Source organism: Paenibacillus marchantiae, from assembly GCF_028771845.1.
GTDB classification, from domain to species: domain Bacteria; phylum Bacillota; class Bacilli; order Paenibacillales; family Paenibacillaceae; genus Paenibacillus; species Paenibacillus marchantiae.
This window is the reverse complement of record NZ_CP118270.1, coordinates 6,167,788-6,225,458: the sequence shown is the minus strand read 5'-3', so window position 1 is coordinate 6,225,458 and position 57,671 is coordinate 6,167,788. Positions and strand designations below refer to the sequence as shown.

At 34.4% G+C, this 57,671-nt stretch carries 43 protein-coding genes and 2 pseudogenes (2 of these 45 only partly in view); 30 read left to right on the top strand and 15 right to left on the bottom strand.

Annotated features, from left to right (window positions below):
• The 3 genes from PTQ21_RS28060 to PTQ21_RS28050 all read right to left on the bottom strand — a co-directional run.
• Positions 1–2,304, bottom strand: partial view of a TnsA endonuclease N-terminal domain-containing protein gene (locus tag PTQ21_RS28060; protein ID WP_274567900.1) — the 5' portion only. 393 nt of this gene lie to the left of the window's left edge; the window shows 2,304 of its 2,697 coding nt (coding positions 1–2,304); it begins with the start codon at positions 2,302–2,304; the stop codon falls past the left edge of the window.
• 81 nt (positions 2,305–2,385) lie between these two features.
• The gene (locus tag PTQ21_RS28055; protein ID WP_274567898.1) at positions 2,386–3,603 is read right to left on the bottom strand and encodes a TniQ family protein; all 1,218 of its coding nucleotides are present in this window, start codon (positions 3,601–3,603) and stop codon (positions 2,386–2,388) included.
• Positions 3,604–4,081: 478 nt separating this feature from the next.
• On the bottom strand, positions 4,082–4,288 hold the full coding sequence (locus PTQ21_RS28050; RefSeq protein WP_274567868.1) for a ribbon-helix-helix domain-containing protein: 207 nt from the start codon (positions 4,286–4,288) through the stop codon (positions 4,082–4,084).
• A 156-nt stretch (positions 4,289–4,444) separates the two neighbouring features.
• On the opposite strand from PTQ21_RS28050, the gene PTQ21_RS28045 reads away from it, so the two are divergent.
• From PTQ21_RS28045 to PTQ21_RS28035, 3 genes are all read left to right on the top strand, one after another.
• A complete protein-coding gene (locus PTQ21_RS28045) occupies positions 4,445–5,233 on the top strand; it encodes a hypothetical protein (protein ID WP_274567897.1) in 789 nt (262 codons plus the stop codon).
• A gap of 98 nt (positions 5,234–5,331) precedes the next feature.
• A complete protein-coding gene (locus tag PTQ21_RS28040) occupies positions 5,332–5,517 on the top strand; it encodes a hypothetical protein (RefSeq protein WP_274567895.1) in 186 nt (61 codons plus the stop codon).
• Between the two features lie 67 nt (positions 5,518–5,584).
• Positions 5,585–6,541 (top strand): IS30 family transposase, encoded by a 957-nt coding sequence (locus PTQ21_RS28035; protein ID WP_274567894.1) that lies wholly within the window; start codon positions 5,585–5,587, stop codon positions 6,539–6,541.
• Between the two features lie 508 nt (positions 6,542–7,049).
• Here the strand turns inward: PTQ21_RS28035 and PTQ21_RS28030 are convergent.
• Positions 7,050–7,439 carry a hypothetical protein gene (locus PTQ21_RS28030; protein WP_274567892.1) on the bottom strand — a complete coding sequence of 130 codons (390 nt, stop codon included), beginning with the start codon at positions 7,437–7,439 and terminating at the stop codon, positions 7,050–7,052.
• Positions 7,440–7,636: 197 nt separating this feature from the next.
• Positions 7,637–8,083: a hypothetical protein gene (locus tag PTQ21_RS28025; RefSeq protein WP_274567890.1), complete on the bottom strand. Its 447-nt coding sequence runs from the start codon at positions 8,081–8,083 to the stop codon at positions 7,637–7,639.
• Positions 8,084–8,429: 346 nt separating this feature from the next.
• Between PTQ21_RS28025 and PTQ21_RS28020 the strand changes: the two genes are divergently transcribed.
• The 5 genes and pseudogenes from PTQ21_RS28020 (at position 8,430) to PTQ21_RS28005 (ending at position 11,521) form a co-directional block, all read left to right on the top strand.
• Positions 8,430–9,275, top strand: a complete 846-nt coding sequence (locus tag PTQ21_RS28020; RefSeq protein WP_274567889.1) for a hypothetical protein — start codon at positions 8,430–8,432, stop codon at positions 9,273–9,275.
• A gap of 722 nt (positions 9,276–9,997) precedes the next feature.
• A pseudogene (locus PTQ21_RS31530) lies at positions 9,998–10,057 on the top strand (hypothetical protein); the annotation flags it as partial.
• A 57-nt stretch (positions 10,058–10,114) separates the two neighbouring features.
• Positions 10,115–10,279, top strand: a complete 165-nt coding sequence (locus tag PTQ21_RS28015) for a hypothetical protein (RefSeq protein ID WP_274567887.1) — start codon at positions 10,115–10,117, stop codon at positions 10,277–10,279.
• Positions 10,280–10,331: 52 nt separating this feature from the next.
• Positions 10,332–10,538, top strand: coding sequence for a hypothetical protein (locus PTQ21_RS28010; protein ID WP_274567886.1), 207 nt, complete (start codon positions 10,332–10,334; stop codon positions 10,536–10,538).
• Between the two features lie 233 nt (positions 10,539–10,771).
• Positions 10,772–11,521 carry a nucleoside 2-deoxyribosyltransferase gene (locus tag PTQ21_RS28005; protein ID WP_274567885.1) on the top strand — a complete coding sequence of 250 codons (750 nt, stop codon included), beginning with the start codon at positions 10,772–10,774 and terminating at the stop codon, positions 11,519–11,521.
• Positions 11,522–11,814: 293 nt separating this feature from the next.
• Here the strand turns inward: PTQ21_RS28005 and PTQ21_RS28000 are convergent, their stop codons facing one another.
• Positions 11,815–12,654, bottom strand: a complete 840-nt coding sequence (locus PTQ21_RS28000; protein ID WP_274567884.1) for an HNH endonuclease — start codon at positions 12,652–12,654, stop codon at positions 11,815–11,817.
• Positions 12,655–12,658: 4 nt separating this feature from the next.
• Positions 12,659–13,072 (bottom strand): AAA family ATPase, encoded by a 414-nt coding sequence (locus PTQ21_RS27995; protein WP_420800346.1) that lies wholly within the window; start codon positions 13,070–13,072, stop codon positions 12,659–12,661.
• Positions 13,073–13,136: 64 nt separating this feature from the next.
• On the opposite strand from PTQ21_RS27995, the pseudogene PTQ21_RS27990 reads away from it, so the two are divergent.
• Positions 13,137–13,872, top strand: a pseudogene (locus PTQ21_RS27990) (IS3 family transposase); the annotation flags it as partial.
• Between the two features lie 195 nt (positions 13,873–14,067).
• Here the strand turns inward: PTQ21_RS27990 and PTQ21_RS27985 are convergent.
• Positions 14,068–14,247 (bottom strand): helix-hairpin-helix domain-containing protein, encoded by a 180-nt coding sequence (locus PTQ21_RS27985; protein WP_274567882.1) that lies wholly within the window; start codon positions 14,245–14,247, stop codon positions 14,068–14,070.
• Positions 14,248–15,270: 1,023 nt separating this feature from the next.
• Between PTQ21_RS27985 and PTQ21_RS27980 the strand changes: the two genes are divergently transcribed.
• The 9 genes from PTQ21_RS27980 (at position 15,271) to PTQ21_RS27940 (ending at position 36,486) form a co-directional block, all read left to right on the top strand.
• On the top strand, positions 15,271–19,185 hold the full coding sequence (locus tag PTQ21_RS27980) for an amino acid adenylation domain-containing protein (RefSeq protein WP_274567881.1): 3,915 nt from the start codon (positions 15,271–15,273) through the stop codon (positions 19,183–19,185).
• Positions 19,186–19,199: 14 nt separating this feature from the next.
• Positions 19,200–20,252, top strand: a complete 1,053-nt coding sequence (locus PTQ21_RS27975; protein WP_274567880.1) for a TauD/TfdA family dioxygenase — start codon at positions 19,200–19,202, stop codon at positions 20,250–20,252.
• Positions 20,253–20,254: 2 nt separating this feature from the next.
• Positions 20,255–27,829: a non-ribosomal peptide synthetase gene (locus PTQ21_RS27970; protein ID WP_274567879.1), complete on the top strand. Its 7,575-nt coding sequence runs from the start codon at positions 20,255–20,257 to the stop codon at positions 27,827–27,829.
• Between the two features lie 28 nt (positions 27,830–27,857).
• Entirely contained in the window at positions 27,858–31,880 is a 4,023-nt protein-coding gene (locus PTQ21_RS27965; protein WP_274567878.1) for a non-ribosomal peptide synthetase, read from the top strand.
• 90 nt (positions 31,881–31,970) lie between these two features.
• Entirely contained in the window at positions 31,971–33,206 is a 1,236-nt protein-coding gene (locus PTQ21_RS27960) for an MFS transporter (RefSeq protein WP_274567877.1), read from the top strand.
• A gap of 960 nt (positions 33,207–34,166) precedes the next feature.
• Entirely contained in the window at positions 34,167–34,691 is a 525-nt protein-coding gene (locus tag PTQ21_RS27955) for a ComF family protein (protein WP_274567876.1), read from the top strand.
• Between the two features lie 3 nt (positions 34,692–34,694).
• Entirely contained in the window at positions 34,695–35,684 is a 990-nt protein-coding gene (locus PTQ21_RS27950) for a DNA-processing protein DprA (protein WP_274567875.1), read from the top strand.
• Positions 35,685–35,694: 10 nt separating this feature from the next.
• A complete protein-coding gene (locus tag PTQ21_RS27945; RefSeq protein ID WP_274567874.1) occupies positions 35,695–36,198 on the top strand; it encodes an HAD family hydrolase in 504 nt (167 codons plus the stop codon).
• Between the two features lie 15 nt (positions 36,199–36,213).
• Entirely contained in the window at positions 36,214–36,486 is a 273-nt protein-coding gene (locus tag PTQ21_RS27940; protein WP_274567873.1) for a hypothetical protein, read from the top strand.
• 257 nt (positions 36,487–36,743) lie between these two features.
• On the opposite strand, the gene PTQ21_RS27935 is transcribed toward PTQ21_RS27940, so the two are convergent.
• From PTQ21_RS27935 to PTQ21_RS27915, 5 genes are all read right to left on the bottom strand, one after another.
• Entirely contained in the window at positions 36,744–36,917 is a 174-nt protein-coding gene (locus tag PTQ21_RS27935) for a hypothetical protein (RefSeq protein WP_274567872.1), read from the bottom strand.
• Positions 36,918–37,196: 279 nt separating this feature from the next.
• The gene (locus PTQ21_RS27930; protein WP_274567871.1) at positions 37,197–37,493 is read right to left on the bottom strand and encodes a hypothetical protein; all 297 of its coding nucleotides are present in this window, start codon (positions 37,491–37,493) and stop codon (positions 37,197–37,199) included.
• Between the two features lie 93 nt (positions 37,494–37,586).
• A complete protein-coding gene (locus PTQ21_RS27925; RefSeq protein ID WP_274567870.1) occupies positions 37,587–38,936 on the bottom strand; it encodes a TniQ family protein in 1,350 nt (449 codons plus the stop codon).
• A gap of 2 nt (positions 38,937–38,938) precedes the next feature.
• Positions 38,939–39,271: a hypothetical protein gene (locus PTQ21_RS27920; RefSeq protein WP_274567869.1), complete on the bottom strand. Its 333-nt coding sequence runs from the start codon at positions 39,269–39,271 to the stop codon at positions 38,939–38,941.
• A 143-nt stretch (positions 39,272–39,414) separates the two neighbouring features.
• The gene (locus PTQ21_RS27915; RefSeq protein ID WP_274567868.1) at positions 39,415–39,621 is read right to left on the bottom strand and encodes a ribbon-helix-helix domain-containing protein; all 207 of its coding nucleotides are present in this window, start codon (positions 39,619–39,621) and stop codon (positions 39,415–39,417) included.
• Between the two features lie 156 nt (positions 39,622–39,777).
• On the opposite strand from PTQ21_RS27915, the gene PTQ21_RS27910 reads away from it, so the two are divergent.
• Entirely contained in the window at positions 39,778–40,566 is a 789-nt protein-coding gene (locus PTQ21_RS27910) for a hypothetical protein (protein WP_274567867.1), read from the top strand.
• Between the two features lie 1,048 nt (positions 40,567–41,614).
• Here the strand turns inward: PTQ21_RS27910 and PTQ21_RS27905 are convergent.
• Together PTQ21_RS27905 and PTQ21_RS27900 are read right to left on the bottom strand one after the other, a co-directional pair.
• Complete coding sequence (locus PTQ21_RS27905; RefSeq protein ID WP_274567866.1) at positions 41,615–42,307, bottom strand: hypothetical protein; 693 nt, start codon at positions 42,305–42,307, stop codon at positions 41,615–41,617.
• A 73-nt stretch (positions 42,308–42,380) separates the two neighbouring features.
• Complete coding sequence (locus PTQ21_RS27900; RefSeq protein WP_274567865.1) at positions 42,381–43,028, bottom strand: sigma-70 family RNA polymerase sigma factor; 648 nt, start codon at positions 43,026–43,028, stop codon at positions 42,381–42,383.
• A gap of 1,484 nt (positions 43,029–44,512) precedes the next feature.
• Here PTQ21_RS27900 and PTQ21_RS27895 point away from each other — a divergent pair.
• The 11 genes from PTQ21_RS27895 to PTQ21_RS27845 all read left to right on the top strand — a co-directional run.
• The gene (locus tag PTQ21_RS27895) at positions 44,513–44,719 is read left to right on the top strand and encodes a hypothetical protein (RefSeq protein WP_274567864.1); all 207 of its coding nucleotides are present in this window, start codon (positions 44,513–44,515) and stop codon (positions 44,717–44,719) included.
• On the top strand, positions 44,716–45,672 hold the full coding sequence (locus PTQ21_RS27890) for a hypothetical protein (protein WP_274567863.1): 957 nt from the start codon (positions 44,716–44,718) through the stop codon (positions 45,670–45,672). Before PTQ21_RS27895 ends, PTQ21_RS27890 begins: the two co-directional genes overlap by 4 nt.
• Positions 45,673–45,676: 4 nt before the next feature.
• Entirely contained in the window at positions 45,677–46,165 is a 489-nt protein-coding gene (locus tag PTQ21_RS27885; RefSeq protein WP_274567861.1) for a hypothetical protein, read from the top strand.
• Positions 46,152–48,179, top strand: a complete 2,028-nt coding sequence (locus tag PTQ21_RS27880; RefSeq protein ID WP_274567860.1) for a coiled-coil domain-containing protein — start codon at positions 46,152–46,154, stop codon at positions 48,177–48,179. The genes PTQ21_RS27885 and PTQ21_RS27880 overlap by 14 nt, the downstream gene beginning before the upstream one ends.
• 1,308 nt (positions 48,180–49,487) lie before the next feature.
• Positions 49,488–51,008, top strand: a complete 1,521-nt coding sequence (locus PTQ21_RS27875; RefSeq protein WP_274567858.1) for an SAVED domain-containing protein — start codon at positions 49,488–49,490, stop codon at positions 51,006–51,008.
• A gap of 19 nt (positions 51,009–51,027) precedes the next feature.
• A complete protein-coding gene (locus PTQ21_RS27870; RefSeq protein WP_274567857.1) occupies positions 51,028–52,152 on the top strand; it encodes an SMODS domain-containing nucleotidyltransferase in 1,125 nt (374 codons plus the stop codon).
• Positions 52,149–53,978: a ThiF family adenylyltransferase gene (locus PTQ21_RS27865; RefSeq protein WP_274567856.1), complete on the top strand. Its 1,830-nt coding sequence runs from the start codon at positions 52,149–52,151 to the stop codon at positions 53,976–53,978. Before PTQ21_RS27870 ends, PTQ21_RS27865 begins: the two co-directional genes overlap by 4 nt.
• Positions 53,978–54,475 carry an MPN domain-containing protein gene (locus PTQ21_RS27860; protein ID WP_274567855.1) on the top strand — a complete coding sequence of 166 codons (498 nt, stop codon included), beginning with the start codon at positions 53,978–53,980 and terminating at the stop codon, positions 54,473–54,475. Before PTQ21_RS27865 ends, PTQ21_RS27860 begins: the two co-directional genes overlap by 1 nt.
• A 293-nt stretch (positions 54,476–54,768) precedes the next feature.
• The gene (locus tag PTQ21_RS27855) at positions 54,769–55,824 is read left to right on the top strand and encodes a DUF4238 domain-containing protein (protein ID WP_274567854.1); all 1,056 of its coding nucleotides are present in this window, start codon (positions 54,769–54,771) and stop codon (positions 55,822–55,824) included.
• Between the two features lie 712 nt (positions 55,825–56,536).
• The gene (locus PTQ21_RS27850; RefSeq protein WP_274567853.1) at positions 56,537–57,061 is read left to right on the top strand and encodes an AlbA family DNA-binding domain-containing protein; all 525 of its coding nucleotides are present in this window, start codon (positions 56,537–56,539) and stop codon (positions 57,059–57,061) included.
• Positions 57,062–57,598: 537 nt separating this feature from the next.
• A protein-coding gene (locus tag PTQ21_RS27845; RefSeq protein ID WP_274567852.1) for a hypothetical protein crosses the window boundary here: on the top strand, positions 57,599–57,671 show its 5' end (the start). It continues 1,211 nt past the right edge of the window; 73 of the gene's 1,284 nt are visible here — the first part of the coding sequence; the start codon lies at positions 57,599–57,601; its stop codon lies off the right edge, out of view.

The following is a 57,671-nucleotide window of genomic DNA, read 5'->3' as shown; positions in this document are numbered from 1 at the left end:
TGGAATCTGTTTTCCCTCAACTTCGGGATTACGAAAGCTTTCAGACCAGTAGTGAAGGTAATTATTTTTAAACCCTCTACCTGGATGTACTTTTGCAGTTCCTTTGCTTGTTGAAGGCATAGTTAGGATATGAAAGGTCTCATCAAATGGAATAATGCTACTATTTCGCTGCCCAGAGTTTTTGAGACCTAACGCAAAGGCATCACTTGGGCTTTGCCCACCAAGCGCAGGGTGTCCAATATGATCATAGATATCGTACGAGAATTCTTCTAATTTTTCTGAGAATTTACTAAGTGTCCAGACTGCAAGTTTTTTTGGGTTGTTTTTCGGAGTGAGCGTTCTAACATCTTTTGTTGATTGTGTATTTCCCAAAAGATTATAAATAAACCGAGTATTGGTGGTACCAAATAACCGTTCAATAACAGATCCGTACCGTGGTTTACCCGCAGGTCGCTGTTTTTTTCCTGAGCGAAACATCGCGAGTGTTGTTTCAAAATAAACACTGGAAAACTCTTTTCCTCCATCAACGACAATTGTTTCAGGTAATCTCGAGTAACGTCTAACACATTCACGAAAAATCATCATCGCAGATCGGTACGATGGGGGATCGAAAGTAAGGTAAAGTGCTAGTATTTTCCTTGTAAACGCATCAGTCAGAAACGTTACCCAAGGTCTGCCAAGATTCTTTTTAGTGAGTGGATCTATGAGTTCTATATCTAACTCGGTGTGATCTAAATGCGCAATCTCAAACGGACGATCTCCATGTCGTATATTTGTTTGGCTATATTCTAAGTAAAAAGATTCAAAGCGGTAAGCTGCTTTCTCGCCCTTTCTTTTTTTGACTTGATGATGAGTAGGGCGGCTATTAATTTTTTTAACAAAAGTCTTGTAACTGCAAGGCTCTACCCCTTTTTCTTTACAAGCTACTAGAAAAGCTCCGTAGACTTCTAATTTTTTTGGTTGCTTAAAAGTTTCATACTTATCTCGAATACATTCTTCAATTAAATTTGTTGTGTTTTCTGACAGTCTACTCGTGTGATTGCCTTTCTGTTGATGCAAAGGGAGTAGACCAATGTACCCGTTCCCATAAATTTGTTCATTTTTTTTATAAATGAAAACATAGTTTCTTATGGTTCGGCTAGTGAGGCTTGTATCAACTTTGGAACCTTCCTTTAAATAGGGCAATATCAACTCCATACGCTCGTTTGCTATGCGACAGTCCTCTATACTAGCTGAAATGAGTCTTTCATGTGTTTTACTATCATGAGCTGTTTTCATTATAATATTAGATTTACTATGTTTTATTTTCCCTAATTTAGAAAACTTGATAATCTCGGCATGTGTTAAGTCGACTATACTTTGTTTATTGCGTATCGTGAGATAATTCTGACCTTTATTAAGAATGTCCCATACTTGTTCATCCCATAACAGACTACTCCCAACTTCAATATCTATAACTGTACTCTCAAGCATAGATAAATCTACGGCAGTATTTTTTATATGGATGTAGGCCATAGCTTTTTCTTTAGAAGTAAATACTGGTGTATAAAGGGGTTCAGCCAAGACATGGCTGTACAAATCAACATATATCTTCTCAGTAGCAATTAATGAATAAATTAAATCAGACGGAATATCAAGATTGTCAGCCACATCTAATAAATCGTTGAGTGATTGTCCTGGTTGGCGATCAAGATGTAATAATAATTTTTCAGACATTTCCGCATCGGAATTTACATTTTTTTTTAGATATGTTGAAAGAAAAACAAGATTTCGTTGATATACCCAATGTAACTTGTTTGAATTGAATACTTCAAAACCAAGATTGAATTGCTGAGCATAACTTTCTCCCGGTGGACATCTCCAATTGCCGTTACTATCTAAACAGTATCTAGATGGATCCTTTTCAGATAGTTTTTGTAGATCTTCATCGCTTTTACACTCTACCCATTTTGCACCGTGTTCTTCTATAACAAAGAAATCAGGTGTGTAGTAAAAAGATTTTCTTTTATGTTTTTCGTTAACTGTGCTCATGTAATCAAGCTTAATTGAGTTAGGCTGATCATAAAATTCTAATACAGAATTACTGTGCTCTAAAGTATGGATATAAGGTAATTCTAAGGTGTGACTTTCGTATTGAACTGTAAAGTTCATTTTTATACTTGGGTATCTTCCAGAAACATTCTTTATAGAACTCCTGACAAGCCGGGAAGGTTGGGACGAACGGATTTCATTAATCATATTTTTAGCGTTCAATTGCACAGCATTATCGATCAACCAAAGCTCATACTGCGTTTCTGTTAACATAAAAGAAACCTCCCATACTTTTGTTCGTAATACTGCCCATAAGTCCTCGAACATATTCATTGTAGTAAAATATTTATATAACTATGTGGCTTTCATATTGATTCCTTTGTAGACTTGCTTTTGTTTCATGGTTCTCCAAATATTCTTATATGTCGGTCTTTGTAATATCCCACTACGTTGTAGAACTCTTTCTACATTGCGTTTGCTTGGATAGTAACCAGATTCATTTAAACTGAGAACTGCCCTTTCAATATCTTCGCAAGTTTTTTCATAGTTCAAAATTTTTTTGCTGTTTTTAAATTCCTTATTTTTAGCTGATATGTCATTAGATATTTTGTTGACGCAGAAACGCTCTATACTAGGCATCTGATACGTTAAATTCATATTTAGATGTGAGATGTTACCTAAGAGGAAATCTATTAAGTCAATGTTTAGGTGATTACAAATCTCCAAAATAGTAGGTAAGGGTGGGATAAAAGCTCCGTTGCAATATTGCCACACTGTACAGCGATTCATGCTAATTAAATTTGCTAGACGAGAAATATTACCATGGGTATATGTGAGCAAAACTTGAAAACTATCTTGGATATTTTTTCTACATATACTGTGCCTTTGTATTTTTGCAATCAATTGAAGCAGGGTAAGAGAGTTTCTTAACTGACTTGTATTCTCATTGAGAACGATGTGATTGCTGTTTTGTCCAAGCCAACTAGAACAGTGAGGGCAAAATCCAATTGCTGAATTTCTTGAGAGATGAGATATTGTTTTCCTGCAACTTTGATTAGGACAACTCATTGTTAAAGGGGAATTATGAATTGGGTATACAGAAGTTAGCTTTATAGACCACAACAGTGGTTCGTAAAGTGGCTTTCCTTCTGTGTTCCATTCATGATAACACTGTGCGCACCATGCTTTTGAAGGTTTGAACAAGTATTTATCACATATAACCTCTTCCCAGGGTAGCAAAGTGAGATTTTCAAGTTTATCTACAGTCGTTAACATAGACAGGATGTCTACTATGCTTTTAGTGTGAAGACCAACGCCATTTAATGATTTTGCTCGTTGATAGAATCTACTTCCTCCTCGAGAAATATCATTTTGTAGATACTCTCTCTCGAGTTCAGAAGAGATAATACCCTTAATTAAATCTCCCATACATATATGATGAGCAGCAGCTAACCGCGTAATATAACTAACAATTCCTTCTTTTAATCCTGTTTGGAGTCCTTCTGGTTTAAGAGCGTATAATCTACTTACTTTGTATGGCACCTTATAAGTATCATCTAAATAGATAACCATATTTAGACCTCCTCGGTGTCTTCTTTTAAATGCTTGAAAGTAGTTCTAAGGTGGTTCAGTTTGGTATGGTAGATACGTATCTCTTCATGAGAAAGATGATTTTGAGGTGGGAGGAGGTAAAGCAAACACAAGTGATCTGTTTCTGTACAATGATAGTAGAGAGTGGACTCGATCGGCTCGTAAAACAGTGGAATGATTTCCATATTATTCTCTGAAGAAAACCATTGATTGAGTACGGCATGCCGGCATGAATAATATTTATCCATTACTAGAATTCCTTGATGCGTGATGGTACCAGAAATATGTTGAAGATCTGTTCTGTCCCTGTTTTCCATATTAAGATGCTCCTTTTTGATTGTGTTTTATAGTAAGTGTAGACACGAAAACAAATTGTAATACATTTTGATATCAAAATAGTGTTGGGAAAAGAAAATGGATGTATTCTTATGGTTTTCACCAAAAAGAATACATCCATTAGTTAATTACTTTTTTTTTCGTCCGTGGTTTGAATAAACTTAGCATTTTTCAAAGCGTATTCAAGTGCCATATTAATCAGCTCATTGCGTGAGCGATTGCTCTTTTGAGCAAGTATATCAAATTGTTCCTGGGTTGATTTTTCTATTCGAATAGTGAGTGTAACAGATTTATCTTCTTTAGGCGTTATTATAAAATCATCCAGACTCAATGAGCATCACCTCTAATTACAGTATAGGAGTAAGAGGTGAATGAATTGTATAACACGAAATGTATTCATTTTGTAGTACAAAATATATTACAAAATGAATTTTAATTCTCATTGATGGATATCCTATCATTATATGCTTTAATGGGGGGATGCGTTATGGACTATAGGGCTTTAATAGAGTTTGTCGGTAATGGATCGTATCATGAAATGAAAAATATGGAGCTCCAACTAGATGTACTGAAGACTTCTATTCGTAGTTATCAAGAGAATACAAACAGCAAGAGAATAGAGTGGAAGACACACGGAGTAGTAGGTAAGTTTGTAGCAACTAGAAAATATAATACGGATTTCACATCGATCTATGAGATTCTAGAGAATCATGGAATTCTTCATTTGGTACTGAAAGTAAATTGGAATAGTCTTACGGAAGCAGAACAAATAATACTTCTTAAGTTTATTACCCCAAGTACTCCATATTTAAGATTTGTATTTGTTGGGAGCCATCATCACGAAATAACTGAACCTGACCCAACTGATTTAGAACAGTTGGTTATTTTAGAACGTGTACGCTCATGGAAATCTTTAAAGCATGCACATGAAAATAAATTGATTCAATGGAATTTGATAAAAAAGCAGACCTTATTGGAGATGTTACATAAGAAAGAGGAGAATGTTAAACTTTCTTTTGGGAAACTGAATGTCATAAAGCCAAGTCCCCAAATTTCTACCATTGATGTATATAGAGAAATTGGAGATCAGGCTTTAAAGAGTGTTGGAAATATTGATTACACTAAATTAAATGAATTTGTAGCAAGAGGATTCATTAAAAAATCTGAAGTAAGTCAATTTCGCAAAACGTCAGAAATTGATCTAAGGTATTATTTAATGGAGATTCATAAAGAACATAATTATATACAGACTCTTAGTGAAAAAATAAGAATCTAGTATAAATTTGGGCTGGTAGGGGCAGTTGATCCCTTATAATAAGTGATGCTATGGTTTTAACCATCATGGAAAGGAGCGGCAAAACGAAGATAATAAGCATGAACATGGAACCTGTTGTTGGTGTAGATGTCGCTAAAGCTTCAAGTGAGGTACGGGCATTTGGAAAACGAAATGAGCCAGTTGGCAAAGCTATAGTCATTGCGCTTGAGAGTGGGTTCGAACAATTTATGAAGATGTTAGGTGCGCTTAAAGCCGAAATTATGGATAACCTGGGGAACAGATAATAATTATGACTGGAAAAAAGTAGAATGAAGGTTCCTACACCACACATTCACACAAGGAGAATCCACCATGAGCTACACACATCTTAGCATAATCGAACGCAGCAAGCTAGAAATCCTCCACCAGCAGGGCAAGAGCTCACGAGCCATCGCAAAAGAACTGGGACGGCATCCTTCAACCGTTGGTCGTGAGTTAGAGCGGGTAGCTTCTGTGGATATTTATCAAGCGGAACAAGCTCAAAACGCTTATCAGGATCGTCGTAAGGCTTCGGTATCCACAGGTAAATGGTGTGACACCTTGGCTGCTTCCCTAGAGGAAAAGCTTCAGGCTACATGGTCTCCTGAACAAATCAGTGAACGTTTTCGCACCGAGGGTCTGTCCACCGTTTCGTTTAAGACCATCTACCGCTGGATCTACGAGGGACGACTGGTTCGAGGTGAATTACAGGTCCTTCGGCACAAAGGTAAACGTCAGAAACCTGCAGAAATACGTGGTAAATTCACCATAGGCCGCACGATTTCAACTCGACCGAAAGCAGTTCGTTCTCGTCAAACGTTTGGACACTGGGAGCTAGATACCGTGGTATCTGGTCGGGGGAAGAGCAAAGGATGCGTAGCTACACTCATTGAACGGAAGACACGCCTGTATACCGCCATTCTCATGCCAGATCGTACCGCCTTGCCCATGGAAATTACACTCGGTGTAGCCATCTCCCAGTACCCTAAAGGCACCTTTCTTACAGCCACGGCGGACAGGGGTAAGGAGTTTGCTTGCTATGCGAACCTAGAGAGTACACATGACATGCAGGTCTATTTTGCTGATCCCTACTCCTCCTGGCAACGCGGTTCCAATGAAAATGGGAATGGATTACTGCGAGAGTTCCTCCCCAAGGGCACCGATTTCGCTAAAGTACAGGACGAAGATCTCGCCCATTCACTCGATCTAATCAATCATAGACCACGAAAATGTTTGAGCTGGAGAACCGCTCACGAATCTTTCACAGAGGAACTGTCGCACTTGGCTTGACAATCCGTCAAGAATTATCTTTTTTTCTGTATAAAAGTAATCCATATTACTTGTAACTTCTTCAATTCTCTATAATTCCAACAAGGCTCAAATGAGTCCAAACTATTTCCAATAGCTATCAAGTACTCCCCAATACTCCTCAATGTTGCAAACCCAGAGAACAAATTTTAGCAATCATATAATTTATATTAGATAATGAAATTAATCTGTTATTCATTATGAGGAGTGAGCTAAGATGATCAAGTTAATCAAGATTTAAAAAATAAAGTCCTCAATAAAAATGTGAATTGTACCCCTTAGAAGACATTGGATAAACCCCTGGGTTTAGCTGATGAAATTCTAGGGGGGCACTTCAGTCAGTTCCCTAGCCTCGCAAGGTTTTTCTTTTACTTAGTAAGGGAGACATAGATGGTTCTTAAAAAATTCCCTTTACTAACATTAATTTGAACCATATATAAGCATGCACAGGCAATATATTTTTGCTGCTCAATTTTCTATTGATATAACTCTATACGATCCTGCCATCTTCGTGTTGTCTTGCAAACCAGCGAATAGTCTGATTTGCAACAACTTTCAAACATTGTGCAAATCGCTCCATATCATCAACCGGACATTCATGCCCTTTATACCTGTAATTAGTTTTGGCGTGGGCTATCATATTTCTTGTATCGGATATCGCACTTGCTAGAGTTTCAAGGCTCAGCTTTTTTAGAAATCTAGGCGCAATTAATTCAATATCTGATATGTCATAACAAGTTTGAACGGTTAGCTTAATTGCATGATGATCCTTTGAATAGTTTCTATGTTCATCGTACAGTTTTTCCAGTTCTAGAATAAATGAGGAATCAGGATTTAGAGCTCTAGGACTATACAGTTTTTTTGTTATTGAATCAAGCATCTCCTTTTCTTAGTACTGTTTGAGAAACATATTCAATAACTTTTGCGTATGTAAGAATTAAAAATTCAGAATTGTGAATGTCGTTTCCTGAGTTGTAAATTTCTGAAACTTCAGATATTCCCTTTCCCTGAATGAGTGATCTTAGCCTTAACTTATTATTTTCTTGATTGCTCTCTTCTACATCAATATGGAAGAAATCATAAGAAGTCGGTCGGGGTGAAGAGGGTTAAGTTAAGATTTAAAGTAGTTCCACATTCAAAGATGTAAGCCTGGATTATTTCTACTGCATCTGTTAGGTCTATTGAATCTTCGGAATAGATTTTTATGAACAAGTCCTCAGCCAAAATAGGGGGTGTATATCTATCATACATTCTATCCATAATCAATCTCATACCAAAAATTGTAATACCTTTTTCTAAAGTGATAGATACTTTTTTGTTTTTCCATATTTGTTCGATAGTGTACTCAATAGTGTCCAACTCTTCAAATCTAAGTTTTTGGTAATCAACATGCACAAGAATTAAATTAGGAGAAACAAACAGTTTATTGTTATCTATTTTTCCTAGTTCGGCACATTGAATGTCTTCATCAAGTTTTACTAACGAGAATAATTTGTACTCATTTGAGAAAAAAATCGAACTCATTACCAGGTTCGAATTCAACTCTATATTACTAATTCGTTTGTCACTAGCAAGTCTTCGTATATTTTAGAAGAGATAGATTGACTTATATTTTCCAAATCTATTTTATCATTATCAATACTAGTACCATTGTAATCAAAGAAAAAAATAAGGGTCGTTGCAGATATGCTGACGATCCTTTTTTGTATACCTTTAAGGACGGAGAGAGGGGGAATTTTAGACTGATGATGCCTCATTAAGTTAACGGGCATAATAGGAAATCGTATAGGCCTATCCTTAAAACATTTTTCTTGAAATTTAGTTTTATAGTTCTAAAATAGAAGTATCAAAATTTAAATTGAGGTGTTATATGAATATTGTTACTTACAGAAAAAGCTTGATAATGGCAACTGAAAATTATTTAACTGATGTTTTTGAAAATACTCTAAAAAAAGAAGTACCAATTATCAGATCTATGCATTCAGAATTACATAAGCTAGGAGATAAGTGGGAAACAATTTTAAGTGAAAATTTTCGTCATTTTCATATGACTTCTTTTTTTACTCATGGACATCCACAAGTTGCATTTGAACACGGAACTAAAAGGTGTGAAATGGGTGATTTATTGTATATTCACTTTGATATTTTGAAAGACGGGACTGTTAATAAGAATTCCTTACTCCTCCAAGCAAAGGTTACCAGTACGAATGATAAAAATGAAAAACAAAAAGAACTCTATACAACTTGGCCAAAGTTTGAATTTGTAATTCCGCCGAGTAGTTCTTCATTCGATGTACAGCCAAAAGACTCACATTCAGGAGCGCGGTATTTAATCATCGATAATGAGACATGTGGATTAAACACAACTAATCGATTTAAAACTGATAAAACATACGAAATTACTAATGATGCAAATGCCTTTACAGAAGAATTGGTAGATTTTCTTGATGCCAATTCTGGTTACGGTCGCCAGTTAAAAGATTTGTGTGATAATGATGAATGGACTAATGCATTGAAAGTGGTAGAGGATTATGCTGCGAATCATGGATATAGCCAAAATGCACCGATGAAAAGGAAGAAAGATATACTCTTCTTTGTACATGCTGAAAAAACATTTAGACAGAGATTTGTCTTTGATCAAGACAATATCGATGGCATGTTGGTTGTATTAATATTCACTTCGGAAGTACCTATACAGTCCGAACTACTCGGGTGATTAAAAATTTGTGATTAAACTAACGGGAAACGATAGATCAATAAATTCTTCATTCATGCTTCCAAATTCGACTCATGGCAAACTTATGCTTCCAAATACTTGGCTCATCATACTAAAACTAAAGAAATTCAATTTTCTTGGATTTAGTTAAGAAATTGGATTAAACTTCAAAGAATAAAAATGATTATTATAATAAAGAGAATATTGTGGTTGATTAAAAAGTAGATACCACAATACTTTTTTTGTCCGTGGTCCATTTTAGTTGAGAGTTGTATTCGAATGAACTCTGCCAGGAAAATTTATCCACTTAAGATAAAATGTTATTTATTCTCTAAAAGTCGAAAAGGTCAACAAGATTTTTTAGGATTTATGGGGTTTATCCTCAGGGGCTGTTACATCCTCCCGGCTGCATCCATCGTAAAATGGCTATTAAAAAAGCCAACCAGTAGTCTCTGGTTGACCTAATAATACGATGGGCTTTCCTCCTTGTTGTCCCTTAAAGATACATAATAACTTTACAATAGTATATTTTTTCTATTGGTAAAAGTGTTTTTGTATATTCTCTCGCTAGCATCTAGGGTGTGTCTTCAAACTGTTTAGATGAATACTCAATACGAAATAAAACAGACACAATGGCAGAGAGTTCAAGACCTGTTTCCACCTGAACAAAAACCACAAGGAGGAGGACGTCCCGCATTGGACAACCGAATCATGTTAAATGGATGCTTTGGGTTGCTCGTTCAGGCGCCCCATGGCGTGACTTACCTAACCACCTTCCTCATTGGAAATCTGTCTACACGCGCTTTCGCCGCTGGCAGAGAGCGGGGATTTGGGATGAGGTGCTGAAGTGTGTCTCCCTGGATGTGTATGAGGAAAGCATCATGATTGATGCCACGATGTGCGTGTTCACCAGCATGGATCGGGCGCAAAAGGGGGCAAAGCAAGCGATCGAATGTTCCCGTGGTGGACTAGCACCAAAATTCATGCCGTGGTCGATGGGCTAGGCAATCCACTTCGTATTGTGACTCCGTTCAGAGCTATGAGCTACTTCAAGCCATGAAACTGACAATGAAGCAAGTATTGGCCGATGGAGCGTATGATACGAATGCGATTCGAGCACTTTTGGACGAGCAACAGACTATTTCAGAGATTCCAAGTAAGAAGAATCGCCAAGAGATTCAACCTTATGATCGAGATATCTACAGAGAACGTGAATGGTTCTTCAATAAAGTGAAAAACTATCGTCGTCTAGCAACTCGTTAGGCTAAATTAGCGTGTACGTTTAAGGCATTTTGATTCTGGCATCCATCATGGTGTGGCTTGCCTGAGTTTGAAGACACGCCCTAGTATGAAAAAACAGTAATTGAAACTCCAGTAAAACATAATAGAGGGTAAAACGAAATACAGCAGACGGAATTTAAGGTTAATAAATCTCCGTCTGTAATACCTTAAGAATATAGTTCGAACAATAAAGACTACAAAGGAATAGGTGAATTATGAAAAAAATACTCGTTTACACAGCTGGGAAAATTGGGAAAAATGATTGGCGACACACTATTTTTAAAGACTTAAGACAAGCAAAAGATGGATTTGAAATAGAACAAGTAAATGGTTTTAACTACTGTGGCCCTTATTTTATAAAATGTGATCATGGATGCTATCATGGGGGGAATTCACACGGAAGAGGCTTGGAGAAAAATGGTTGTGGAGATGGTATCGATGAGTACAATGGAGCAGAAGCTCCCAAGCAAAGTAGATATAATGTAGTTGCAAAATGTCTTCATGGGATTCATGCCAGTACAGCAGTATTTGCATGGATTGATCAAAAAGATGCATATGGTACTATTGCAGAGATAGGTTATGCAGTAGCGCAAAACAAACCTGTTTTTGTTGCTATATCAGAAGATCTTTCATGTTTGGATGACATGTGGTTTCCAGCTCAAATGGCAACTATCTCAATAGTAAGCCGTTCGGCAGAAGAAGCCTGGAGAATTTTCGTTGAAACTTTTGACAAAAATAGTAGAGAGTTGCGAAAGGATATGTTACCTAAAAAGTCTACAAATCGCCTGCCTTCAACTAGTAAACAGATAACCTATCTTGAGGATCTTCTCAGTAATTCAGGATTGATGTTGACAATCAACTTAGACGAATTAACTAGGGAACAAGCTAGTCAATTGATAGGCTTTATTAAAGATGACATATCTTTACCAGAAAGCCTTTCTTGTCTAATTGAATATGATATTTAAGTAACATTATTGATATTTATTTCCTTTGTCGAACTACAGTAGAGGACTTTGCCTACGATATCTACGATCGTCTTGAATAAAATAAAGATGAATCATTTGGTATAGTAGCAAGAAGAGACCTAAGCTTGTTTAAGCAAGGTCTCTTCTTGCTATTGGATAAACTTCGTGTGTTCAATAAAAAGTGAATTTTCTATTTGGAATACAAGTAAAGTACTACGTCTATTCAATAAGGTTGAAAATTTGTAGCTTCAAAATTCAAAAATAACTCTTATATATTGAAACCTCAAGATTATTTATAATTGTATACCCGTTGTAATATACCAGTTATCATTTGATAAGGCTTGGTACATAGCTGATTTCCAAGAGTTTAATCGATCATGAAAACTGCTCTCTGATCTCTCAATAAGTTGTTCTTTAACGGCTTCAGGTCCCGCCAATTCAAATAGATTTCTCATTTGGTAAGCGATATTGCGCAGCTCTGACGCTGCTTCCGATTTATAGAGCGTATTAAGTTTATAAAAATTGAAATGGTGTAAAACCCGGTGTGCCAATAATTCTGTAACTTGTGTTGGCGGTTTAATGAAAAAATTCATTGATATAGGATATGTTTGGAGTACATCCGCAAATAACCATTGATCATCCTCAATATTATCGAAATAGGGGTGTAGAGTTTCTTCCTCACTTGAAGTTGGAAAAGCGGCTTTTTTAATTGTATTGCAGTCACTACAAGCTGGTACTAGATTGTTTGGTGAAAGGGCCAAAGAAGGAAAGTCACTTTTAGCTAGATGATGATCTAGTGTCTTAACAGGTAACTGATTACATAGAGGGCATTTGCCATCGTCTGTTTCCTTCAACTTGTCGTAAAAATGCCTGCCTGGTGTTTTTAATTTAGCAAATCTATCAGTGTATACAGCCTCCATTTCCTTCCGAGTGACATTCCCATTTAAAATAGTCTTTTTCTGAAGAAGATGAAGTTTTGCTTCTGTTGCTTTTAAATCATAATCAGTGGCATCTCTAATTATCTCATTAAGACAATCTTCAAGTCTTTGTTTTAATTCTTTATTTTTCACTCTACTTATTGAAGCTAAGAAAACAGTCTCAGCTGAGAATTCAGGTTTAGTAAGAGCTCTCATTTGTTCACGCCTCCTTGCTGGGGTCACCGGCCAACAACGCTCTGAGAATTGCTTTTGCTTCCCATCCTAGTTCATTATTAAAGCTCTCCACTATATCTTCATAGTTCCCATATTTTTCAACACCATCTCGAAGTATCTTATAAAAATCTGAGTAAGTGATTTCTAATTCAAAGATCTCAGATGTAAGAGATTCTATATTTTCACCAAATGTTTCTGCCATGGCTCGGTTAATTTCTAGTTGTGAACCATTTCGTCGAAGTTTCCACACACAGCTTTTTGGGACCTCTTGAAGGATAACAGGTGAGTGTGTGGCGATTATAGCAATAGCATTACGTTGGACAAGTAGGTCCGAAAGCGCACGAATAAAAGCAGATAAGAGTGGTGGGTGTAGATGTGCTTCAGGCTCGTCAAGTAGCACGAGAGTTCTTTCTTCTACTGTTTCTACTAAACGAGTTAGAGTACAGTTTGACAAGCCCTCTCTAGACACAGATCTGAAACTCCTTATTCAATCCATATACGAGGAGCATCAGGGGCGTTATGGCTATCGCCGTATCCGTGATGAACTAGTTAATCGTGGACATCGAGTTAACCATAAAAAAGGTACAGCGTATCATGAAAGAATTAGGTTTAGAATCAGTGGTGCGCATGAAAAAATATCGTTCCTATAAAGGAACTGTAGGTAACATTGCACCTAACGTACTGGGTCGTAACTTTCAAGCTGAAAAACCAAATGAGAAGTGGGTTACCGATATTACGGAAATGAAGTTGTTTGGAGAAAAGCTGTATTTATCACCTGTTATGGACTTGTTTAACGGTGAAATTATCGCTTACACAGTAGGGTCTCGCCCTACGTATTCATTAGTCTCCGAGATGCTCAATAAAGCCTCTAAACGCTTATCCAATGGGGATGAGCTCCTCCTGCATTCGGATCAAGGCTGGCACTACCAGATGAAGCAGTATCGACAGGCTCTAAAGGGACAAGCGATTACCCAGAGCATGTCACGCAAAGGGAATTGTTATGATAACGCCGCAGTAATGGAGAACTTCTTTGGCATTATGAAGTCAGAGTTTTTTTATCTTCATGAATTTGAAAGTGTAGATCACTTCAAGCAAGAACTAGCACGATACATGGATTACTACAATTACAAACGCATCAAGTCAAAATTAAAAGGCATGAGCCCGGTACGCTACCGAACTCATGCCCAACAAGTTGCATAAAAATATTTGTCTAACTTTAAGGGGTCACTTCATGTGATCAGCTGCTTTTGTTCAACATTACCAGCTAATATCTTGTCAACAGCAAAAAAACACGAAAGCCTGTATTATATTTATTAATAAGCATGTCAAATAACCTTCCAACGATTTTGGTTGGAAGGTTATACCATAAATTTTCTATACCGAACGGAATGATTTCTAACTTTTTAAAATAGCAGACAACCAATGAACTAGCATATTCGCACAAGCTACTAAGGCCACTTCTCCAATTTTCGATAAAGTGGTTGCAGCAATTTTAGGTCCAATACCGGGAATCGATTGGATTAAATCATATTCTTCAATTTCAGTAGCCAGGGCCTCTAGGGTCTGTTCCAACATAGCAAGATGCTCCTGGAATTGAAGAATAAGACTGATTAAAATCTTAAGATTGATGAGGTGACTCTCATACGTTGTTTCCCGAAATGGGTTTTGTTGTACAGCCTCGATCAACCGTTGAACTCGTTCATTCATCTACTTCTTAGATCGCCCACGTTTTGAAGAAAGATGAGCTTGAATGGTCATTTTGAGCTTCTCTTCACTGACTTTTAGAACAGAGGATGAAGTAGGAAACTCATGTAGGAAGCGATGAGATATGTTAGAATACATAGCCCAAAAACACCTTTATACTCCGAAAAAACCTGATCCAAAACAGCTTGGAATTAGGACTCATGTTATCGCGTCTGATAACGCATATTGAGTATTTGGACACCACTTTTTGAGGGGTTCGAATTCCTCCCTATAGTATAGTTCCCGAGAAGATAGGCATCAGCAACATCCGTTTTCACTTTACGGAGATTCATTCATCAGAGTATCATTTTTCATTTATCTAAATCCTCCTTGCGAACAATATAGACAAATTAATTAAGGTATTAACAAAGAACGGATTTAGTTTTTATTTGAGTAGAAGCAGGCCTATGAATTAGTTTCATATATCCTTGAATCGTAGTCGTACTCAATTAAATTTTTTTTAGCATGGAAAGAAACAATACATATAATTTTGTTGGTTCACTGTTGGACACATTAGATTATACAACCTGCCTGATAAGTACGATACGACTTTAGGGTAAATACTAATTTGCTTAACTACAAGCTGTTTTTTTGTTTTCTGCTCAAAATTTAATTAAACACCTAGTATTTAACGATAGTTATTTATTGTATTTTTGAGTTTTATTTACAAAAACTATGTTGAAAATTAAAAATTTAATGATAATATGATCATATGGAGTAATTTAACATAATTATACTTATTATTACATGTAATGAGTTTTATCTACAAAATTATTAATCGATTTATGATCGTATTCATCATTATATTAGCACCATTTGTATTTAATAACTAATTATACATAAGGGGGATCTGTGTTGAATAATAAGAATACCGTTTTATATGAGCGATCTGGAGGGAATACATCTGAAGAAATTACTCCGAACTTCAAAATCCCCTTTTATAAACAAGATACTAGTGAAATTGATGTAAAAAAAATTAGAATTAAAATTCAAGATGATCACATAAGGCACCTACATAAAATATGCACTGATTTAGATGTAGAGATTTCTACAGCATTTTTATCGATATTCTCTGTGTTATTGAGGTTCTATAGTTATGATGATGAGATTGCAATGTTTTATAGTCTGAGTAAACGCCAATCTATTACTGAAGGTTTGATTTCTGAATCCCTTTCATTAGATGATTCATTTATAACTGTTATAAAAAATAAAATGGGAGTATTAAGTGAAGATGATGGGAATCAATATAAACACAACATGAAAGATACATTTTACACTCCTGTTTTTTCATACAATAGAACTTGGGGTTTTGACGAGCTTTCTCAAATAAATAAAAACAGTATCGTCTTTGCAATTAAATATGAAAATAATTCATTTTGTTCTGAATTAATATACAATTCGTTCTCTATTGGTGAAGATTACATAATTAGAATGCATTATCATGTTATAAATTTGATAAATGAATTACTAATAAATCCGGAACAAAGAATAGGTAATGTATCTATTCTTTCACCTTTAGAGAGTGGTCTGGTTAAGTTCAGAGGCAAAGACTACGTTATACCTGAAATTTCTTTAAATGAAATACTCGAAAAACAAGCAGAGAAAATCCCTGATAAAGTTGCTGTCATTCATAAGGGCAATGAAATTACTTATAGACAATTAAATGCAAGAGCTAATCAATTCGCACGATTTCTACAACTAAACAGCATTGTTGAAACTGACATTGTAGGGATATGCATGGATAGATCAATTGAATATATTATTGTGATGTTTGGAATTATGAAAGTAGGGGCTACATATTTACCACTAGATCCTCATTATCCTCAATCCCGAAATGAGGCAATAATAGGGGATGCTAACCCTGCTATTATAATCACAGAAAACGACTGGGTTGATAGATTTGAATTGAATAAAATTATTGTTTGGGAGCACAAACAAGCAGATATATCTAGACAAAAAGATAATAATATTCAAATTCTGCTAAATTATAAAAGAAGAATGTACATTATTTATACTTCGGGCTCAACAGGTCAACCTAAAGGGGTTCAAGTGCAGCATACATCCGTTATGAATTTACTTTGCTCAATGACAAATAAACCAGGTATAAACGAAAACGATAATTATCTTGCGCTTGCTTCATTTTCATTTGATATGTCTGTACCCGAAGTTTTTTTGCCTTTGTATGTAGGAGCAAAACTTTTCATAGGTAATTCCGGACTCGGTGGAGATAGTGAAAAATTAATTGATTTTATATCTGGAAATAGAATCACAATCATGCAGGCTACTCCAACGACTTGGGATCTTATATTCGAGAGTGAAATTGATATTCAGCATAATTTAAAAATATTATGTGGTGCAGAGCCTTTACCTTTAAATTTGTTGAAGAAAATGCTCAGTAAAGGATATCAAGTATGGAATTTATATGGGCCTACAGAAACCACAGTGTGGTCATCATTAGATAGATTGGAGTTTATTTCAGGTAACTCAGTGTCAATAGGAAAACCTATTTACAATACATCATTCCAAATTGTGAATAAAGACCTACATTTAGCGCCTTATGGTGTTCCTGGTGAACTATTAATAGGAGGAGCAGGTGTTACAGAGGGATACTTAAATAAATCTTCTTTATCAGAAGAGAAGTTTATTGAACTCTCCGTTTCAGGTAGCAAAGAGATTATTTTATATAGAACAGGTGATTTAGTAAGAATAAATGAAGAAAATGAAATAGAGTACTTAGGTAGGTTAGATAACCAGGTGAAAATCAGAGGTTTCCGTATAGAAACTAATGATATAGAACACCACTTAGAAACACATCCTCTTGTCAATAAATCATTAGTCTTAGTGCTCAATGACATAAATAATCACAAAAGCTTAATTGCATATATTATCAAAAAGAAATCGGATATAGAAGTTACTGGTAACGAGTTGCTTGAATTTTTAAGAAGTAAGTTGCCGATTTACATGATTCCGAGATTTGTACATTTTATGGATGATTTCCCTTTGAGTTCGAATGGGAAGATAGATAGGAGATTATTTCCTAAGCCAAATGAGAATGAGAGTTTAAACGTTGGTTTTACTACTGGAGATATTTATAAAGATCAAATTATAAAAACCTTACAAGAGTTTTTATCTGTTAGGCAGATTAATCTAAATGATAGCTTTATTACACACGGGGGAGATTCGATACTTGCAGCTCGAATTGTTTCCAAGTTACGAAAGAATTATGCATTAGACTTGGAAGTTGTTGATCTCCTTAAATCGAAAACTATATGTGAATTTTTAAGAGAATTATCATCCATGAAGAAAACTACTATTGAAATTTTAATTGAGAATAGTGATAAAAAGCAGGATATACCTGCGTCATATGCGCAACAAAGACTGCTGTTTTTAAATCAATTAGAAAATGGGAAAATGGCTTCTTATAATATTCCAGTACTTTGGGAAATTGAGGGTTCCCTTGATATTCATATATTGAGAAGAGCATTTAATATAGTTATACAGAGGCACGATACCCTACGCACTATATTTAAAACTGTGTTAGGACAGTTTTACCAAATTATAAAGACAGACATTTTATTCGAACTTGAAGTGATTGATATAAGCTTTAAGGATCTTAATGAACAAAAATCACAATATCTCAATTTTGCTAAAAATGAAGCGGCAAGAGAATTTAATATGGAAAGTGGTCCATTATTTAATGTCTTTTTGTTTAAATTGAATAGGAACCAAAATATTTTAATGGTTAATATGCATCATCTTATTTCCGATGGCTGGTCACTTGACATATTAAAATGTGAATTGTTAATTGCATACGATTCACTTCTCGAAAAAAAGCCTCTTCAACTCAATGAATTAAAAATTCAGTACGCCGATTATGCTAGATGGCAGCAGAAAGTATATCAAGAAGACAAGATTAACGATGCATTAGAATACTGGAAATTAAAATTAGCAGGTAATTTACCGGTTCTAGAAATACCAACCGACTATACACGAGGGGATTTTCAAACTTTTAGGGGGAGCATTGTTGAATTCGAAATTGAAGAGAACTTGCTCACACAAATAAGAGCATTTACTCGAAGTAATGATATCACTATATTTATGTTTTTTTTGTCCACGTATAAGCTCTTGTTATCTATTATTACTGACTCAAAGGATATTCTTGTGGGGTCACCTGTTGTTAATCGTGAATTTGGAGAGTTAGAAAACTTAATTGGTTTTTTTGCAAACACTGTTGTATACAGAACTAGCATAAAACAGATTGGTACTATAAGTGAATTAATCCAAGATATAAAGAACACAGCACTAGAAGTATACAATCATCAAAATGTACCTTATGAAAAAGTAGTAGAGGCAATTAATCCGCAAAGAAACCTGAAGTTTCCTCCTGTTTTTCAGGTGTGGTTTGTGATGCATCCAAATACTGTCTCGGAAATAAGCCAGAATTTACAAATGAAGTATCTTAATTTTGATACGGGTTATACACAATTTGACTATTCTTTAGTATTAAGAGGAGAGGGTGAAAAATATGTAGGAGAACTTAATTATAACGTTGATCTGTATAAAAAAGAACGAATAGTAGAGCATGTGAAAATTTATAAAGATATTATCAGGTTAGTTATAGATTCATCTAATCTTTCTTCAACAGATTTTTTTAATCAAATACGTTTGAAAATGAAAAATAATATAATTTCTAATCATAATCATTATAAAAAGTCGTTGTTAGCTAAAATTAAAGAAAATAAAATTCGAGATGCGCAAAATTTAAAGTAGAGGGTGTGCCAATAATGAAAAAGACATGGGCTGAAAGAGCAAAAAATGTACGTCCACAATCAATTTCTGTATCAAGCGAAAATTTAGTTGAGGTTAAAGAGCTGTTTGAGGATCAAACGTTGCCTTTGCTAATAACTCCTAAAGTTGCAGGATTAAATTTAATCGAGTGGAGTAAAAACAATAAAGAGTTTTTAGAAGAAAAACTCTTAAAGTATGGGGGAATACTCTATAGAGGCTTTAATATAAAATCACAGGTAGAATTTGATAGTTATGTAGATAATAATTGCAACCAATTATTACATTACAAAGAAGGGGCGACACCAAGAACTAAATTAAGTGATAAAGTGTATACTTCAACTGAGTTTCCGAAAGAACACTTTATCGCATTGCATAACGAACTATCTTATGTTACTACGTGGCCAAGGAAAATTTGGTTTTGTAGTGTAATACCAGCTGAATCAGGTGGCGCAACTACAATCGCAGATGTAAGAAAAGTATACAACTCCATCTCTCCTGATATTAGAGAGAAATTTCATGCAAAAGGCTGGTTACTAGAAAGAAATTATGGAGATGGATTTGGACTTACCTGGCAGGATGTATTCCATACCAATGACAAAAAAGAAGTAGAAACATACTGTAATGCTAATGATATGACTTTTGAATGGAAAGATGGTGACAGATTACGAACTCGTCAAGTAAGGCCCGCAGTTGTTCGTCATCCTATAACTGATGAATTAATCTGGTTTAATCATATGGCCTTCTGGCACGATTCAAGTTTGGATTCAGATACTAGAAGATTATTTACTGAAAACTTTGGGGAATTTGGATTTCCATATAAAACATATTATGGAGATGGGACTGTAGTGGAAGATTGGGAAGTAGAGAACGTTAGAAGAGCCTATGATGATAACACAGTAGCTTTCCCATGGGAAAAGGGAGATGTAATGGCGCTAGATAATATGTTAGTCGCACATGGGCGGGAGTCATTTACAGGTGAGCGTAAAGTTTTAGTAGCGATGGGGGAACCATGTAGCCATAAGAATCTTGAGAAAAGAGGTGAAGTATAATTATGCCTAATACAGTCGAGGGTTATCAATTATCACCACAACAAAAAAGAATTTGGTCTCTTAGTGAGAATGGGGCTGATTCTGATTATAAATCTCAATTTACTCTTTTACTGGATGGCAGTGTTAATATTCAGTATTTGAAACAAGCATTTACCATGCTACTTAATAAACATGAGATATTTAGAACAAGATTCCACAAAATAATGGGTCTGAATTACCCGTTACAAGTTACTAATGATGAACTACTATTTAACTGGGAAGAATCTAAATTAGAAGGGGATACAAGTAATCATACTTCCTATCTGAATCTACTTATTAAGGAAAGATGGAAAAAAGGTATAGATACTAGTGGAAATATATTTATCGATGCTTTCTTTCTTAATGTGAATGATACAACTAACTATTTAATTATAACATTCTCGGCTTTGTTGGCAGATAACAACATTGATTTAGTTATCAAAGAACTGAAGGCAGCTTATAGTCATTTAATAGGAAATGCAATGATGTATGAACATAATGAAGAAATCCCGTATTCAGTGTTGTCTGCTTGGTTTAATGAGCTAGATGAATCAGACAATGCTCGAGAAGGTAAGCAATATTGGAAGAGCAACATTGAAAGTTATAAATTAAATCAAAAACTTCCTTTCTCCGAGCGTAGTTTTAAAGAATATAAACCTGAAATATTAAAATACAAATTAGGGTTTGATCAAGTTTATAACTTGGATAAAATTTCAAAGGATAGTAACGTTAAATTAGAAACTATATTTCTAGCATTATGGCAAGTTACTTTATTCCGTCTAATACGAGAGTCGCCTACTATAGGACTGAATGTTCTTGGTAGAAGTGATGAAGAGTTAGAACATGTTATTGGTCTACTAGATAGGTACGTTCCGTTTAAAATTGAGTTTGATGAGAATATTAATTTCATTGAATATCTAAATCAAATTGAAAATGGGATAAATGATATTAATATTTGGCAGGATACGTTTTCTTGGGAGGATTTAGAGTTAAGCCATGAATATTTTTCATTTGGAATCGATTTTAATATTATTTCTGATTTAGGGAGTTCGGTAGATGGACTTAACTTTAGATTATTTGATCAAATAGCTTGTTTAGAGCGGTTTGATTTGAAGCTTTCTGTACTAAGGATTCAGGAAGATATTGAATTGAAGTTGTACTATGATTCTACATCTTTGGATGAAGATTATGTTAAACAGATTTTAACTCACTTTTTAAATGTCATGGCAGCTATAGAAAATTATAGTGAAATAAAACTATCAAAAATTAATCTTTTCGATGATGTAGGAACACAAACTTTGCTCGAGAAGGGTGGCAACGGAAAATCTTTCCCATTTATACCGATACACGAACTTTTCGAGAAGAAAGTAGAGGAAAACCCAAATAAGATTGCTGTAGTATGTGAGGATCTTTCTATTTCGTATATAGTGTTGAACCAAAGAGCAAATAAGTTAGCTTCAGGATTAACAAAGCTTGGTATTGAAGCTGGAAGTATTGTTGGCATATCAATGGAGCGTTCTATTGATATGGTTATTTCAATGTTAGCCATTTTGAAAATAGGTGCTGCATATTTACCTCTTGATAAAGATTATCCTATTGATCGTTTATCTTTTATGATTAATGATTCTGGGGTGAAATTAATAATAACTAAAACTGATACAGCAACTAAATTTAATATGCTAAATTCTGAAATGTTGTATATTGATACTTTTGATTGGTCTTCAATGGAGCTTTCTAATGAGAATATAAACAAATATATTAATCCTGAATTCACTGCTTATGTTATATATACTTCTGGATCAACTGGAAAACCAAAAGGAGTACTAATACCTCATCGCGCTATTAGTAATCAAATGCAATGGATTCAAGATCAATTTCCTATGTTTGAAAGTGATAAACTTTTGCAAAAAACTTCTTTTTCTTTCGATGCATCAGTTTGGGAATTTTATGCACCACTTATTAATGGAGTGGAACTCGTAATGGGTGCACCTGACATACATTTAGATCCTGCAGCAATGATTAGTGAGATAATTAAACATAAGATATCAAATTTGCAAGTAGTTCCAGCTATGTTAGATTTGCTTGTTAGTCAGGAAGAGTTCTCTGATTGTTTGTCGCTGAAGAGAATTTTTGTTGGTGGAGAAATTTTCATCTCGAGTTTAGCGCAGAAAGTATTTGATAAATTGCCTAACATCCAACTTATTAATTTGTACGGTCCATCTGAATGTTGTATTAACTCATTATTTTGGGAGTTGGATAAAGAAAGTACAGAAATGAAACCAATACCAATTGGTAGACCAGTAGCAAGTACTAAGATGTATATATTAGACAAGCATATGAATCTGGCACCATATGGGACACCAGGAGAACTTTATATAGGTGGTATAGGACTAGCTAATGGTTACTTGAATAATTCAGAATTAAGTAACAAAAAATTTATTGATAATCCTTTTGAATCTAATCAAATAATATACAAAACCGGAGACTTAGTAGAATATCAAAAAGATGGCACTGTTAAATTTATTGGCAGAGTTGATAATCAAGTGAAACTAAGAGGATTCCGTATCGAGTTAGAAGAAATTGAAGCACTGTTAAATAATCATAATTCAGTTAACAAGGCTATTGTTAATGTGATGCAAGATAATAATGGAATTAAGAAGTTAGTCGCGTACATTAGTTGTGATAGAAGTAACTATTCTGAAAAAGAACTACGAGAGCTACTCGGAGATAAATTACCTGAATATATGCTGCCTTCTGCATATATTTATACGGAAGCGTTCCCTTTAACTTCAAATGGTAAAATTGATAGGAAAAATCTACCTGACCCTGAGATATCTATGCTCTTTACTTCTGAAAACTTTATAGAGCCAAAAACTTTAACCGAAGAGATTGTCGCAGGAATATGGTGCAAATTGCTAGATGTTGATAAAGTAGGAATAGAAAATAATTTCTTTGAAATAGGTGGTCATTCTCTTATTGCAACCCAAGTAGTTGCTCGTATAAGGGACATTCTCAAAGTGAATATTCCTCTCCGAACAATTTTCAATAGCCCGACTATTAAAAAAATCTCGGAAGTTATCGACAGCTATTTAACAAATAACAACTTAAATGATAACGAATTCAATATCTCAGCAGTAAGCAGAGAGGAAAGCATTCCACTCTCTTTTGCTCAACAAAGGTTATGGTTTATAGAACAGTTGGAACCCAACAGTCCGTTATATAACATGATTGATGCTATTCAACTCGAAGGAAAACTTAATATTGACGCTTTAGAAAGGGCTATAAATTTACTATTGGAAAGACATGAGATTCTACGTACTACTTTTGATGTGAAAAATGGAATACCTGAACAGTTGATTTCTCAAAAAGTTCAAATTAAATTACAAAGTACGAATTTGAATTCTTATAGTGATCATGAAATAGATGAGAAAACGAAAGAACTCATAAATGAAGAAGGAAGAACTTCTTTTAATCTGACAAAAGGGCCTCTTATTCGGGCATCATTATTAATCTTATCAGATGAAAAATATATTCTTTTGCTCACTACACATCATATTATTAACGATGGTTGGTCAAGAGGGATAATTATTAGAGAAATAGGAGAATATTATCGTTCGTATATTGAAAATAAGACTCCTAAGTTACCGAATTTACCGTTGCAGTATGCAGATTTTTCTTTATGGCAAAGAAAATGGATGAAAAACGAAGTTCTTGAAAGTCAATTATCTTACTGGAAAAATAAATTAGATGGTGATTTACCAGTATTACAATTACCTACTGACTATGCACGAAGTCACCGACCAACATTTAAAGGAGCGCTATATCAATCGCCTCTTTCACTAGAGACTAAGGATGAGCTAAATAAGTTAAGTCAACGAGAGGGAACTTCCTTATTTATGACTTTATTTGCTTCCTTTAACGTGTTGTTAAATAGATATACTGGTCAAGAAGATATTTTGATTGGATCTGCTATTGCGAATCGGAACTATAATCAAATTGAAAATTTAATTGGTTTTTTTGTCAACACATTAGGGCTCCGCACAGACTTATCGGGAGATCCAACTTTCAAAGATTTATTGTCCCGAGTGAGAGAGATTTCGTTAGGAGCGTATGCAAATCAAGATATACCTTTTGATAAGGTTGTTGAAGAAATACAACCAAATCGAGATTTAAGTCATTCGCCAATGTTCCGTGTGATGTTTGCTTTGCAAAACCTACCTTTATCTGACTTAGAATTAACTAATATTAATTTAAGTCCAATTACAGTGGATAATGGTACTTCGAAATTTGATATTACTCTCTCCATCACAGAATGCCCTGATGGTCTAATAGGGGAATGGGAGTATAGCACAGAGCTTTTCAAACCTGATACGATTGAAAGAATGGCTAGCCAATTTGAATTTTTAATAGGCGAAATTCTTGAAAACCCTAATCAAAAAATTTCTGAATACACTTTAATCAATAAGTATGAACAAGCCCAAATTTTGCAAAAGTGGAATAGAACAGAAGTTGATTATCCAAAAGACAAAGGTATTGATAGTTTATTCCTTGAAATGGTTGGGTTATATGGGGACAAAATAGCTTGTGAATTTAATAATAGTGCTATTAGTTATACTGAGTTAAATAATAGTGCAAATGAAGTTGCCCAGAAATTAAATAATTTAGGCGTCACTTCTGAATCTTTAGTCGGAGTAGTGATGGACAAATCAATTGAACTGATTATCTCACTTCTTGCTGTTATTAAATTGGGTGCAGCTTATGTACCTATTGATCCGAATTATCCAAAAGATAGAATTAACTATATACTAAATGACACAAAATTAAACGTTGTATTAACACAAAAAAATTACAAAGACGATTGGAGTAAGCTTGTTCAACATGTTATTAATTTAAACAAAGATGAACTTTGCTTGGATGATTGTAGTCACAAAGTTATGTTATTAAATGTAACTGAAAATCATAAAGCCTATGTAATGTATACTTCTGGGTCAACCGGGCTTCCTAAAGGGGTTGTTATAACTCATAACAATATCATACGGTTAGTTAAATCAAATGATTATGTCGATTTTAATGAAAAGCAAACGTTTATACAGTCTTCTCCTGTTACATTTGATGCTTCTACATTTGAAATATGGGGAGCTCTTTTGAACGGTGCTCGTCTTGTTATTCCTTCACATAGTCGTTATTCTCTTGAAGAGCTAAGTAACTTAATTGTTGATAAAAATGTGAGTGTGATGTTCATGACAACTGCATTGTTTAACCAAATGGTAGATGGGCATCTAAGTAAGAATAATAAACTAAAGCACTTATTGGTTGGCGGAGAAGCGATGTCTATAAAAGCGTTAGAACAAGGTTACTCATTACTGAGAAATTGTAAATTAACAAATGTTTATGGCCCCACAGAAGGTACAACGTTTACAACATTTTTTCCGATTACAGACTTATTATTTAATAGATCTGTACCTATCGGTGCTCCTATTGCGAATACAACCGCTTATGTTATGGATGAACAACGAAGAATATTACCTATTGGTGTTTCAGGCGAACTTTATATTGGTGGGGATGGTGTAGCACTAGGCTATCTAAATAATGATGAACTTACGTCGCAAGTATTTTTTGAACATCAACACTTGGATGGTAGAATAGAAAAATTGTACCGTACCGGAGACTTGGTAAGACGACTATCAGATGGAAACATAGAGTTTGTAGGTAGAGTTGATGATCAAATCAAAATTCGTGGCTACCGAATAGAGCTCGGAGAGATAGAGACTACAATTAGAAAATTCGATGCTATTAAGGATTCAGTTGTTTCAGTTCATGTTGATCAAAATGGTGAGAAGCAACTTATTGCTTATATCATACCAGAAAAGGAAAATGAAGAATCTGGATTGATAGTGGAAAATAATCAAACAGTAAATGACTGGGAAATGATTTTTGATGACTATTTCTATAGCCAAGAGGCAGTGACTCAGGATGAGACATTTAATACTATTGGATGGAATAGCAATTTTACAGGAAAGCCAATTGATCTGAAAGAAATGCGGTTGTGGTTAAACAATACTGTTCAGCAAATTCAGAGTTTAAATCCCTCTCGTGTTTTAGAGATAGGATGTGGAACTGGTATGATCCTCTATAGAATTGCACCATCCACTAATAATTACCTGGGTTTGGATATATCCAGAGGGGTTATTGAAGAACTGGAGAAATCTCTTCTTAATAAACCTGAATATAATATGGTTAAATTGTTTCATAATGCTGCACATGATTTCTCAAAGATCCAGCAAAGTTTTGATACAGTTATTCTAAACTCTGTAGTGCAGTATTTTCCAAGTAGGGAATATTTGACAGAAGTTCTTGGTAATGCGATTAAAGTTATTTCAGATGAAGGTTCAATCTTCATCGGTGATGTAAGAAGTTACTCTTTGTTGGATACTTTTCAATTTGCAGTAGAACTTTATAAAGCGAAAGATGATATGTCTTCTACTGATTTAATAGATCGGATTTGTGAACGTAACGAAATGGAAAATGAGTTAGTAATTTCTCCAGAGTATTTTTATCAACTTCAAAATGATTACCCACAAATTACTGGGGTAAAAGTCACTTTGAAAAGAGGAGATTATACTAATGAGTTATCTCAATTCCGATATGATGTTACGCTATTAATCAATAAAAATGTTATTCGCATTGAACCACAGGAAGTATTGGAATGGGACAATCGAACTACGGATTTATTTGATATTATTGAGTCTTTACAAAAAGAAGAAATAGAAACATTACGTTTGAATAAAGTGCCAGATTTACGTGTTCTCAGAGAAGTTGAAACAAAGAAAAGATTTGATAATGCTGATCTTTCTGAAATAAAAACAATCGGAGAACTGAAGCAGATAGCAAAAGATATATCTATCGATGAAGCAGTTAATCCTGCGAAATTGTTTGATTTGGAGAGTAGTACTAATTATGTAGTAGAGATATCTTTCTCTCAAAATATTGGTTATTTCGATGTTATTTTTATAAATAAGAGTAGAATGAACAATATTTCATCTCCTATTATTTGGGGTGATAATCGTAATGATTTTGATTATTCTCAAAAACTAACTACGTATCCGAAAAAAATTAAGGATAATTATGATCTTATTTCTAAATCGCGCAGTTATCTTCAAGTAGCACTCCCTGAATATATGCTTCCCACACACTTTATAGTTATGGATAAATTCCCAATAAATTCAAATGGTAAGGTTGATAAAAAGTCGTTACCTTTACCATATAAATCAAGAACTTTTATTCAAAATTATGTGCCACCAAGAACAGATACAGAGCAAATGTTATGTAATATTTGGGAAGAAGTATTGGATATACGTCCTATAGGCATTTATGATGATTTCTTTGAGCTTGGAGGACATTCACTTTTAGCCACTCAGATAATCTCTCGCCTACGTAATGAATATGATTTGGGAATTTCCTTGCATAGTATTTTTGAATATTCATCGATAGAACTATTATCTCAGCATGTTGAACATATTATTTTGGAGGAGTTTCATGTTTCCAATGAAAAGGAATAAAAAAATGTGTAAGAAAAGGTGATGTAGATTGAATATTGAGATTGATGAGCAATCAAAAAGAGAATTGATTAGAAATAGGTTATTGAAAAAAAATACTGAAGGTGGAGAAAAAAAGATAAAAAAACGTACATCTCATGAAAATTTGCCACTTTCTTTTGCTCAACAGCGTCTTTGGTTTTTACATCGATTAGAAGAAGATGAGACTGCGAACTATAATATTGTTTTTGCGTGGATGATGAAGGGGCAACTTAACAAAGTTGCCTTTCATCAATGTTTTAAGGATGTAATTGATAGACATGAAATACTTCGAACCACTTTTACAGAAGTAGAAGGAGTTCCATATCAGTCTATTTTGAAGGAAATAGATTTTACTATACAAGTTGATAATGTAACTGATTTGCCATATAATGTAAGGACGGAGAGGGCACTTGAAATTGCCCAGGAAGAATCAAAATTTTGTTTCTCATTGACCAAAGGTCCCCTTATACGTGCTCGTCTCGTTGAAATTGATAATAATCATGTTTTGTTTATATTAAATATGCATCATATTATCGCAGATGGTTGGTCAATTGGAGTTTTAACAAAAGAAATAACAGAAAATTACAACTCATATATAAATAACCGAAAAAATGTTTTGCCAAAATTAGACACTCAATATGCAGATTTCTCTATATGGCAAAGAGAAAGAGTCCACAATAAGAATATTGAGATGCAACTGAATTATTGGAAGCATCACTTAAGTGGAAAATTACCTATTCTTAATTTACCTACTGATTTTCAGCGTCCTAATAGACAATCTTTTAGGGGAAAAGTAAGAAGCTTTAATTTATCAAATCAAATTCTAACGGATTTAAAAAGAATAAGTCGCACAGAAGGTGCTACATTATTTATGGTCCTTACGGCAGCTTTGAATATATTATTATTTCGCTACAGTGGGCAAACAGATATATTGATGGGTACTCCAGTGGCTAATCGAAACAATAAGGAAATCGAAAATTTAATAGGTTTCTTTGTTAATACATTAATCATTCGTACTGATCTTTCAAATAACCCATCTTTTAAAGAAGTTACTCAGCGAATAAAAAAAGTTGCATTGGATGCATATTTAAATCAGGACGTACCGTTTGAAAAATTAGTAGAAGTTCTCCAACCAGATAGAGATCTGAGTCAGATACCTTTGTTCCGTGTGATGTTCGCTTTACAGAATGCATCGATGCCTCCGTTAGAACTTTCAAATTTAGATTTAGAGAGTATTGAAATCTATAATGATACTTCAAAGTTTGATTTATTCATTAATGCATATGAGACAGTTAATGGTATGAATATTTCAATTGAGTATAGTACTGACTTGTTTAAAAGTAGTACTATTGAAAGATTTACGATGCATTTTAAAAATTTATTAGTATCAATTGTACAGAATCCTTATTGTAATATTGCCGATTTACCCATAATAAGTAACGATGAGAACGATAAATTACTTAATGAATGGAATATGACCTTGAAACATTTTAATAGAAGAAATTATTTCGTTCATACATTAATAGAAGAAAAAGCAAAACAAATCCCAACTGATAATGCTATCTCTTTTAACGGAGAACATCTCACGTACTACGAACTTAATAATAAGGCAAATGCTTTAGCATCAAAATTAAGAGAATTAAATTGTGTACCAGGAACCTTTGTAGGGATATACATGGAACGATCAATAGAAATGATGATATCTCTTTTGGCGATTTTAAAAGCTGGAGGAGCTTATGTACCTCTGGATCCTACTTATCCACAGGAACGATTAAAAATGATAATTGAGGATATTAATTTACCTATTATTCTCACTAAAACACATTCAAAACAAAATATATCTTTAGAAAATGTATTTAATGTTGATTTTATGGATGATGTTAAAATAGAAGATAACATAGAAAATTCAATAATATCCTTGGATAATAACATACCAGCCTATGTTATATATACCTCTGGATCAACTGGAAAGCCTAAGGGAATAGTCATGTCGCATCGAGCACTTGTAAATTTATTATTATGGCAAGAAAATGAATTGGATAAAATCGAAGAATTACGAACTCTCCAATTTACTTCATTAAACTTCGACGTCTCGTTTCAAGAGATTTTCTCTACTTGGCTAAGTGGGGGTACTCTTGTTTTAATAGAGGATGATAAAAGAAGAGATCCAGAGTTATTAATCAATCATCTAATTAACAACAAAGTTACTCGTCTGTTTCTTCCTTTTGTTGCACTAAAACAGTTGACAGAAACAAGCAATGAATTGAAAGTCAATACCTATGCTTTAGAACAAGTTATTACTGCAGGTGAGCAACTTCAATTGACTGATAGTATAAGGGGATTTTTTGAGAATAGGCCTAGTATTACTCTTTATAATCACTATGGTCCTTCTGAAACACATGTAGTAACTTCATACAAGTTGCCCCCTGACACTAAAGAATGGACCTTTTTACCTCCCATTGGCAAGCCCATAAACAACGTAAAAATATATATATTGGATGCTAACTTGAAATTATGTCCAATCGGTGTACCTGGAGAGCTATATATAGCAGGGGCTGCATTGTCAGATGGATACATTAATAGACCAGATATGACTGATGAACGATTTATTAAAGATGACTATAGCCACAGTAAAGATAGTCTAATGTATAAAACAGGAGATTTGGTTCGCTTACTAGAGGACGGAAATATTCAATATTTAGGTCGAATGGATAGCCAAGTAAAAATAAGAGGTTATAGGGTTGAGTTAGGGGAAATTGAGGAAGTTCTTGACAAGTATGAGTTTATTAATGAATCTGTTGTACTTCTTTCAGAAGATAAGGAAGGGAATAATTTTCTTGTAGCTTTCGTAGTTACTGTTAATAATTATTTATTAAACGAAGGAGATTTACGATATTTTCTAAATAGACATCTCCCGAGTTATATGGTGCCCTCTAAATATGTTAAATTAGATTATTTACCCATATCTCCTAATGGTAAAGTAAATCGGACATCATTGTTGATGTTAGACGACAGTACTCATTTTTATCAGAAAGAGTACAATCCACCTTGCAACAGAAAAGAGTTAATAATGACTCAAATATGGGAAGAACTTTTAGGTGTATATCCAATTAGTATTGACGCTTCCTTCTTTGATATAGGTGGTGAATCTTTGAAAGCTGTTAGATTAATTCACTTGTTAAACAAGGAATTCAATACTAAATTACCCGTATCATTATTGTTTCAATATCCGACTATACGATCGCTTATAGGTTCTATGGAGAAACAAATCGAAAAAGGAACTACATTACAAGAAATACCTGATATTTTGATTGAAATGACAAAAGCAAATGGATCAGGATCTCCAATATTTTTTGTACACCCAGTAGGTGGCGGAATATTCTGTTATGCGCCTTTATTAAATTCTTTAAAAGGCGAAACTATATATGGAATACAAGCATATGGTTATGATAGTGAAGAAACTCCATTAGACGATATGGAACAAATAGTTGAATTGTATCTCAAAAGAATAGTGGAACTTTGTCCACATGGTCCGTATCGTTTAATCGGATGGTCTTTTGGTGGTACAGTTGCATACGAATTAGGTAAGCGATTAGAAAAAGATTATGGAACAATAGAATTTTTGGGATTAATTGATGCCTCGTATGTAGGAGACAAAGAGCAAAACTTTGATATTCGTTATTTTGAAGAAAATTGGGATGAAACAATTTCGAAGTATACTCCATTTTTACCTAAGGAAGTTAGTAAAGATAAGACAAATCATGCAATGTCTATTATTCTTGCTAATTTAAAAGCATATAATAATTATTTATCTAGTTGGAAAATAAAAGCGAACATTCACTTGTTCAGAGTCGAAGAGATTTCTAAAGAATATCCAATGGAATTAATAAACCCAGATGAATGGGGAACTGCCACTTATGGTAAAGTCTACGATATCGTAATTCCAGGTCACCATCACTCTCTTATGCAGCCTCCTAATGTTGAAATTGTAGGTGAAAAAATTAAGATCGCCCTGAATAAATTAAATATGTAAGTATGAAAGAATTTAATCAATTTCGTTTGATATTTTTATTTTCCAATTTGATGTTTTCGTCTTAAATAAGAGTTTGGGGGACTAGTGCTAATGGATACTGTGTCAGTAACAAAGGAAAAAATATGGGGAATGAATTTCTTTTTATTGTTTTTATCCCGTTTTGCAAAAGTATTAGCGGATAATATTACATTGGTAGCATTATTATGGTTAGTTGTGGAACTAGGTGGCGATGCAAAAATCTCATCAATAATTAGTGTCTGTATGATAGTCCCTCAAACATTACTAGGGCCTTTTTTGAGTCCGTTGTTACAAAAAGGAAAGCTGAAAAATTGGATGTTCGTTTCTGACTTTTTAAGAGGTTTTGTGATATTAGTAATTCCAGTACTTCTCTTTCTGGATCTCCTAAGTTTTTGGATTCTCTTTATACTTGTACTACTTCAATCTACAACTGGGGCTATTTACAACCCAGCTTCTGTAGCCCTATTACCCAAAATTTTAGGGAAAACTGTGCTCCAAAAAGCTAATGCGACGTTGCAATCATCTTATGAAGTAATCACATTAATAGGACTTGCTTGTGCGGGACCACTTATAAGCTTACTCTCCACTAAAGTTACTCTCTTAATAACTTCTATACTCTTCTTACTGTCGGGTATTATTATCTTTGGAATTAAATTGATTGAAAAACAACAAGTCCAAAAAGCAGAAGTTAAAAGTACAAAATATTTTGAAAAAGTGAAACAAGGTTTTAGTATTGTGAAACAGCATAAATTGCTCTTGGGGTTGAGTATTTTTGCACTGTTTTTGAATATTGGTTTGGCTCCTTGGACTACTTTATTATCCTTATTTAGTGCAAATGAATTGAATGGTGATGCGACTACTGTTACTCTAATCCGGGCAAGTGCAGCTTTTGGAGCTTTGGTGATGGGGTTAGTATTAACTAAGTTGGATATAACAAGGCAAGGTGCATTGTTTATTGGAGCTGGAATTTTACAAGGTTTAATGCTCACATTAATAGGATCATTCCCCTTATTGTGGTTAGTAATTGGCGCAGCGTTTATTTTTGGTATTTGCACGACTGCAATTAATGTTCCAGAAATAGTTATTATACAAACAACTGTACCAGAAGATCAGCAAGCTCAAATTTATGCTGTAATTATGACAATTAGTGTTGCATTTTTGCCTATAGGTTACTTGCTTGCGGGTTTATTTGCAGATATTTTCGGTAACTCAGTCATTATTGCATTTGGTGGGGTGGCCATTATAATATCAGGGATCTTGGTTAAACTATTTACTCCATTGTTCTCTATGAGAATCGAGAAAAAATAAAATTATGAATTGCTAGATGAAAAATATATAGTTATTCATGCCCCTTTTGGAAAGTACAAATATAAACAAATTAACTTTTTTTCATATTCGCTCAATTTCCACTTATTTTCCATCCTTATTCAAGCATTATTTAAAAGTTCGCCTGAAACACCAATTGGTATCTAAATGAGAGAAGAGAGACATTTTAAAGACATTGATTAGTCAATTTCCTTACCTGGAGTAACTGTTTAGCAAGCATAGTTATTTAGTGCGGGGGTGTAATTAAATCGTTGATTTTATTTATAACGGAATTCATCCACCTTTTTATGAATTGATCTTAGGGAGGACGCAGCACGTATTAAGTTCGCTTATATACTTTAAAGCATGTATTCTGGGGCTCATTAATTGAGCCTCTTTGTGTTTCGACGAATTCAGACTTTGCTTTTCAAGTAAAAGGAGGATCCAAGTTGCCACTGGTTTGATGTATGCTACCGCTTAACGAATCACCTTTATCTACAAAGCTAGTTGGAAAACAGTGAACGTTACTTGGTGCAATTACAAATGTAGTCTATAGATAGTAGCCACTGGACTCTGTTATTAAGTAGTTCAGAGGGTTGTGTTTGATGGCAAGAAAAGAGAAATTGTAGTCATGCATTATTCAATTTGTTCATTTTACGAAATTATGTTCGTTAAATTAAATATTTGAATAATCAGAAGGTCTGCTAAAGGACAAAAGACGATATCAAATTGAATGAAGATAGGGGATTACATAGGTTAATGCAATCAATATTAACAAGACATGATGAAGTCAAATCGTTAACTAACAAGTATAGTTAAGATATCTAGGAATTACAGAATTTATACTTCTTATGTACTAGTAAATTTATCCTATTTGCGTTATGATTTCTAAGTGATAGATAGGTACTGTTTTAGTTATTGATAAGTAATTAGTCCTAATAAATAAGGGGTGTCTTTATGATCATGAAAAACTTGGAGTTTAATCAACCAGAGTTAATTTTGACGGCTGTATCTTATCATCCATACCGAGGAGGTTCCAACCCAAATTTTGATGATAATTCACGTTTTCTACTTGATCTAAAGAACGATAAAGATATTGCAATTGATAAAATATACAATTGGCTTGAACCGCTTGTGGATCTAAATGTTTCTTTAGCAGTAGTACCTTCACATGATCCAAATAAAGTTGGTGGAGGTGTATACAGAATAGCCAAAAAATTAGTTTCATCTAGTAAGCGAATTGACGCTACAAGTTGCTTGAAAAGACATACAATTATACAAAAATTAGCACATGGAGGACCAAGAAGTATTGATATACATAGAAATTCTATCAATGTCATAGATCGTGAACTCATAATGGACAAAGAAGTGTTATTATTAGATGATATTACAACATCAGGTAACTCTCTTTATGCTTGTAGGGAACTTTTACTGCGGGCCGGAGCAAGGGAGGTGCAGTGCCTGGCGTTTGGTAGAACGGAGGGATAGTTCATGTTAGATGTTGTTCAACTACTTGCTCTTCTTAATTTGAAGGGAGTTGGCAGAGGCACGGTTGCATCAATACTTTCGTTAATTGAATCACATCCGAGCACAAAGAAAGAACTACACGATTATCTAAGTAGTATCCATAAAGAAATATCTCGCTTTCAAAAGCCAGAATTTCTTGCATTAGAAAATGCGTTTGATCAGGCGGAGAGAATTGTAGACTATTCAAATAAATATGGGATTAAAATCTTTGGAATAAACGATCATAAATTCCCTAAAAGACTAAAAATAATTCCGGATAGGCCAGTGGTTTTGTTTGTGAAGGGGAATGAAGAGGTACTTCATGATGAGTTAAGCGTGGCCATTATAGGTACTAGATCCCCTTCCGAGTATGGTGAGATATGTGCAAAGAGGTTTGCAGGTTATTTTACAAAAAAAGGACTCAGTGTAGTTAGTGGGTTGGCATTAGGAATTGATACAGCTGGTCATATAGGGTGTTTAGAAGAGAATGGGAGAACAGTCGCAGTACTAGCTCAAGGATTAGACACTCCAATATATCCTGCAAAAAATAAGGAATTAGCTAGGCGTATATTAGACAATAATGGATGTTTGATTAGTGAGTACAGCCCGACAGTAAGAGCAAGGTCGAATTTCTTTGTTGAAAGGGATCGACTCCAGGCGGGATTAAGTGCGGCAGTAGTAGTGATAGAAACTGATATAAAAGGTGGCACAATGCACACAGTAAAGTTCTGTTTAAGCCAACAGAAACCATTAGGTGTTTTGAGCCATCCACAGAAATTTATCATTAATAATCCTAAGTCAAATGGAAATCAATACTTAATCAACGAAGAGAAAGCAGTACCTCTATTTTCAATTGAGGATATGGAAGATTTCATTGGAAGTATGGAGGGATTGAGTGAGTTAAGGGAAGAGTCAGTGATAAAAAGGAATAAATTAAAGAAAAAGGATATCGTGCAGACAGAATTAGAATTTTAGGGGGGCGCGTATGGCGATAATATTCGACCTGGATCAAACATTGATTGATTCTATGGCAGCGGAATCAATGCGTCGGTCTAGAAATTGGAAAGAGGTTTACAGTATGATCCCTTTTCTTCGTCCTTATGAAGGGATTGATAAAATATTTGAAATCCTTTCTTCGAAGCAGATACCACATGCAATTGTTACTTCAAGCCCTACTCCTTACTGTAAAAGAGTAATTAGTCACTTGGCATGGGATATACCAATTACAGTTTGCTATCATGATACATCCAGGAGAAAGCCTTATCCTGACCCTATCATATTGGCAGTAGAAAAGTTAGGAATAGCTAAAGAGGATATTCTTTCGATAGGCGATGATCCTAGAGATATACAAGCATCGAAGGCGGCAGGAGTTAAGGCTGGGGCAGCGCTATGGGGTATAGATAATTATTCTTCTATTCTAAAGGAAAACCCAGACTATTCATTTTATACGGTAAAAGAATTCGAAGAATACATCATAAAACGCTATTAGGGGAGAGGATTAAATATGAGTCTTGAAAAGTTCTCAAAATCAGATGTAGAAATAATATGCCCTTGTTGCAAAGAAAGTATATATATTGAATTAGATGTAGACCTTGAAGAAGTAGGATCTGACGAAAGAGAAATGGGAACAGAGACGCAATATGAATTCCTAACATCCGTAGAATGTTATTTATGCGAAAATATTATAGAAATAAAAGGTGAAGTTTGGGAATATCCCGAGAACGTTCTTAATGACTTTGAGATTATAGAGGTCTCTTCCAAATGCAATAAGCAATAAATAAAAATTTGTTAAGGAATAAAAATAGGGAGAACCGAATTAGGAACTTCCTTTTTTTTATTCCAAATACTAGAACTGGTGAATACACATTTATGGGAAATCGATCATAAATTTGTATCCGAGAACAATTGATAAGGTTATAACAAATTCGACATATATAAAACGCTTAGGTGCGCATCATGACGATAAACAAAAGAAATACATTTTTTCCTTTATTGCTTCATGTGTAATTAATGGTAAGGATAAGGTTGGTCGATTTAATGAGGGGTATCTTCGTATTTGCCCCATAAAATTTTCTTTGAAGTAATCATTAAATATATTAAATCTGATGAGATTTTAAAATCACCAGCTATTGATATTAGTTCTTGAAGTGTTAGACCTTCATTTCCTTCAATATGCGCAAACAACTTACCAGACAATTCCTGATCCATATCAATCACATTTTTTTAATAAGCAGAGAGAAAAACAAGATTTCTATGGAACACTACATTTATTCGTTTTGAACTAAACACTTCGAAACGAAGATTGAACTGTTTAGCGTACTCCTCCCCAGGAGGGCATCTCCAATTCCCCTCACTATCAAGATAGTATCTTGCTGGATCTTTTGCATGAAGCGCATGTAGTTCCTCTTCTGTCTTGCATTCTACCCACTTTGCACTATCATCTTCAATGACAAAGAAGTCAGGCGTATAGAAAAAAGATTTCCTTTTTTATTTTCCTTGTACAGAGCTGATGTAGCTAAGTAAGATTTTATTGGGTTGATCATAAAATTCTAAAACAGGGTCATGGTGCTCAATAGAATAAATGTAAGGTAACTCCAACGTATGACTTTCATACTGTAATGAGAGATTCATTTTCTGGCTAGGATATCGACCGGTTACATTTTTCATGGAACTCGAAACAAGGCGTGAGGGCTGTCCTGATCGAATTCGACTGATTAAATTTCTAGCATTTAATTGCACATCATTAGTGATTAACCACTGCTCGTATTCTTCTGGAGTCAACACAAAAAAGGCCTCCCCTATAATTTTGGTTTGTATTATTGTCAATATTTCATGGTTTATACCCATTGTGCAAAATTTATTTTGAAAACTATGTTTTTAATTGACATTAACAACTTTTGTATCGGAGGTATTGTGAACATGCTTTTTCCAAATTTCCTTATATTCCGTTCTTAATAACAGACCTTTTCGATTTAGACATCTCTCTATATTACGTCTATTGGGATAGATTCCATTGCTTCTTAAAACGCTAATCGTTCTTACAATGTCATTATGGGTAGTTCTAGCTGTTATTCTCTTGTTCTTTAGTTTGTCATTCTTGAATCTATTTTTGATCTCTTCAGCGACTATCGGGAAATTCTTTTTGATTGATTTAATAGAGTAATTCATCTGTTTTGAAACGGTGGATAATGAAACAGGAGGGTCACACTTGGTGTAATGATGGAGTTTACTCGCTATGATGTCGTAATTAGGTGCGTTGTAAGTACTTAATCGTTTGTTAGATGATACAGGTATAGAAAAATCTAAACTTATTGTAGAAATATTCCCTGAGAGAAAATCGATCAAATCGATATCTAGTTGTTTGCAGATACGTAGCATCGTGGAGAGAGGAGGGATAAACTTACCATGACAGTACTGCCAAATCGTAGTTGGATGCATCTGAAGGAAATTGGCTAATCGAGCTGCATTCCCACTGGTGAAGCGAAGTAAAAATTGAAAACTCTTATGGATATTACTTCTGTGAATGTTGAATTCTTTTGTTCTCTCGGTTTGAGAAATTAAACGATACATGGTAATAGAACTCCTGAGCTCATCTCGATTTGGTAATCTGTAGTTAATAGTGAGCTTCCCAAGCCAGGTAAAACAGTGAGGACAAAATCCAACTACAGAGCATCTACCTAAGGGAGCGATCTCTTTTTTACAATCTGCGTTTGGGCATTGCGAAGATAAGAGGGAGTTGTGGATTGGGCAATAGGATACATCTTTTAATGACCACAAAAGTGGTTCATAAAGCGGCTTTCCTTCTGCGTTCCATTCATAATAACACTGTGTGCACCATGCTTTTGAAGGTTTGAACAAGTATTTATCACATATAACCTCTTCCCAGGGTAGCAAAGTGAGATTTTCAAGCTTATCTACAGTCGTTAACGTAGACAAGATGTCTACTATGCTTTTAGTGTGAAGACCAACGCCATTTAATGATTTTGCTCGTTGATAGAATCTACTTCCTCCTCGAGAAATATCATTTTGTAGATACTCTCTCTCGAGTTGAGAAGAGATAATATCCTTAATTAAATCTCCCATACATATATGATGAGCAGCAGCTAACCGCGTAATATAACTAACAATTCCTTCTGTTAGTCCTGTTTGGAGTCCTTCTGGTTTAAGCGCGTATAATCTACTTACTGTGTATGGCACCTTACAGGTATCATCTAAATAGATAACCATATTTAGACCTCCTCGGTGTCTTCTTTTAAATGCTTGAAAGTAGTTCTAAGGTGGTTCAGTTTGGTATGGTAGATACGTATCTCTTCATGAGAAAGATGTTTTTGAGGGTGTAGAGGGTAAAGCAAACACAAGTGATCTGTTTCTGTACAATGATAGTAGAGAGTCGACTCGATCGGCTCGTAAAGCAGTGGAATGATTTCCATATTATTCTCTGGAGAAAACCATTGATTGAGTACAGCATGCCGGCATGAATAATATTTATCCACTACGAGAATTCCTTGAAGCGTGATGGTACCAGAAATATGTTGAAGATCTGTTCTGTCTCTGTTTTCCATATTACGACGCTCCTTTTTGATTGTGTTTTATAGTAAGTGTAGACATGAACACAAATTGTAATACATTTAAATGACAAAATAGTATTCGGAAAAGAAAATGGATGTATTCTTATGGTTTTCACCAAAAAGAATACATCCATTAGTTAATTACTTTTTTTTTCGTCTGTGGTTTGAATAAACTTAGCATTTTTCAAAGCGTATTCAAGTGCCATATTGATCAGTTCATTGCGTGAGCGATTGCTCTTTTGAGCAAGTATATCAAATTGTTCCTGGGTTGATTTTTCTATTCGAATAGTGAGTGTAACAGATTTATCTTCTTTAGGCGTTATTATAAAATCATCCAGACTCAATGAGCATCACCTCTAATTACAGTATAGGAGTAAGAGGTGAATGAATTGTATAACACGAAATGTATTGTTTTTGTATCACAAAATGTATTACAAATTGATTTTTAGTTCTTCTTGATGGATATCCTATCATTAGATGCTTTAATGGGGGGATGCGTTATGGATTATAGGGATTTAAGAGAGTTTGTCGGTAATGGATCGTATCATGAAATGAAAAATATGGAGTTCCAACTAGATGTATTGAAGACTTCTATTCGTAGTTATCAAGAGAATACAAACAGCAAGAGAATTGAGTGGAAGACACACGGAGTAGTAGGTAAGTTTATAGCAACTAGAAAATATAATACGGATTTCACATCGATCTATGAGATTCTAGAGAATCATGGAATTCTTCATTTGGTACTGAAAGTAAATTGGAATAGTCTTACGGAAGCAGAACAAATAAGACTTCTTAAGTTTATTATCCCAAGTACTCCATATTTAAGATTTGTATTTGTTGGGAGCCATCATCACGAAATAACTGAACCTGACCCAACTGATTTTGAACAGTTGGTTATTTTAGAACGTGTACGCTCATGGAAATCTTTAAAGCATGCACATGAAAATAAATTGATTCAATGGAATTTGATAAAAAAGCAGACCTTATTGGAGATGTTACGTAAGAAAGAGGAGAATGTTAAACTTTCTTTTGGGAAACTGAATGTCATAAAGCCAAGGCCCCAAATTTCTACCATTGATGTATATAGAGAAATTGGAGATCAGGCTTTAAAGAGTGTTGGAAATATTGATTACACTAAATTAAATGAATTTGTAGCAAGAGGATTCATTAAAAAATCTGAAATAAGTCAATTTCGCAAAACGTCAGAAATTGATCTAAGATATTATTTAATGGAGATTCATAAAGAACATAATTATATACAGACTCTTAGTGAAAAAATAAGAATCTAGTATAAATTTGGGCTGGTAGGGGCAGTTGATCCCTTATAATAAGTGATGCTATGGTTTTAACCATCATGGAAAGGAGCGGCGAAACGAAGATAATAAGCATGAACACGGAACCTGTTGTTGGTGTAGATGTCGCTAAAGCTTCAAATGTGGTACGGGCATTTGGAAACGAAATGAGCCAGTTGGCAAAGCTATAGTCATTGCGCTTGAGAGTGGGTCCGAACAATTTATGAAGATATTAGGTGTGGTTAAAGTCGAAATTATGGATAACCTGGGGAACAGATAATAACTATGACTGGAAAAATGTAGAATACCATTCTCTGAGTCTTTTGCCTTTTCAAATACTTCCGGTAATAAAGCCATATCATTTTAAAGCCTTTAGAACTTCTTGACGGAAATCATCACCATAACTATTGAGTAAAGCATAGTAAGAGACATCTTGACCAAATGAGAAGAATGAATCATTAAGTCGCTCAAAATTAGTAGGGATATTAGGTCTTCATTGTTTCTTATCCATATGCTACTCACCAATTTTAACACTCCCAATAGAATATTCTTCACCAACTGAGTTTACATAACATAAAGTGTACATCGTTTCGTATTCCCACCAATCATTCCAGTTATGCTCTATTAAATAGAAATGATTAAAGTGTTGAACTACGAAATCATGTTTTGATTTTACAACTGAAAAATTCATTTGAGAGACCTCGCTTTAATACTCAGACTAAATCAACTCATATTTAGGTCTTCATATATATTTTCTTTATGAAACTTAATCCTCATTAACTCGTTCAAATACCCAAACTATTCACAATAAGTTATTCTAATCACTATATTTAAAATACATAATACGGAAAATTTTTATACAGGTGCAAGGCTTAATATATGAGAGGCCCTGCACCTGTAATTGTAATAAGGTATTGTAAGAAGGTATCTATCCTTGACGATTGTAAAGGAACAGAATAGTTATTGCTGACCTATTTTTATATTTCTATAATTTAAACTTTTCGAAATGAAAATTATAGATTATCTTTCTATTAAAGTTGCTTGCTTAAGCATCAATTAACTCTTTAATTAATAATCTCATTTGAGATATCTCAAGATAAATTAAATCATCATCATATTTGTTAATATCTAATGAATGGTTATTAATTGCCGCAATTTTATTCTTATCACTTAATTTCACTTTTCGAAATGGTGAGATTGAAAAATGTTTAAAGTTTATTGAGTAACTATAATTTTTATTCAATTTAATTTTTTTTCGAATAAAAGATAAGGTATCTGTTTGTTGGTTACAAATAAGTAATTTTGATTGTATTTTATCATTTTCTACTCGATTCAATAAATCAAGACAATATGAATGATGAAAAATTGTCTTTTCAAAATTATTATTAATATTTGTTAATCGATGATAGTCTTGATTGATATTAAAAATAGTGAAATTTTTGAGTTCTTGAAATAAAAAATAATCAAAATATTTTTTTTGTATTTTCTTTTCTATTGCTTGTTTTAAGATTCGATTTAATTCATAGTCTTCTAGTATATGTTCAGTAGGTATTTCGCATAGAATTTGAAATTCCAGATATGATAATAATTCTTTAATGAATTGACTTAGATAATCGGATATTGTAGGTTGTACATATTTATTGTAAAAAGTCTCTAATGGTAAGTCAGTGCGAAGAGTTACCTGTTCATTGAAACTCGGATTCCTTGGCATATAATATATCTCCTTTATAAATTCCATATCCCCCCTTCCTCAGAAGGGGGATGGAATTGTTGTATTCAAGTTTTATAATTTCGTAATGAATTTTTAATAGTCAATCTCTAAAATAACCTTCTAGAGATTCTTTCATTTTTTTTAAGCCTCTTTTTTTCAACTTTGAAACATGATCTTCTTTTAGACCGAGCTGTTTACCAATCGCTTTATTTCGCATCTTATTGAAAAACACATTCCACAAGATGGTTTGTGTTCTTATGTCGCAAGAATGTAAAGCTTGTCTCACGACACCTGCAGCTTCTTGAATAAGAATCAATTGGTCAGGTCTGGTAGTATAGTGTTCGCCAATAAATCTTTGTAGGTAGTATTGAAGCTTTTCTTCATCATGACCTATAGTATCATTGTCAGAATAAAGATAATCACGGTCGCCCTTAACTTGTTTGCGCTGTCGCTCCTTAAAGCAGGTGGTATATTCATTCTTTACAGTTCTCAAGTTAGATAAGGCTGCACCTATAAAACTCACGCTTATCTTTCCATCTTTAATCGTGCGTTCAATAGTGCCACTAACGATGTCTTCAATATCCTCCGGGCTCCAACTGTAGTCTTTGGTTTTATTAGCTGAAATCCTGAGCTTTTCCAACAAAGACTCATGAATCATTTTTAATTCTGGAGTGAAGTCCTCATCAGCTAAGTAGGCCCTGTGCAGTTTCTCGAAATCTTCTGTTGCTACAGGTTTTAAAGACGACATGAGATCTACCTCCATAATAAATGTGATCGTAATACATTTTGCTTTCCTCCTTTTGGCCGAGCTGTCTATAATTTTTTGAGATAGGTAATCACACAATGATTATACCCCTCTACTAATATAGGGAGCCATTTTCATAAAAAATGGACAGAATATCAGAAATAAATTATATTTCAACTCTTCCTCGGACTCATTTACATATAATATAAGTTGAAAGTTGTAAGTAAGTTCTTAACTCGAATTGCACGAATAGGGAAGCTAGATTTCGAAGTCCGGTGTCAGCCGTCCGAGAAATAAGCATGTGGGCACCTGCGGCTTTGCTGTGTAAATTTGTTTGAATTTTGCGTGCAGGTTATTACAAATGGAAGAAGAATGTCGCCCTTAGAGAGAAACAAGGAGTTCTCAGGAAGCAATTCTCGGGTGGGAACTGAGATGACAATGCTTGCTTCTCCCACTTAAAGACGGAGAAGTTGTATTTGGAGAAATCTCAGAATCTGGAGCAAGGAAGAGGGAATTACGGAGTGAATTCGAAAATTTTTCAATTAATCCTCGGCGTCATTTTTTTGGTTTAAGCGTTCGTGGAATCATCTTTGGTTTTGTTGATGGTTCAGCTGGCTCATTTCTCTTTGCAAAAATCTACCGGATAACATGGAGATGTATGCAATAGATTTATGGGACCTTCAATCCGAAGCAAGGCTGTGATTTTTCGATATCCATACCGAAACTTGTGCTGAGTACAAGCTCAACTACTTTTTCGACCATCGGATCTGGATGCTTGCTCTCCCAGATTGTCTTCCAGCGGTAATAACGTTCGTTTTGATAGGAAATATCGCACTAACTGAAGATTGGATTAAGAAATTTCTTTAATCTCACTATTTATTATTCTCAGCAATATTCTTTCTTATGATACTCGATCTAATTCTCTCAGAGATTCTATTGAAGAGCCGATTTGAACATACAATTTTAAATTGTCTTGTATTTATTTATATGGATTCCTATTTTTTTAACCATATGGGGTCCATGGTACAGTGGCATAATCAATTTAATTTTAGATTTCGCATATGCTTATTATGCTGCTACCTGTAGCATAAAAAAGTAACTGAACATCAGAATATCTTCTGACTTTACTGTCGTTTATTATTCTCTGCATGATTATCTTAATTCTTAAAGATGCTACAAGTTCGGTCTGTAAGAGTTTGCTCTGCGGCTAGTTTGTGAGAGCGATTTGCAGGGTACATAATTTAACTTGGATGCGAAAATGGTTTAGAGGTATCGACGCTGTACTAAGTACGACCATTGGGGAGTTTAGATTCTAGAGTTTATAGAGAGTGCTGTCTTTTACTTTTCCTTGTATTCTCACTGTATCCCCTCTATATATAAGTGTAATTGTTATGCGCTTACTAAATGTTATTAACTGATTGTTCTTTTAGTTTTTAAATGGTAATATAAGGTTTCGAAGGGAATGTTTTAGGTGAGGAGCTGAGATAATGACTGCTACAGTGCCTCGTGAAAATGAACAACTTTTTTTTGTCGATAACGAAGTGATTATTGTGAAGGTATATCCAACTTTTCAATTAGCAAAAGTTCGTTATCCTAGCTCTATGGATACGTTCATGGTGGATTTCCATGTATTACAGCGAGACGCTGAAGAAAGAAGTTCTTTATCAATATCATTATTAGGTGGGGTCGTATGATTCTAAAGTTTATAGACACTCCTTTAGACGGAAAGTCTTGGGAAAAATTAATTAATTCATGTTATAGGACAAAGTTTCAAGATGAGCATTTTACAGAAATACCTGCTGTTCATGGTGGTGATGCTGGTATTGAGGGTTTTACACGAAGTGGAAGGGTTTACCAATGTTACTGTCCAGAACGTAGTTACACAGATGATGAGTTACATGACCACTTAAGAGATAAAATGACCAAAGATATTGGTAAGCTGATATCACCTAAGTATGCCGATAGATTGAAGGGGTTGGGTGTGCCTGTGATTAAAGAATGGCATTTTGTCATTCCTGAATATAAAGATTCAAGGATCATATCACATGCAGAAAACAAGCGCAAAGAAGTTATAGCATTAAAGAATTCAGACCCGAGCAATTATGAGTACATAGGTGACGACTTTATTATTGTGATAAAACAGGCAGAAGATTTTAAGGTGGAGATATCCAGAATAATAAGAACAACTTTGACGGATATGCAACTTAATATTGCAATTCACCATACAACGACTGATCCAGATTGGTCACAATGTGATTCAGAAAAAGTTGAGAACATCAAAAGAAAAGTAAAGGCTGTTAGAGGTGATGATGATGAATCTGATGAGGACTATAAAGAACTTGTAAATATGTATATTAATTCGTACATCAATGGCTTGGAAATTTTAAAAGTATTAAGAGTATCGTATGCTGAAGTTTACGAGGATATATTTACTTTAGAGCAATCATACAAAAAGGAAGTAGCCTTTAAAACTAGGATGAATACTAACAGATCAATAAATGCGCAACTTTTTAACGAGATTTTAGATGATTTTCAAAAAAAATTGGAACAGTTTAAATATCTAAATATAGCATCGATTATGGAATTAAAGCTTGACCTTATCAGTGGATGGCTTGCTGATTGTTCCATGCAATTCAGAAGCAGGTGAGTAGATGATGAATGATAAAAACTATATTATAGCAGACGAAATCGTATTTGAAGCTAAACCAGATGCTGTACCTTATAACTATCGGATAAGCTATAAGATTGCTCAATTATGCTTAATTATGGATATGTGTAGTCGTGGTGGTTGTTCCTTATTAAAGTTACACATGATTTCAATTGGGCTTAGTACAAAACAAGATATGGAAATTTTGAAAGATTTGGCATACGATCGTCATATAAATTACACTGTGGTTCGCTTTGACCCAGCAGTAAATCATGCTATACGATTTGCAGTTGCTGATGGGTTAATTGTTCAACAACAAAATGGCTTATATAAGCTTAATAAGATAGGAAAAAATTATGTTAGAAATATCATTAAGGACAAGCAATTAATGAAGGATGAAAAAAGATATTTAGCTTCTTTGTCAACGATGCTAACTGAAGAGAAAATTAAGGCTCTTACATCTTTGTGGAGGTATTCCAGTGCTGAGAATTAATCGATTAAAAATTCAAATTAATACAACTAATGGTCTATACGGATATGATGAATTATTTACGGATGGATTAAATATATTGGCTAGTGAAGACAACACAAGTGGTAAAAGCTCTGTTATTGCTGCTATTTATTATTGTCTAGGTTTTGAAGAAATCATTGGTGGAAAAGGTGAAAAAGTACTTACAGCAGTCTATAAGACAGCTATTGAAGAGGGAGAAGAGGTTTGGCCAGTCGTAGAGTCAGGAGCTTATCTTGAGATTTATAATGGAAAAGAAAAAATTACAATTTACCGTGCTGCTACGATGGAAGGTAGAGATAACAAGCTTATTACCGTTTATCACAGTGAAATGAATAATATCAAAAAGGCAGGTATACTAATTGAAGATATGTATGTTCATATGCCAAATTCAGCAATAAATGTGAAGGGATTTCACACTTTTTTAGAAGGTTTTTTACATATTGAGCTTCCATTAGTGCCAGCTGCTGATGATGGGACAAAAAAACTATACTTACAATTGATTTTCTCTGCAATGTTTATCGAGCAAAAAAATGGTTGGTCAAATATTATGTCAGGGATGCCGTTTTTAGGGATAAGAGAGTCCAAAAAGCGTGTATTAGAGTTTTTATTACGTCTGGATACTTTGGAAAATGAGAAAAAGAAAGACTCACTCAGAACGAGAGACAGCAGTATAAAAATTCAATGGAACTCCTTAATAAAAGAGTTAAATATCCTTGTACACAGAGAGGGTTGTGTTCCACATGGGCTTCCGTTGTCTCCTCAAGTACTGTCAGAAGAAGATCTATTACACCTCATCATAAAAAAAGAAGATGTAGAGATTCAAGAATATATTGATGAGCTTCAAGGAGAGTATGGTCATCTTACGTTGTTAAAGCCTAGAGTAGTAGATAATTTTGATGATATCCAAGAAGAACTTAATGCAACCGAAAACTCTATTGAAAGTTTTGAGCGCGAGCTTTATAAAAATAGAGGGTTATTACACGTTGAAAGCATCAGCATTGATAAATTAGTAAACAACCTTGAAATCATTGAGACCGATATTCGAAATAATAAAGATGCAGCTAGATTGCGAAATCTAGGTTCGGAACTAGATTTCGCAACCTCAAAAGATACGTGCCCAGTATGTAGTCAACCTATTCAGGATTCGTTAATACCCCATTCTGGTCATTTGCAAGTCATGAGTATAGATGAAAATATCAGACATTTGAATGCTCAAAAAGAGATGCTCGAATTTGCGCAAATCAGTCATAGAAAAAATAAGGAGAAAATTCAGGAGAGAATTAAACAATTGGAGAATAGTTTACTTACACTTCGTAGTATGGCCAAATCTTTACGGAATGATTTATATTCCATTAATGAAAATATATCAGAATCCATTATTCATAAGAAATTACAGTTAGATGCTGAAATGAATAGTCTCCATCAATTAGTGGAGTACATTAATAAAAAAAAGCAAAAGCTTCGCGACCTATCTGATGATTGGAAAAAGTATCTAGAAGACAAAGCTGACCTTCCAAAAAAGAAATTTTCTGAGTCAGATGAAGATAAAATTAAAATTCTAAGAAAGCATTTTATCAGGAATCTCTCACAATTTGGCTATAAAAGTATACCTAATTTAAATCAAATTGAAATTTCAATGGATTCATATCTCCCTGTTATCGAGGGGTTTGATATGAAGTTTGATTCTTCTGCGAGTGATAATATAAGAGCGATATGGTCTTTTGTACTATCGCTACTAGAAACATCTAACGAAAAATCAGGAAATCACCCAGGGATTCTTATCTTTGATGAACCTGCTCAACATAGTATCGTTAGTAGTGATGTAGAGAAGTTTTTTAACCACATCATTAAGTTTAAGAATAGTCAGGTAATTATTGGAATGACAATAAGAGATAGTGATACACGGCAGACTATCAATAAGTTACCTTCAGGCAGCTTTAATCTGATTAAAGTGCCGTACAAAGCCTTTGAAAAATTCTCAACTGAAAATGAATAGAAATTATGAATGGTTGGAATCCTGTCTATTTTGGTAATATTGATTCAAATGAAAAAGATAATGAGGGTTCGTGCTAAAGTCTAATTAGGCAGTATAAGCCTACTATGCTAAACGTTGTTGTGTTGAACGGTAAGTGTACAATATAATGACTGCTACACTAGAGGAAAGGTTGAAGTCCATCTGATTACTGAGCGTTCGTTAAACATCGATAATCTGCCTGTATTCTTCGAAATTATTAACCTTTTGATCTACGATGGCTGCATTACAGATTCTCCCCCATAGGATTACATTGTTCCATTCAAAGTCGCTATTGTAGCGGCTTTTTTTTTAAGAAAGCAAGTCTATACAAGTTTGTCTTGAGCAAGCGGGATAAGTGGTTCCAAATCCTCGGCGGCAACATAGGTGACTTTGATGGTGCGAGTTTATATACAAACTCAGGGTTACCACTTTTCAAAAACTGATCTACAAATGGTAGGAGTGAAGGCTGGTAAATCGCCCTATTTTACATTGCGAATTACCGATTTTAGCACAGGACAAGTTCACTATAGTAAAGACTGTTACAGAAAATGTTTAAGGGGAAAGTTATAATATAAGCAATGCAATACCAGGGAGAACTTATCAAGTGGTTCTTGAATCGCATACTAACAATGATTGCGATGGAGGATTCTGGATACGGTAGACGGCTAAGCTTATCAATAATACTATATAAAATAAATGATGCCACTACGATATTCGTGTAATGGCATCACTTATTTTACTACTTAAGTGTGGTGGCATAATTTAGCAGTGTGTTTTTATCAAAATATATACTAGTCAATTCAAACAGGATATCATCTTTAATCCAGTCATGCTTCTGCCAGATCTGTTTCTGAATGGGTTGTAAAAGTATTTAATATCCCCTTTAATTATGATCTTGGTTTTATCAGATTGATGGATTTCTTGTCCCTTATAATCGCTCTGCGCTTACTGGAGACACATTGACCAATAGCGATCTGCAGCTAAAAGTGGTGGTGCACCAGCCATTCTACAAATTTTCCATGCAGGTAATAAAGCTATATTTAAATTGATACCCAATTCAGATGTCGTGAGTTTCGAGTGCAAACTGGTTGCCTACTGTTAAGATCAACAGAAAAAATAACAGGAGACGACCGCCAACTTGAGAGATCAATAACTTTTTTTGAATTTTATGTGACTTCAAAGAACTGAATATCATGAAACTGGAAATCATAATTGAAAATGATTAATTTGTATGGGATAATACAATTAGGGAACATAAGTTCTTTAATCTTATAATAGGATTGTGGTAAAATGGGTAAAGCTATTGATGCTATAAATGCTGGTCTGACTTATCAGAATTTGTATTTTTGGGTATTTGCTTCCGAATTGCTACATAAAGAATCCAACATTCGAATCGTATCATATGAAGATGATCGGGTTAAATCTCTCGATGATGTTGTAGTTGAATATGTTAAACCAATTGCAGGCGATTATGGTATTGATGATGAAATTACGATGGATTTTTACCAAGTTAAGTATCATGTTAAGAATACAGAACAGATTGAATTGCTGGACCTCATTAACCCTTCATTTATTAACGCTTCGACACACTCATTTTTACACAGAGTTCGGGATGCTATAAAGCAAGGATACACCAAAGCTCGATTCCATCTACTAACTCCATGGAACATTCAAAAAGGTGATCTCTTAGAAAAGTTGTTGGATAATCATCACAATAAGTTGAATTTAGATTTATTCTTCGACGGAAGACAGAGAAGTAAAATTGCACTGGCTCGAAAATCTATGATAGAACAACTCGAGCTTCGTGATGAGGATGAATTGCGACAAATCCTTAGAAGTATTCGTATTCAACATAGTAAACCAGGTATCTCAATAATGATTAAAGAACAACTAAACACAAAATTAATGCTGGCTGGCCTTAAGCCAATTGATGCAACGATTCTTGTCAACCCATATAATGATTTAATTGTCAATTGCGCCAGTAAAGGGAGTAAAAAATTTAACAAAGATAATCTTCTCAGATTATGTAAAAAAGAGAGGCTATACTCAGGACGACCTTTGATTCTAACCGATGAAATTCCAGTCGGAATAAGAAGTTTTATTCCTTTTACTGAAACTCTAGCAGAAGAGACTAGCCATCTACTTTGTCTAAGTGACCATTTTGATGAACGACTAATCAAAGTGGACCGCAGCTGGATTGCTGATATTGCACCAAAACTAAAGGGATTCATACAAGAAGTTTTTTCACCAGGTAGTGCCTACTTAATTCAATTTAATACACATCTCTCTATAACATTTGTTTCAGGATTGATACTTAATCCTAAATCTGGAGTGAAGGCATTTCCAGTACAACGTGGTGATGGATTGATGGCTTGGATACCAGATATACATTTTGATAAAGAACCTGACTACACAAGCTTCAATGAAGAGTTTTCAGATAATCAATTAAATCAAGGGGATACAGTAGTTGCAATTAGTGTAACCCGTAATGTTAAATCTCATGTTGAATGGTATGTAGAGGATAGGAATCTTCAAGTACAGGCTTTCTATCATTTTTGTATGCCTTCAGAGGGATTTAAAGCTATAAAAGATGGTACTCACGCTTGGTTGCTTGCAGAGCAAGTCATTAAGGTGCTTGATCGACGTAACCCACGCCAAAGAAAAGGAAAAGTTCACTTTTTTATTGCTGCGCCGGGTGGATTTGTTTTCTTCCTTGGTCAACAAGCAGCTAATATACCTGGAATAGAGCTATATGAACATGATTTATCAGGAGATGGATCATATCATTCTTCGTTTTCACTCCCACTCTAACTAAAATGGAGGTCATTTTATGAATATTCCTACCTACTTTGCAAGATTTCTTAAAGAAATTCGATTAACAGAGAATCAAGTGGATGATCTTATTAAAGGCCACACAACGCTAAGAAATCGATTAGAAGAAGATGAAGAAATATCTAAAATTATCGTGAGTACATTTCTCCAAGGGAGTTATCGAAGATCTACAGCTGTTCGTCCAAAAGGAGAGAGTCGTTCGGATGTCGATGTCATTGTGGTAACTAAACTGAGTATGGAGGAATACAGCAATCCAGAAGATGCTCTTCAAAAATTTGTTCCTTTTATGGAGAAACACTATGCAGGTAAATATGAAATTCAGGGACGTTCAATTGGAATATCATTAAGTTATGTAGATCTAGATGTTGTTATTACTGCAGCTCCTTCAGAAAGTGAAGAAGGGATATTAGAATCTAATAGTGTAACCGACTTACGATCTTTGGAAGATATTGAAACCTGGTCATTGAAGAAATCTTGGGAAGTTCTTAATGAAACAATGGATTCAAGTTCTGTTCTAAAAACATATTCAAATGTGAACGAACCTGAATGGAAATCAGTTCCTCTTTGGATTCCGGATAGAGAGGCAGAAGAGTGGAAACAAACCGACCCTCTTGCTCAAATAAAATGGACCCAAGAAAAAAACAAATCTTGTAATCGTCACTATGTTAATGTCGTTAAGGCTCTAAAATGGTGGCGCAGACTAAATAATGTTCCTAAATATCCCAAAGGGTACCCCTTTGAACATTTAATAGGGATGTGTTGTCCAGATGATATTCAAAGTGTAGGACAAGGAGTCACTGAGGTTTTAGAGAAAATTGTAAGTGACTACTCCACTAAACCTATTATGCCTGACCACGGTGTTCCTGATCATGATGTAATGGCAAGAGTTTCGGATGAGGAATATAAAGATTTCTATGAAATTATTAAAGAAGCTGCAGTAATTGCAAGAAAAGCTACTGATGCAACTACTGTTAAAGAAAGTGCGGAAGCTTGGAATGAGTTGTTTGGATCGAAATTTAAGTTGCCTGAGACTTCAAACAGTATCAGTAAGGAAAGTTCAGGTAGCTTCTCTGCAAGGGTAGATCATATTCCTGATGAAATCAAAGGTGGAAGGTTTGGATGACTGAGAAAAATATTTTGCCAGAACCGATTAGTTTTGCATGTAGTCATCTAGAAGTTTTGGAAGGATACGAACAGTTAGAGGATATGTTTTGGTTTGAAAAATTAGAAAGTTGGGTACTTCACTTCAGCATAATAGTACCTGAAGTTAACCAATCCTCTATTTCTTTATCCACTCAATGGTATATGCTAATAGATCCCCTTTATCCAAGGGGGTCTATTAGCATATATCCTGATAAAAATAGAAGTATCATAAATACGTATCACCATCAAAATGAGAACATTGCAACAGAAGATTACCCTTGGAGATGGGGGAAGATTTGTACTGATTGGGATAACGGGAACTTGGATAGGTTGTCTGATAATGAAGAACTGTTAGATGCTGAACACCGAATTTATTGGCATGTTGAACGTCTTAAATTGTGGATTGTGGCAGCTTCAAATGGTTCTTTGATGAAGGAAGGCGATCATTTCGAACTTCCTCATATCTCATTTACAAGGAAAATGACAGAAAAAATCGTTTTTGCTGAGGAGTATCAACATCTTAATAATTGGAATTCGGTTAAGTCGAGATCAGGTTTACTTTCTCTAAGAGCAATAAAACAATTCCCCGATATTATTTTTGTCTCACAACTTGTAAATAATAAAAGTGAAGTGGTACAGAGTTATGACTGGGGTAAACTATTTGACGTTTCCTCTGATACTGAACAATATTATGGTGTCTGGTTACTACTGCATTCCCACCCTACACTAAGTTCATGGTCATATCCCAAGACAATTGAGGAATTGGATTTTGTCTGTAGACTTCAACAAATAGATCTCTGGAAAGAGGTCTATGATTCAATGCATACATTTAGAGAACGTGATAGAAACTTCATATTAATTGGTTTCCCCATTCCTCAAATAATTGGACAAGAAAATCAAGTTTTACATTGGATAGCTATAGAAATACCAAAGCTCAGTAAAAAAGTAAAGAAAGTGAAAGGTTTTAGGAAAGTTAACGACTATTATTTCCTAATAGATCGCTTGAATGAGCTAAAGCCAAGTAAGGAGTTGAGGTACCTTCCTACAGAAAATTGGAGCAAAGAGGCAATTCTAAGTAGAGGAAGTTTGAATAAGGAAATGCAACAGGATAGCATATTTTTAATAGGTGCTGGTGCATTGGGCTCAGCAATTGGCGAACTACTTTCTCGCACGGGAGTTTCAAAGATTACAATTTGTGATGAAGATACATTGAAAATAGGAAATCTGTCTAGGCACATACTTGGTCTAGAATATTTGTCCTCAAATAAAGCTGAATCCTTATCATTTAGAATCAACAAAAATAATTTGCACATTAGATCATCAGCTATTACAAGTCGGTTCCCGAATATTAATGAAGAAGAGGTGGATTGTTTAGAAAATCACGATGTTGTTATTGATACAACCGGTAGCGATACAGTTATTAACCATTTAAATTTGTTTGATTGGACACTCCCTAAAAGGTTTATTTCTATTTCACTTGGATTCGGGGCTAAAAGAATGTTTTTATTATTATCCAATAAGCACCCTTTTCCACGGAAAACATTCTTTGAATTTCTCCAGCCTTGGTTAGCTTTAGAACGAGAAGAGAATAAGGATACAGTATTACCAAGAGAAGGAATCGGATGTTATCACCCTCTATTCCCAGCTCGATTAGATGATATATGGACTATGGCCGGATTAGCTATCAAAGAAATGGAAGCTTGGTGGCCAGATTCGTTTGGTTCTAACATATTCGCTGTTTATGAGCATCAACAGTTTAATGGAATGCCGGCAGGGGTCATTTTAAAACAACGAGAGGTGTTTTAATGCTTCTTCATCGATATCGTGATCCAAATGGAACGTTTGAAGTGGAATTTGAAGATAACGTGTTAACACGATTGCTCGGACAATGTATATGTTTTGGGAAGTTAGAGACTGGCGGTATCCTAGTGGGTTATTACGATGATATGTTACAAAAAGCGATAATTGTCCAGGGAAGTGGCGCGCCGAGAGATTCTAAGCACACAAGGACTCGGTTTTATAGAGGAGTCGATGGTCTCAAAGATTGGCTTGAAGAAGTGTGGAGAATAGATAAAGCTTATTATTTGGGAGAATGGCATTTCCATCCCTTTGCTTCAAGTAAAATGAGTTCAATTGACCGTGTTCAAATGAATAAAATTTCAGCTGATAAAACAATTCACTGTCCAGAACCAGTATTGTTAATCATTGGTGGTGATCCTAGCAGCATATTCTCTATTAGTCTTACCGTATTTAATGGTGAGCAGCCGGTAGACCTTACAGAACATACGGTTGAATTAATTTAAATAGTGTGTAACAAGTGTTTGTGCATCTTCTTAGAATACTGGAAACTATTTGTTAGTATCAATATTATAAGAAGATGCATTTTTATGTCTTGAATAGAAAATTATAAGCTTCGTCAAGTTAGTTCTTTGGTGCCTTATGTGTGTGTTTATGTCAAAATGTAATGCTTTGTTGAGCTAACGGGTAGATTAGTTACATATTATAATTAAGTCATTAAATTTACTGATTTTGTTGACTTTTTGAAAGCTAGTTGCGCTGAGATGGAGATTATATAAAACATGATAAGGAGATAATAATGGATACTGAAGCAATATATCATCATCTTACTCCTCAAACCTATATGAAGGCCTGGAAGCATGGGAAATCGTCAATCTATGTTGTGAAAAAAGGAAGCGACGGTATAGGGGAAGAAAAGAACACCAAAAGATTTGCAGGGATTGATGATTATCATACAATTAGAGCAGGCTCTCTTAGTGGTAACGATAAAGATTTCGAATATTTTTTTGAACCATTGAAAGAATATGTTGTTAAATTGGACGGTAATACATTGGAAAATCCAAGAGATATGAATCTAAACTTTTATAAATTCGATGAATGGATTATTTCTGACTTGAAAGACAATCTAGTTTCAGATGAAGTAAAACGATTGCTTAGGAGTACTGTACGTTTAAGAACAAGAAAAGATATTGAAAGAAATTGGGATCGTAACTATGAAAATTATTGGAACTCAATTCATAAAGAAATTAAGGAGGTAGTATCGTCAACTGATGCTTATTCATCAACTACATTAAAAAGAGACGATCTAATTAAGTTTATGGTTTCCCTTGAATGGCGAACGAAACCTTATCATCCAGTTTTACAAAAAGCATTGGATTCAGTCTTACAATACAACTCTTTTAGTATCGACTTTAAATCAATCGGAATTCCAAAAGAAGAACGGTTATTACCATTTTTAGAGACATTATATGATGAATATGCTCATAGTTATATATTGAAATTATATCGTCAATTTCTTAATGGGACTGGAGTGATCATGGATGAGGTTAATACATTTGTTAATGAGTCAACCATTGTTTTCTTAAGAGCTCCTAATAATGGAGAATTCATAACCAGTGATAATCCTGTTTGTAGATATACTAATCTTGTAGGCAAAATCGAGTATATCTTCCCTGTAGATCCCAATATTGCTTGTACATTATTAAAAGGCCCTCATATGAATCAATATTTAGTAAGAGATCTTACAAAAGATGAGCTTATTGTTTACAACAATAGGTTAAAAGACAATTGCAACGATGGTTATATTCTACGTGTGCAAGATCATGAAATGTATTTTGGTAATGGGAAAAAATAAATTTGTCACTATAAATATGTAAGATATTAAATGAACAGGATAGATTCATTAATTCTAACTGGAAGGAATCATTTAACAAAAAATGTTTGGCATTCTGCAGGCTGCTCCTTTTTTCGTTAAGTTGAAGAGCAAATAAGTAAGCTGAGAAATTTATTCGTTAAGGAAGTATATTATTCGCTTATTGAATGAAAGAAAAACTTTATTTAAAGAGGATTACCAAGAGCATGCTGAACTTAATAATACCTTTAAAGAAAATAAATATTGGTTTATAATTCAGTGTAACTTATGTAAAGAACTTTCTTAGAAAATATTCTTGAAAACAGAGGATTCTTATTTTCATTGATAATAAAAAGTATGGAACAATGGATTTGGAGGAAGGACTTTAGTCTGTAAATGGCAGATTCTAATCAGTTACTCCCTTATCTATCCTGTTCTATCCATGCGGCGGGAACACGGAGTCTGCCTATTGCCCTATATTTGTTAAAGCTACGTATGAAATATAAAGTCATCTTCGATTGTTTTGCTGAAGATTATTTCAAATACATATAAAGAGCTAATGATAGCTAAGGGGTGTATTTAATTCTTACATAAGGAAGGATTATCAGAATGTCATTATTTTATAAAGCTTAACCAAATAAAGCCCAGTGATATTGAGTCTCTAATTGGAGAACTACCTGCAAAAGAAGGTCAGCAAATTGATTATAAGAGGGAATTGATTAGAGCTGAACAATTATGTGAGGCAGTGATTTCATTTGCAAATTCGCAAGGTGGTGACTTAATAATTGGAGTGAATGAGGAGGAGGGAGTGCCAATTCGACTCGTTGGAGTTGAATGTAAAGATATAGACAAGGAGAAGTTAAGATTACTCGAAATTTTTCGAAGTCGAATCGAGCCCAGGATCACTAATATCGAGACTGAATTCATTGAAATTGAAGTATTAAAGTACGTGATAGTAATACGTACACAAAGGAGCTGGCTCCGTCCGCACAGATGTAGTCACAACTCGAAATTTTTTGCTCGTCAGTCGAACGGTAAATACGAATTGGATGTGCAACAACTTCGTCAGATGTTTTTAGGGAGTTCTGGATTTAAAGTAAAGTATGGTAACTTCCATGTAGAACGAGTTGCTTATCATATAGACAAGATCAACAGAAATTCATTTTCACTTCTTCATTTTGTTCCGGTAACGGCTTTTGAAAATTCAAATGTAGTTGATTTATCAGGGTATTTAATCTAATTAGGACAACGCCCTTGGGAACTTCAAATGATAATAAACGCATTAACTTTACCGGAGTGTATTCTGAATCAAATGATAGAACATGTAAATTCCAGCTATTCAGAGATGGTATCATAGAGCATTCATCAACCAGGGTTATTCAAGATAAAAGAATTATGGGGAGTAAACTTTACGACTCGTTGAGTAAGACATTTGCATATTCACTTCAAAATTATATTTCATTAGGGATTAGAGAACCTTTATATATATAATGGTTTCCCTGTACGGGGGAGAGGAATTAATTCTATCGGATATTGATCCCTTCTATACTGGAATTGATTTACTTCCGTATGAATCGGATAAGATGATTTTCCCTGAAATTTTTATAGAAGATTTGAATGAAGTGAATATTGCTGAAGTAATCAGACCAATCATGAATGCATTATGGAATGCATATGGTTTTTCAAGCTACCCGATAAGTTGAAATAATAAATCAAAAAAGAGCACAAATATAACACAAAAGTAGGCTTTCTACATAATAGATAAGGAAGTGATTCGGTGGATTTTTCGATTGAATACGTTTCTGAGAAAATATATCATCCTAAATCGAAAGAATATTTTCAAGAAGTTA

Coding starts and splice junctions, on each gene's coding strand:
- PTQ21_RS27950 (WP_274567875.1), top strand. CDS start 34,695: ATGTTAGATGTTGTTCAACTACTTGCTCTTCTTAATTTGAAGGGAGTT.
- PTQ21_RS27910 (WP_274567867.1), top strand. CDS start 39,778: ATGGATTATAGGGATTTAAGAGAGTTTGTCGGTAATGGATCGTATCAT.
- PTQ21_RS27885 (WP_274567861.1), top strand. CDS start 45,677: ATGATGAATGATAAAAACTATATTATAGCAGACGAAATCGTATTTGAA.
- PTQ21_RS27865 (WP_274567856.1), top strand. CDS start 52,149: ATGACTGAGAAAAATATTTTGCCAGAACCGATTAGTTTTGCATGTAGT.
- PTQ21_RS27875 (WP_274567858.1), top strand. CDS start 49,488: ATGGGTAAAGCTATTGATGCTATAAATGCTGGTCTGACTTATCAGAAT.
- PTQ21_RS28045 (WP_274567897.1), top strand. CDS start 4,445: ATGGACTATAGGGCTTTAATAGAGTTTGTCGGTAATGGATCGTATCAT.
- PTQ21_RS27890 (WP_274567863.1), top strand. CDS start 44,716: ATGATTCTAAAGTTTATAGACACTCCTTTAGACGGAAAGTCTTGGGAA.
- PTQ21_RS27895 (WP_274567864.1), top strand. CDS start 44,513: ATGACTGCTACAGTGCCTCGTGAAAATGAACAACTTTTTTTTGTCGAT.
- PTQ21_RS27940 (WP_274567873.1), top strand. CDS start 36,214: ATGAGTCTTGAAAAGTTCTCAAAATCAGATGTAGAAATAATATGCCCT.
- PTQ21_RS27945 (WP_274567874.1), top strand. CDS start 35,695: ATGGCGATAATATTCGACCTGGATCAAACATTGATTGATTCTATGGCA.
- PTQ21_RS27900 (WP_274567865.1), bottom strand. CDS start 43,028: ATGTCGTCTTTAAAACCTGTAGCAACAGAAGATTTCGAGAAACTGCAC.
- PTQ21_RS28000 (WP_274567884.1), bottom strand. CDS start 12,654: ATGAGAGCTCTTACTAAACCTGAATTCTCAGCTGAGACTGTTTTCTTA.
- PTQ21_RS28005 (WP_274567885.1), top strand. CDS start 10,772: ATGAAAAAAATACTCGTTTACACAGCTGGGAAAATTGGGAAAAATGAT.
- PTQ21_RS27920 (WP_274567869.1), bottom strand. CDS start 39,271: ATGGAAAACAGAGACAGAACAGATCTTCAACATATTTCTGGTACCATC.
- PTQ21_RS27955 (WP_274567876.1), top strand. CDS start 34,167: ATGAAAAACTTGGAGTTTAATCAACCAGAGTTAATTTTGACGGCTGTA.
- PTQ21_RS28020 (WP_274567889.1), top strand. CDS start 8,430: ATGAATATTGTTACTTACAGAAAAAGCTTGATAATGGCAACTGAAAAT.
- PTQ21_RS27975 (WP_274567880.1), top strand. CDS start 19,200: ATGAAAAAGACATGGGCTGAAAGAGCAAAAAATGTACGTCCACAATCA.
- PTQ21_RS28010 (WP_274567886.1), top strand. CDS start 10,332: ATGAAACTGACAATGAAGCAAGTATTGGCCGATGGAGCGTATGATACG.
- PTQ21_RS27855 (WP_274567854.1), top strand. CDS start 54,769: ATGGATACTGAAGCAATATATCATCATCTTACTCCTCAAACCTATATG.
- PTQ21_RS28035 (WP_274567894.1), top strand. CDS start 5,585: ATGAGCTACACACATCTTAGCATAATCGAACGCAGCAAGCTAGAAATC.
- PTQ21_RS28030 (WP_274567892.1), bottom strand. CDS start 7,439: ATGCTTGATTCAATAACAAAAAAACTGTATAGTCCTAGAGCTCTAAAT.
- PTQ21_RS27905 (WP_274567866.1), bottom strand. CDS start 42,307: ATGGAATTTATAAAGGAGATATATTATATGCCAAGGAATCCGAGTTTC.
- PTQ21_RS28055 (WP_274567898.1), bottom strand. CDS start 3,603: ATGGTTATCTATTTAGATGATACTTATAAGGTGCCATACAAAGTAAGT.
- PTQ21_RS28025 (WP_274567890.1), bottom strand. CDS start 8,083: ATGAGTTCGATTTTTTTCTCAAATGAGTACAAATTATTCTCGTTAGTA.
- PTQ21_RS27960 (WP_274567877.1), top strand. CDS start 31,971: ATGGATACTGTGTCAGTAACAAAGGAAAAAATATGGGGAATGAATTTC.
- PTQ21_RS27860 (WP_274567855.1), top strand. CDS start 53,978: ATGCTTCTTCATCGATATCGTGATCCAAATGGAACGTTTGAAGTGGAA.
- PTQ21_RS27970 (WP_274567879.1), top strand. CDS start 20,255: ATGCCTAATACAGTCGAGGGTTATCAATTATCACCACAACAAAAAAGA.
- PTQ21_RS27985 (WP_274567882.1), bottom strand. CDS start 14,247: ATGTTGGAACAGACCCTAGAGGCCCTGGCTACTGAAATTGAAGAATAT.
- PTQ21_RS27870 (WP_274567857.1), top strand. CDS start 51,028: ATGAATATTCCTACCTACTTTGCAAGATTTCTTAAAGAAATTCGATTA.
- PTQ21_RS27925 (WP_274567870.1), bottom strand. CDS start 38,936: ATGGTTATCTATTTAGATGATACCTGTAAGGTGCCATACACAGTAAGT.
- PTQ21_RS28040 (WP_274567895.1), top strand. CDS start 5,332: ATGAACATGGAACCTGTTGTTGGTGTAGATGTCGCTAAAGCTTCAAGT.
- PTQ21_RS27935 (WP_274567872.1), bottom strand. CDS start 36,917: ATGGATCAGGAATTGTCTGGTAAGTTGTTTGCGCATATTGAAGGAAAT.